This window comes from Nonomuraea antimicrobica (assembly GCF_039536965.1).
GTDB lineage: Bacteria > Actinomycetota > Actinomycetes > Streptosporangiales > Streptosporangiaceae > Nonomuraea > Nonomuraea antimicrobica.
The window spans coordinates 57,672-115,342 of record NZ_BAAAZP010000077.1 but is presented as its reverse complement, the minus strand read 5'-3'; the positions used below and the strand labels follow the sequence as shown (position 1 = coordinate 115,342).

Below are 57,671 nucleotides of genomic sequence, written 5' to 3'. Positions count from 1 at the left end.
TGGCGATCCGGGCGTGTTCGCCATGGCCAGCGCCGTGCTCGAAGCCGCGGCCGACTTCCCCGGGGTGCCGGTCCGGGTCGTCCCCGGGCTGACCGCCGCCCAGGCGGTGGCCGCCAGGGCGGGCGCGCCGCTCGGCCACGACTACTGCGTGCTGTCGCTGTCCGACCTGCTCAAGCCGTGGGACGTGGTGGCCGGCCGGCTCACCGCCGCCGCGCGGGCGGACCTGGTGCTGGCGATCTACAACCCGGCCTCGCGCAGCCGTACGTGGCAGGTCGCCGCGGCCCGGGACCTGCTGCTGGAGCACCGCGCACCGGCCACTCCCGTGGTGATCGGCCGCGACGTCGGCGGCCCGGAGGAGAGCGTCACCGTCACCACGCTCGGCGAGCTGGACCCGGCGCGGGTGGACATGCGCTGCCTGCTGATCGTCGGCTCCTCCACGACCCGCGTCGCGGAGAACGGCGTCGTCTACACCCCTCGCCGCTACCCGTCAACGACTCGGGCCTGAACTGAAGGCCCGAGCTTGCAGCTCCTCGTCCTGACTGGAGGTCAGGTGTCAGGCCGCGTTCGGCTGGTTGACAGCAGCCCAGCCCACCACACCGCGTGAGGCGATGTTGAGGGCTGCGTTGACGTCGGCGTGCTCAGCGAAGCCGCACGACGTACAGGCGAAGGTTTCCTGGTTGGGCCGGTTGCGTCTGTCGATGTGGCCGCAACGGCTGCACCCTTGCGAGGTGTAGGCGGGGTCCACGTAGACCAGAGCGACACCGGCGCGTGCCGCCTTGTAGGCGAGGAACTGGCCAAGCTGGTGGAACGACCACGAGTGCAGGGTGACCCGCTGGGGCTTGCGGAGCCGTACCCGGTCGCGGATGCCCTGGAGGTCCTCCAGGGCGATACCGCGTCCGGTGCGTGCAGCCTCGGTCACGATGGTCTTGGAGATGACGTGGTTGACGTCCCGGGCGAACCGGGACTCGCTACGGCGGCGGCGCTTGAGCAGGCGCTTGGCGGATTTCGTCTGCTTGGCCTGGAGGCGGCGGCGGAGTTCCCGGTTGCGGTGCCGGACCGCGTTGAGGTGCCTGCCCGAGTGGCGCTTGCCGTCGTCGGTGGTGGCGATGTTGGCGATGCCGAGATCCACGCCGAGGAACCCGTCGGGTTCGGTGACGTCGGTGTCCGGGACGTCACAGGTGGCGATCAGCAGCCACATGCCGTCCCGGAGGATCAGGTCGGATTCGCCCTTGCGGTAGGAGGCCAGCGCGGCGGCTTGGTCGTCGGAGCAGCCGAACACGACACCCTTCATCCGGCCGCCGGTCGTCCAGATGCTCACGGTGCGGGCCTCAACCTGCCAGGACAGGCACCGGTCGTCGAACGGCTGCGCCGCGTCCGGGCGGAACCCGATCGGCTTGGTGAGGGGCTTGCGGAGCCTCGCCTTCGCCTGGGCCTTCACCGTTGTGTAGGCGTCGGTGACCTTCTTGATGACGTGCTGGGCGGGCTGGGCCGACAGGCCCATGTTCTTCAGCTCGCCATAGGTGTGCACCCGAAGGTCGTAGTTGCGGAACGTCTTCGTCTCCCACGCGATCCGGGAGACCAGGTTCGCCGCTTCGTTGCACAGGCGCAGCGTGTCCGCCAGCGCCGCTTCCTGGGCGGGCGTGGGGAAAAGCCGCACCTGCACAACGAATTTCACGCTGCGAACTTTACCATTACTCGAACAAACGTACGGCACCGTAAGCGATTCCTCCCGGACCTGAAGGACCGGGGTTCCTCGCCCACTGCCGCTGAACCCAGGACACCGCCGCCGCCACGTCGTCGGCCACTCGAACGCCCGAGTGCGGCGGCGGCCGGTCCACCATGATCACCGGCAGCCCGGCCTCGCGTGCCGCGACGAGCTTGGCCGTGGTCAGGCGGCCGCCGCTGTCCTTGGTCACCAGCACCTCCAGGCGGTGCTCCCGGATGAGGGCGCGCTCGCCCTCGACGGTGTACGGCCCGCGGTCGAGCAGGACCCGCACGTTCGCGGGCACGGGCGGCTCGGGCGGATCCACCGACCTGGCCAGCAGCCACACGCCGGGCAACGAGGTGAAGACCGGCAAACTCCGGCGACCGGTGGTGAGAAAGACCCGCGCCACACCGCCACCCGCCCGATGGGCCCCGCGATCGCCGGACGGTCGCGGCTCGCGGTCGCCTTCCTGGTCGGGGCCGCCGGTCCGATCAGGGGCGCGAGCGCCCGTTCGCCATCCGCCGGTCGCGAGCAGGTCGGCCGCCGCCCGCAGGGAGCCGACGCGCAGCCAGGAGTCGCCCGGCTCCTCCCGCCACCCCGGCCGCCGCAGGACGAGCAGCGGCACCCCGGTCGCCGCCGCGGCCGCGACCGCCGAGGCGGTCATCCGCTCCGCGAACGGATGCGTGGCGTCCACCAGCACGTCGATCCGCTCGCTCACCAGCCAGCCCGCCAGCCCTTCCGGCCCGCCGAACCCGCCCTCGCGCACCTCGCCCACCGGCAGCCGCGGGTTGCTGACCCGTCCCGCCAGCGAGGACACGACGCGCAGCCCCGGGTCGGCGACGAGTTCGGCGGCCAGGGCCCGCGCCTCGGCCGTGCCGCCCAGGATCAGGACCCTCCGCACGCCCGCTCCCTGGCCGCCCGCTCCCTGGCCGCGCTGTAGAGATGGCTGTCGGGGAACTGCGTCGCCGACAGCACCCGCCCGACGACGATCACCGCCGTCCGCCTGATCCCGGCCTCGTGCACGCGCCCGGCGATGTCGGCCAGCGTCCCGCGCAGGATCACCTCGTCGGGCCTGCTCGCCCGCGCCACCACCGCCACCGGGCAGTCCGCTCCGTACGAGGGCAGCAGCTCGGCCACCACCGCGTCGATCCGCTGCACGGCCAGGTGCAGCACCATCGTGGCCCGGCTCGCGCCGAGCGTCGCCAGGTCCTCGCCGTCCGGCATGGGCGTGGCACGGGCGGACGTACGCGTCAGGACGACCGTCTGGCCGACGCCGGGCACCGTCAGCTCCCGGCCGAGCGCGGCCGCCGCCGCCGCGAACGCGGGCACCCCCGGCACCACCTCGTACGGCACGCCGAGCGCGTCCAGCCTGCGCATCTGCTCGGCCACGGCGCTGAAGACGGACGGGTCGCCCGAGTGCAGCCGCGCCACGTCGAGGCCGTCGCGGTGGGCGGCGGCCAGCTCGGCGACGATCTCGTCGAGCGTCAGCTCCGCCGTGTCCACCAGCCTGGCCCCGGGCGGGCACGCGTCGAGCAGTTCGCGCGGCACCAGCGAGCCCGCGTACAGGCACACCGGCGACGCCTCCAGCCGCCGCAGGCCGCGCAGCGTGATCAGGTCGGGGGCGCCTGGCCCCGCGCCGACGAAGTACACGGTCACGGTCGGTCCTTCTGCTCGGTAGTTAGCTCAGCGATCTGCTTGGTGATCGACCACACGGTCACCGGCATGGCCGCCCGCCACCCGGTGAACCCGCCCACGGGCGCGGCCCGCTGGACGGCCAGGCGCACCAGGTCGCCGCCGAGCCTGGCGTACCAGCGCGCGATGAGTGCCTCGGACTCCAGGGTGACCGCGTTCGCGACGAGCCTGCCGCCGGGGCGCAGGGCGGACCAGCAGCGTTCCAGCAGGCCCGGCACGGTCGCGCCGCCGCCGACGAACACCGCGTCCGGCTCGGGCAGCCCCTCCAGCGCGCCAGGGGCCCTGCCCTCCACCACGCGCAGCGCCGGCACGCCGAGCCGCTCGGCGTTGCGCCGGATGGCGGCGGCCCGGTCGGCCCGGTGCTCGATCGCCACGGCCGCGCACGACGGGTGGCCGCGCAGCCATTCGATGGCGACGCTGCCCGCCCCGGCTCCCACGTCCCACAGCAGTTCGCCGGGGATCGGGGCCAGGCGGGACAGGGTCACGGCGCGGACCTCCCGCTTGGTGAGCTGCCCGTCGTGCTCGTACGCGCCGTCCGGCAGCCCCGGCACCCTGGCCAGCGGTTCGGCGTCCAGGGCGAGGACGCACTCGATGGCGATCACGTGCAGCGGGGACACCTCGGGGTCCGTCCAGCCGTCGGCCGTACCCCGCCGCTCCGACTCCGACGGCGCGCCCAGGTCCGACAGCACGGTCATCGGGCTGGGGCCGTACCCGTGCCCGGCGAGCAGTTCGGCGACCACGGACGGGGAGCTGGGGCCCGCGCCGAGCACGATGACCCGGCGGCCGGGCAGGAGGGCGGCGGCCAGGGCCGCGGGCGGGCGGCCGACCAGGCTGACCACGTCGACGTGCTCGACCGGCCAGCCGAGCCGGGCGCAGGCCAGCGACAGGGAGGACACGTGCGGCAGCACCCGGACGCGGTCCGCGCCCAGCAGCCGTACCAGCGTCGAGCCGATGCCGTAGAACATCGGGTCGCCGCTGGCCAGCACGCACACCTCGCGGGCGGCGTAGGAGTCCATGAGCGCGGGCAGCGCGGGCAGCAGCGGGGACGGCCAGGCCACCCGTTCGGCGGCCGGGGCGGGCACGAGGTCGAGCTGCCGTACGCCGCCCATGAGCACCTCGGCGCTCTCCACCGCCTGCCGCGCGGACGGGGTCAGCCCGTCCCAGCCGTCCGCCCCGATCCCGACGACGGTGATCACACGTTGCCCAGCACGCGGGTCACCTGGATCTCCACGACCACTCGGGACGGGTTGACCCGGGGTGGTTTGTAGCGGGCGGCGTAGCGGCGCTCCGCGTCGGCCACCTGCTCCGGCTCGGCGCGCACGACGGCCCGGCCCTCCAGGGTCGACCAGCGGCGGCCGTCCACCTGGCAGAGCGCGACCTGCGCGCCCAAGGCGCCGATGAGCCTGGCCTTGTGCGACGAACCCGAGGTGATCACCCTGGCGATGCCGGTGGCCAGGTCGAGCGTCGCGCCCACGGGCACGACGTGCGGCGGGCCGTCGGAGCGGGCGGTGGCGAGCGTGCACAGGTGCCGCTCCTGCCAGAAGGCGGCGAACGCGTCGCCCTGCGCGGCCAGGTCCACGATCCTCCTCAGGCTTATGGGGTCTCGGCTGGTGGGTCACTAGCGGGGTAAATCGTATATCCGGCGTTCTGGCAGACTTTTCCGGGTGAAGCGGCTCCTCGTCATCGGGATCGGCGCAGGCGATCCCGACCATCTCACCCTGCAGGCGGTCAAGGCCATCGCCGCCACGGACGTGTTCTTCATCGTCGACAAGGGCGAGACCAAGCACGAACTGGTCCAGCTCCGCCTCGACCTGATCGCCGAACACGGCCGCGGGCCGTACCGGATCGCCGAGGCCCGCGATCCGGAGCGCGACCGTGCCTCCCCCGCCTACACCGCCGCCGTCGAGGACTGGCGCTCGCGCCGCGCGCTGGCGTGCGAGGCGCTCATCCGCGACGAGCTGGGCCCGGACGAGACCGGCGCGTTCCTGGTGTGGGGCGACCCGGCCGTGTACGACAGCACGCTCGCCATCCTCGACGAGATCCTCCGGCGCGGGAACGTCGCCTTCGACGTCGAGGCCGTCCCCGGCATCAGCAGCGTGGCCGCGCTCACCGCCCGCCACCGCGTCGGTCTCACCCAGGTCGGGCGGCCCACCCACCTCACCACCGGCCGCCGCCTGGCCGAGCGGGGACCCACTGCCGACGACGTGGTGGTCATGCTCGACGCCCACTGCTCGTTCGCCGGGCTGGACGACTTCCACATCTACTGGGGCGCCTACCTGGGGACGCCGGACGAGATCCTCGTGTCGGGGCCGGTCGCCGAGGTCGGCGACCGGATCCGCGAGCTGCGCGACGAGGCCCGTGCCCGCAAGGGCTGGATCATGGACACGTACCTGCTGCGCCGCATCCCCGCGGCGGACCACTGACCGGAGCCCACCCGGGCGCGGTTGTTTGCAAGTTTGCGCAATTATCTGGCAATGCGGCTGGGTACGTCGTCACCGCAGGTGAAGGGAGGTGGCCGATGAGCCATGAGCCGGACGGTCCCGGCCACCTCATGGGTGCGGTCAGCGGGAGAGGGGCCGCGCGATGGGCCTGCTGCGGTGGCCGACGGGCTCCGACCGGCCGGGAGAGGGCACCGCGCGCCGACGTACGCGCTGGTCGTGGCCCGACCTCGTGGTGGCACTCGGCATGCTGGTGGCCCTGTATGCGGTGATCAGGGTCGGTGAGGGCACCACGACGTCCTTCACCCCGTCCAGGACCCCGGAGATCGACACCGACCCGGCCAACCTGCCCTACTACGCGGCCCGCAGCCTGCTGCGGATGTTCGCCGCACTGGCCCTGTCGCTGGCCTTCACCCTGGTGTACGCGTACGTGGCGGCGCATTCGCGCAGGCTGGAGCGGGTCCTGATCCCGGCGCTGGACATCCTGCAGTCGGTGCCGATCCTCGGCTTCCTGACGGTCGCGGTCTCCGCCCTGCTGGCGTTGTTCCCCGGCTCGATGCTCGCATTGGAATGCGCGGCGGTGTTCGCGATCTTCACCTCGCAGGCGTGGAACATGACGTTCGCCTTCTACCACGCGCTGCTCACGGTGCCCAGGGAGCTGGACGAGCTGTCGCGCGATCTGCGCCTGACCCGGTGGCTGCGGTTCTGGCGGATCGAGCTGCCATCGGGGGCGATCCCCCTGGTGTGGAACGCGATGATGAGCTTCGGCGGCGGCTGGTTCTTCCTCGTCGCCTCCGAGCTGATCACCGTGTCGGGCACCGACTACACGCTGCCCGGAGTCGGCTCGTTCGCCGGTGCGGCCATCGCCGAGGGGAACCTGGCCGGGATGGGCTGGGCGATCGCCGCGATGGCGGTGCTGGTGACCGGGGTGAACGTGGTGTTCTGGCGGCCGTTGGTGGCCTGGGCGGAGCGGTACAAGGTGGAGCAGACCGAGGCGAGCCAGGTCCAGCGTTCGCTGGTGCTGGACTTCCTGCGCCGGGCGTACTGGCCGCGGCTGCTGGCCCGCGCGTGCGCGCCGCTGCGCGAGCTGACGATGCGGGCAGGACGCGTCCTCGGCCGGGACGACGGGCCGCTGCAGGTGGATCTCCGGCGGCGGCGGGCCGGTGACGTGGCGTTCTGGGGCGTGACAGGGGCGCTGCTGGCCTGGGGGCTGGCCGGTCTGGCCGGCTACCTCGACGATCACGGCGGGCTGTCGGTGTTCGTCGAGCCGCTGCTGCTGGGGTCGCTGACGTTGGCGCGGGTCGTGGTGCTGGTGGCGGTGGCGACGCTGGTCTGGGTGCCGATCGGCGTGTGGATCGGCTCGTCGCCGCGGCTGACCCGGATCGCCCAGCCGGTGGTGCAGGTCCTGGCCAGCTTCCCGGCCAACTTCCTGTTCCCCCTGGCCACCTGGGCGTTCGTGCGGACCGGGCTGTCGCTGAACGTGGGCGGCATCGTGCTGATGGCACTCGGCGCGCAGTGGTACATCCTGTTCAACGCGATCGCCGGGGCCATGGCGATCCCCACCGACCTGCGCGAGGCCATGGACGACCTGGGCGTGCGCGGGTGGCAGCGGTGGCGACGGCTGATCATCCCGGGGATCTTCCCCGCGTACGTCACCGGCGCGATCACCGCTTCCGGCGGGGCCTGGAACGCCTCGATCGTGGCCGAGGTGGTCACGTTCGGCTCGGCCACGCTGACCGCGTCCGGGCTCGGCGCCTACATCGCCCACGCCACCCAGTCCGGCGACCATCCCGAGCTGCTCGCCGGGATCGCGGTCATGTCCCTGTACGTCGTGGCACTGAACCGGCTGGTGTGGCGGCGGCTGTACCGGCTGGCCCAGACCCGTTACGCCTGGTGAGAAGGGAGGCCCCGCGGATGCGCACGGAACTGCTGAGCGTACGCGGCCTGACCAAGAGCTACGCGGGCGCGGACGGGGAGCTGCCGGTGCTGGCCGGAATCGACCTGAGCGTCGCCGAGGGGGAGATCGTCGCCCTGCTGGGCAAGAGCGGCTCGGGCAAGTCCACGCTGCTGCGCTGCCTGGCCGGGCTGATCCCGCCCAGCTCCGGCACGGTCTCCTACCGGGGCGAGGTGCTGCGCGGCGCCAACCCCGGCGCGGCCATGGTGTTCCAGACCTTCGCCCTCCTGCCGTGGCTGAGCGTGCTGCAGAACGTCGAGATCGGCCTTGAGGCCCGCGGGGTGCCCGCGGCACGACGCCGCGAGGCCGCGCTGCGGGCCATCGACCTGATCGGCCTGGACGGGTTCGAGTCCGCCTACCCCAAGGAGCTGTCGGGTGGGATGCGGCAGCGGGTGGGGTTCGCCCGGGCGCTGGTGGTGGAGCCGGACGTGCTGCTGATGGACGAGCCGTTCTCCGCGCTGGACGTCCTGACCGCGGAGAACCTGCGGGGCGAGCTGATGGAGCTGTGGGAGTCGGGCCAGTTCCCGACCAAGGCCATCGTGGTGGTCACGCACAACCTCGAGGAGGCCGTGCTGATGGCCGACCGGGTCGTCGTGCTCGGCTCGCGGCCGTACGGCACCATCCGGGCCAGCTACCGGGTCGAGCTGGAGCGGCCCCGCGACCGGGGCGAGCCCGCGTTCGCCGCGCTGATCGACGAGATCTACCGTACGATGACCGGCCGCGGGCCTGCCGAGGCGCCGCTGCCGCCGTTGGGCCGCGATCTGGAACCGGCCCGCCGTACCCCGGCCAACACGCCGCTGCCGCCCGCCGGCGTGGACGCCCTGTCCGGGCTGGCCGAGATCCTGCTCCAGCACGAGGGCAGCCTGGACCTGGCCGCCCTGTCGGAGGAGCTCAGCCTGGAGGTCGACGACCTGCTGCCGCTGGTGGACGCGCTCGACCTGCTCGGCTTCCTGTCCGTGGACGGCACGTTGCTCGCGCTCACCGGCACCGGCCGGGCCTTCTCCACGGCCGACGTGCAGGAGTCGAAGAAGATCTTCGCCGCGGCGGCGCTCACGCTGCCGCTGATCCGGCTCATCACCACCAGCCTGGCCCACAGCGCCGACGGCGGGCTGCGGTACGGCTTCTTCCGGGACATCCTGGCCGGTCACTACACCAGCGAGCAGGTGGCCCAGCAACTGGAGGTGGCGACCGACTGGGGCCGCTACGCCGAGCTGTACTCCTACGACGCCCTCCACGAGGAGTACACCCTCGACCCCGGCCACCGGCCAGAGCCGGAGACCTAGTCAGGCGGCGTCGGGCGTCGGGGCGTCAGGCGCCGGCCGGGCGCGGCGGGGTCAGCTTCAGTTGCCAGGTCGGCCGGGCGGCCTGCGGTGCCGTCGCCACGGCGCCGGTGCCCCTGCCGTCGTCGGGTGGGTCGATCACCCCGGTGACATAGCCGGCGAGCAGCCCGGCCTCCGTCAGCAGGGCCGCGACCTGGGCGTTGGCCGCCCGGTAGAAGATCCGTGTACCGTCGCGTCGCCCGATCACCAGCCCGGCCGCGCGCAGCTTGGCCAGGTGCTGCGACACCGCCGCGATGTGCGCGCCCACCAGCTCGGCCAGCTCCCGCACCCCGCACTCTCGCTGGGAGACCGCCGACAGGAGCTGGAACCGGGTCGGATCGGCGATCGCCTTCAACACCTCCACGATCGCATCGACGGACACGACCGGTGAATCCGAAGGAACTTGCGCAACCATGCAACAATTCTACGCCCACAGCGCGACCCCGGCACCAGGACGGGCCCTCCACGATCTTCTGGGCTGCCCGTTGCCGCCGGGTCTACTCGGCCTCCAGCACGCGGCGCGCGAGCGCGAGGGCGAACTGGAGGCCGAGCTGCGCGAGCAGTCCCGCGCCGCAGGCCCCGGCGATGGCCAGGATGACCGACTCGGTCAACGGGAGCAGCCGACGTACGGCCTCAGCGAGCCCGTCCGGCAGCGACAGGTGGGCGAGAGTGATGGTGATGGTCATGATCGGGACCTCCTCGCAACGCTTCACGCGCACGCGGGCACCCGCCGTGACACGGCCGACAGGCCGAAGGCTCAGAGAAGTCCGCAGGTCACGGGTGGCAGCGTACGTGCGATGAGATGAGTTGAAGCGGATACGGATGGCTGGGACGGCGATATCGGCTCACGTTGCTCACCTCCGCACGTAGACGCTTCGAGAGGCCGGCTGTCGAGGCCGCCCGGGGGCGGCGAGAGGAGACTCCAGCACCTTCAGTGAACCTCCGCCATCAGCCCGTTGTCAAGCGATTGCGCAAATAAGAAAACATGACGGCGGGCCGCCCTCCTCGACGCCATGGCCGAACGGGACGCCGGTCAGCGCAGCCAGCCCTTGCGCCGGATGTACCACAGGGGAATCAGCGCCGCGATCAACGTCAGCAGTGTCGTGACCAGGAAACCGTGCTCCCAGGCCAGTTCCGGCATGACGGTGAAGTTCATGCCGTAGAACGTGGCGATCAGCGTCGGCGGCAGGAACACCGCGGTGATGATGGTGAACACCTTGACGATCTGGTTCTGCTTGACGTCCAGCGAGGTCATGATGGACTGCTGCAGATAGCGCACCTTGTCGTGCTCATAGCTGGCGTGCTCCTTCACCCCGTCGATGTCGGCGATCAGGATGTCCAGCAACCCGGCCAGACGGACCTGTTCGACCTCGAGTTCCGCGCGCAGGTGGCGGGCGGCGCGGGCCAGCAGCAGTTGCGTCTCCTGCGACCGCGACACGATCTCCTCGGCCTCGTTCATCCGGGCGATGGTGTCCTGCATGTCGCTGACGCCGATCTCCCTGCCCCGCCGGTCGTAGCCGTTGGTGGCCATGGCGATCTCCTCGTTCATCGCCTCCAGCGCGTCGCTGGCGTGGTCGATCACCCGCTCCGAGGCTTCGTTGAGCGCGTACAGCAGGGCGTACATCACCCCGTACGGGCTCTCGGCCAGGTACGGCGTGCGCCGCATCCGTGCCAGCGCCTTGTCGAAGACCGGGAACCGCGCGCTCGGCTGCAACGTCACCAGCACCTCGCGCCCGAGCGCGAACACCACGGCCTCGCGCCGGACGGTCTCCCCGTCGCGCAGGTTCACCACGACGGGCAGGTAGACGAACGAGTCCGTCTCCCACACCCGCCCGGCCGCGGCGGCGAAGTCCACGCCGGTGGTCTCGGCGACCCTGGCCAGTTCGGGCTCGTTGTCGGCGGGCGCCCGCACCCACCGGCGGTCCAACTCGGCCGGGTTGTACCCGACCGCGACCACACGATTCCGCATCTACACGTCTCCTTCCGGTTTCACAGGGGGTCGCGGGTCAGGAGCCCGGGTTGTACGGCGAGGTCGACGACGTCCCCGAGTCACCGGGCGGCGTCGCGGGGGCGAAATAGTGCACGGCGAGCAGGGCGGCGCAGATGAACAGGTACAGCCCGATCGTGAACGCGATCGCCTGACGCTCCAGATTGGGCCGCTTGACCTGCGGCTTGCCGGTGCCGTTGGGGACGAGCATGGTCATGACGTACTCCTCACGGGTGAATCACGCGACGGACGGAAGCAGGCAGGCGGCCAGGACAAGGCAGGGGCGCGCGGACGACCGCGCTCACCCCGGGAACGGACCGGCGGGCGCGATCAGGAAGCCACCCGGGACTATACTCGTAATTTGCATACATGCGCAAATAGCTAGCGATGCCGCGCGGCCACCCGCTTCAGGGGGTCCAAGGGCAGGCCCCCGGGACCAGCGCCGTGGCGAGCATCTTCACATGAACCGCCGGATCGAATTGGCGCCCGACGAGGCGAGAATCCCCAGAAAGCAAGGGTGGACCGAGGGCCGCCGGTGTGATACTGAACCACATATGCGCTTCTTCAATGTGCACGCTCAGGGCTTGCTGGCGCGGCTCATCGGACGGACGCAGACCATGACCGGTGAAATTCAGGCAGCACGGCCGGAGGCGACCCCCGACCCCGGCGAAAACACCTCGCCAACGCCACGGGCGAACCAGGACGAGATTCTAAAGGATTTCGCATTAGAGCGGTACAAGTACATTCTTCAGCAGATCCACGCGTCGAACGAGAACGTCTACAAGTTCCTCGCCATCTACCAGGCGATGGCCAGCACGCTGGCGACCGCCGGAATCGCGCTCTTCATCGGATACAAGGGGTGGGGAATCACCCCCGTGGTGACCAGGGCGGGACTCCTCGGCCTGTTGTCACTGATCACCGTCATCGGCGTGTTCACGATGCTCCTCGTTTTCGTCGGGGTCCTCACCTGGCTGGACTACCGGAACGAGGAGTGCGAGCTGACCGACGAGGTCGTCCACCCGGGGTTCAGGAAGAAGCCCAGGGTGCGAAACCTCTTCCGCTGGTACGAAACGTACATCATCGCGTTCATCGCCACCTCCATCGCATTCATGTGGTGGTTCGCGACCACGTTCATCCTGCCGTTCGTCAAATAGAGGGAATGCGTTTCATGGGTCGTCCGGGTTTTGATTACGTCGGCGTGGGGGTCGGGGCCGTCATCTTCGGCCGGGGAAATCGGGTGTTCCTGGCCCGGCGCGGGCCGAGGGCGCGCAATGAGCCGGACACGTGGGAGTTCCCTGGGGGCGAGGTCGAGTTGGGCGAGCCGCTGGAAGACGCGATCAGGCGTGAGTTCCGCGAGGAATATGGCATGGAGATCGAGCTGACCGACGCCCTGGGCGCGTTCGACCATTTCCTTCCAGGAGCCGAGCACTGGGTGTCGATCACCTATTGCGGAAGGCATGTTCGCGGCGAGCCGGTGATTCGTGAGCCGGAGAAGTGCGCGGAGATCGGCTGGTTCGAGCCGCAGGACCTCCCGGAGCGGCTCTCGGAGATCACCAAGAAGAACGTGGCGGAGCTGCGCCGCCAGAAGCGCCTCCCGGAGGAGGCCCCCGCTCCTTGACCTCAACCGCGGTTGAGATTGCACGATGAGTCGCCGGAGCTCGCCCTGTCCGTGGCCCTCGCCACAGTCGGCGGGGCCTTTCCCGAAAGGAACAGCACCGACGATGGACATCGGAATCGGGTTGCCTGGCCATGCTCCATGGAGCGATGGCCGCGCCCTGGTCGAGTGGGCGCGTCGCGCGGAGAAGCGCGGGTTCTCCACCCTCAGCGTCAGTGATCGCCTGGTCTGGTCCACGCCTGAGCCGCTCATCATGCTGGCCGCCGCGGCGGGTGCCACCTCTCGCATCCGGCTGCTCACCAGCGTGCTGTTGGCGCCGTTGCGCACCGACCACGCGTTGTTCGCCAAGGCCGTCTCGACGCTGGACCGGCTCGCCGGGCCCGACCGGCTGCGGCTGGGCCTGGCCCCGGGGGTCAGGGAGGACGACTTCGTCGCGGGCGAGGCCGACTACGGCACCCGGGGCAAGCGGTTCGACCTCCTGCTGGATCGCCTGGCCGCGATCTCGGCGCCCGGCGATCCGGTCGGACCGCGACCGGCCACACCGGGTGGGCCACCGTTGCTGTTCGGGGGCGGCTCGGCGGCGACCTTGCGCCGCATCGCCACCCACGGCACAGGGTGGATCGCCGGAGACGCCACCGTCCAGGACGTGCAGGACTTCGTCCCCCGCCTTCGCCGGGCGTGGGCCGAGGCGGGCAGGGCCGGATCCCCTCGTCTGGTCGCATCGGTGATGTACGCCCTCGGCACTGACGCCGAACAGGCGGTCTCCGACGCCATCGGCCCGTACTACGCCTTCGCCGGCGAGGAGTACGCACAGTACGGCATCTCCCTCGCCCACACCTCCCCGGAGCAGATCACCACCGCGATCACCGATTTCGAACGGATCGGCTGCGACGAGCTGATCTTCATGGGAAACGATCCCGACCCCGGACAGGTGGACCGCCTGGCCGACACGATCGGCCTCTGAGCACCGGCGTTCAACCGGCCCGGGCGGCGATGACCCGCGCGCACTCCAGGGACTCGGTGCGGGTGGTGTCCACCTCCAGGTCATAGCGCACGCCCTGGTGCACCGACTCCGCCTGCGAAGCGGCCATTCCCCGGGCCCGGTCTCCCCGGGCGATCTCGCGACCGGCCGCGACCGCGCTCTCGCACCTGACGCCCACCCACAACACGTCCAAACCGACGAGCGCCTTCTGCCACCGTTCCTGGGAGGCCGCTCCGCCGAGGAAGACGTCGTCGATGATGATGCGCGCGCCCGCGCGCGCCATGGCGGCGATCCCCTCCGCCCACGCCGCGTCCAGGGCCCGGAACTCCGGTCCGACGTTGACCCCGCCGTCCGGAGCGAACTCGATGCCCGTCTCCGACGCCTGCATGGCGGCGGGCAACGCGTCGACCAGGGTGTCGACCCCGAGCGCGAGCCACGGATCGGGCAGGACCGCCTGCAGACACCGGACGATGCCGGATTTGCCCGAGCTGGACCCGCCGTTCAGCAAGATGACCTGCATTGTCACAACGCCACACTAAGGCGTTCCCGCCAAGGCCCGTGCCGGGCCTTGGCGCCCCTCCTCGGAACGGCGTTCAGCACGTCGAGTGGAACAGCCCGCCCACGGCCACCGACGCCGCGACCAGCGCGTTGTAGCGGGTGACGGCGGCCGTGGTCTCCTCGATGTACACGTCGACACCTTCGTCCGCCAACTCGTCGAGCGCCTCGGGGCAGACCTGGAGCACGAGTCGCATGCCACGGGACAGCACGATGGCCCGAGAGCCCCGGTCGAGCAGTTCGCGCACGTCGGCGGGCTGGATGCCGGGCGAGTGCCGGGTGCCGGTCTCGTTCCAGTCCCAGGGACGGCCGCCGCCCGGGTAGAGCTTGAAGTCCTTGCCCTCGCCGAGACCCTCGACCACCATCCGGCCCCAGGAGACGTGTGTGATGAGCGGGCTCCTGTGGTTCATGGACGCGAGACTACGCGGACGCGCGGGCCCTGCGGGGCAGCAGGCGTTCGGGCAGCAGCGGTCCGCCGGTGAGGCCGTCGGCGACGCCGGCCGGCCGTCCACCGGGGCGCTTCAGTCGTCTTCCTCGTCCTCGTCCCAGTCGTCCTCGTCGTCCCACAGGTCGCTCGCCGGCAACGGGTGGTCGACGTCGATGAGGGAGCTGTCGACCGAGCGGCGCCAGGCGCGGCTCTCCTCCGGGTCGGCCCAGTCCTCGTCGCTGATCCGCGGGATGGGGATGGTGGCCTGCCGGTGGTCGACCATCCAGGAGTTGCGGAAGAAGTCGAATTTGAGGTGGTAGCAGTCGGCGGACTCGGTGTAGATGATCGGCGGGACGAGGAACCGCGCCACGCCGACCTTGCCTGCCACGATCACGTAGTCCTCGGCGTTGGATTCGTCGTTCCAGCAGGCGGCGAAGTTCACCGGCTCGAGTGCGCCCTCGCCGAGCACGTGGATCAGACCGTCTCTGATGACGAACCGGTCGGGGTCGAGGGCCACGTCCTGGCCGAGCATGAGGATCGGCGCGGGCAGGACGTGCGCCTGGGCGAACGACCGCGCTTCGGCGTACAGCTCGATGATCTCGTCGTGGCGCGTGGGATCGTAGCGTCCTGGGGCGTGGAACGGGCAGCAGAACTCGCTGTTGGGCCGCTCAGGCTCGGGGAAGAACGCCGACTTGTCCACCCGCGTCATGACCGGCCCGCTCTGCCTGGCCCGCAGAAACTCCGGGATCCAGGCGGCGTCGTCGGCCTCGATCACCTCTGTCCGGCAGAGCGCGCGGAACGCGGTGTCGCCGAGCTTGCAGTTGAAGTAGTCGAGCAGGGTGAGCGCGGCGCACTCCGCCAGCGGCAACGCGCCGGTCTTGGGGAACCAGAAGTCGTAGCCGTTGGCCACGAAGTGCACCCCGCGGAACTCCTTGTGGACGAAGGTCCCGCGGGCGGGCCCCTCCCCCAGACCACCCCAGTGGGCGGCGGCCACCTGGTTGTAGTACGCGTCGGCGTGCCGGGCCAGCTCCGGCGCGAACACGCTCTCACCGGTCAGATAGCACGCCTTGCTGAACAGCTCACCGATCTCCGGCGCCTCGGTGACCTCGTCGGCGGTGAAGATGAGTTCGGTACGCAGGAACACCTTGCGGCCGTCGCGGTAGGGGGCGCCCTCGTGCTCGTACCGCTGATCGAAGATCACGCAGGTGAAGTCGCCGATCTCGCCGAGCGCGGCGCCGCCGACCAGGTCCAGCGCGGGCGACCCGGTGCCGCCGGTCAGGTACAGCAGCACCGTGTACCGGGAGATGTGCTGCCGGGCGGCGTCGTAGTAGGGCGTGTCCCGATGCCGGTGGAAGTTCGCGTCGCCGGGCTCGAACCTGTTGCACCGGAACACCGGGTTCACGTGCGAGAACCCCTTCGCCACCGCCGGCGGCAACGCGTCGGCCACCGCGGCGGTCAACGCCTCGGCCAGCAGCGCCGAGTGGAAGATGAACCGTTGGCCGCCCCGGGTCGCGGCGTTCAGCGGGGGCACGTACAGGTTCAGCTCGTCCAGCCTGGTCAGCCGGGCCCTGGCCTGCGGCGTCAGCCGCAGTGAGAACGAGAGGACCCCCTCCGCGGGCTCCACCGGCTCGGCCAGCTCCGCCTCCAGCGGCACGTCCTCGAACAGGCGGTCCAAGGGGACGATGTTCTCGAAGGTGCGGAACGACAGCTCACGCGGATCGACGAACACCGCCGCCAGGTAGGGCGCGTCCGCGCTGGGCCGGGCGAACAGGCCCCGTACTTGCTCGTCGATGCGCTCGGCGTCGATGAACCGCACCGACTTGAAGCGGGCCGACGGATGCCAGGAGAGGTCCAGCCCGTCCACCGTGGCGGCCGGGTCGGCGTCGGTCGCGTCCACCTCCGCCCGGTAGCGGGCGACCTCCTCGGCGGGCGCGTCCCCGGTCGACACGGCGAAGAACCGGTCACGAAGCTCGATGCTCACACGTACCTCCACATGCTGCGCAACCCCGACGGAAGACTCTCGGCGTGCGCCAGCATCCGCACGCCGCCCTCGCCGACGTCGGAGTCGTAGAGCCACAGCCGCGCGAGGGACCCGGCGAACGGCGCGGCGAGCAGGGCCTCGACACCCGCCGTGCCGATGCCGTTGTAGCGCAGGTCGAGCTCGGTCAGCTCCGGGAAACGGTGCAGGGCCGGCATGCTGTCAGCGCTCAGCCCGTTGTACTGCAGGTGCAGGCGGCGCAGCCCGCTCAGGTACGGGGACGCCGCGAGCGCCGCCAGACCGGTGTCACCGATCCGGCAGTACCGCAGGCCCAACGCCCGCAACCGGTCCGCGCGGAGCGAGGTGGCGAGGAGTCGGGCTCCGTCGTGGCCGAGATCCAGATAGGAGAGGTCGAGCTCGGTGAGTTGCCGGACATCCAGACCTTCGAGGACTTTCACATCCAGACGCCTGAGGCGCGACTCGGCCGCCGGACCGACTTCCCCCTCCTCGTCGTCCTCTTCCTCGTCCTCGTCGTCCCAGTCGTCCCAGTCTTCGTCCCTGCTCACGATGTTGTATCTGTCGGCCTTCGCGTCCGGGGTGATTCTCAGCGTGGTGACGAACCGGCCGCGCAACACCTGCTCCACGACCTCGCGAACGTCATTCGACCACTGGACGGCCACCTCCGTGGCGAAGCCGTACCGGCGTGACAGCACGGTCGCCGACTCCGGCCACCCGTCGTCCCACCCGCCCTCGTGCTCCGCGACGAGGTCGGCGATCTCACGTTCCACGGCCGGGCGATCGGCGGGACGGGTCCGCGCCAGGCGCTGCTCAAGGCGGATCAACGTGCCCCGGACGTCGCCCTGCCCCACCAGCCAGTCGCTGTAGGCGAGCCACGAGGCGAGATCGTCAGGACGAGCGCGTAACGCGTCTTCGACGGCAGTCGCTTGCATTTGTACGAATGTACGGAGATCAGCCGTTCTGTCAAGCCGCTGCGTCAAGACGGCGAACGGGCCAAGAATGTCGGCACCGCCGGGTATCGTGCTGGCCCGAGTGATGATCGCCGACGTGGTGAGACCATGCGGCGCGGCGTACATTACGGCGTCCTCGCGCTGCGTCAGGGGCCGCCTCGACAGGAGGTCTCCACCGTGCATCCACCGGCTCCGGCCCGTTCGACGACCGGCGAACCGGAAGCGGCCCACACGTCCGTGGCCGAGCCCGGCGAGCGGGACCGGGGCGGGAGGCGGGCGTGGGAGTCCGCCGCCCGCGCCTGCTACCGGGAGATCGGCGTCCCGTTCCCCGAACGGGTCCTGTGGGTGTCCTCGCCGCTCGTCGGCGCGTTCGCGGCACCGATCGCCGCCTGCCTGAACACCGGTCACCGCAACACGCATGTCCTTGACTCCGTCTACCGCGCGGTGCACGACACCGCCGGACCGTCCGTCGGCCACGCCGTACGCGCCGCGGTCGAGGCGCTGACCGACGGCACGGTGCGCGATCCCGTGCACGGTGCGGCGGCCACCGCCCTGTTCACCGAGATCGACGCGACGATGAAGGCCGCGAAGGCCGCGGCCGTGCGGGAGAAGGGCCACGTCCCGACCGCCCGCGAGCAGGGCCCGGGTACGGTGCCCGTCGGCGCGTCGGCCACGGTCGCCGAGGCGTCGGACGCGGCCGTGCGGGCGGCGGTGGACGCGGCCGTGGGCGGGCCGCGGCACGACACGATCCGCGGCGGGATCCGCCGGTTGTGGCGGTCCTACCTGGCGGGCCAGCGGTCCGGCACCTGGCTGTCCCTGGTCGACTGCTTTGAGCAGGGCACCGTCCCTCCGGCCGAAGAGAACCCGTCGGGACCTCCCGCCGCAGAGCTGCCCACCACAGCGCAACCCGCCGCCGAGCAGTCCGTCGCGGAGCCGCCCGTGCCTGTTGGCTGGTGCTGGTGGCCCTTCCGGGACTTCGTCATCTTCTGTCCGCGCCCGGCCGAGTCGCACGTCGAGCAGGTCGGCGAGGGCAGGTGGGCGACGCTCCGGCCGCACCGCGCCGACGGTCCCGCGATCGGCTGGGCCGACGGGTTCGGGCTGTACTTCTGGCACGGCACCCACGTCCCCCGGGCCATCATCGACGACACCCTCACCGCCGACGAGATCCTCCGCGAGCCCAACGCCGAGGTCCGCCGCTGCGCCATCGAACGCCGCGGCTGGGACCGCTTCACCACCGAGGCCGACCTGGCCCAGATCGGGCCCGCCATCCCCGACCCGGGCAACCCCGGCCAGACCCTCACCCTGCACGACGTGCCCCACGGGGTCTACACCGCCACCGTACGAGTCCTGTTGTGCACCAACGGCACCGTCGAGCGTGACGGCACCCGCCGCCGCTTCGGCCTCACCGTGCCCGCCGACTGCACCGACCCCCTCCAGGCCGCCGCCTGGACCTATGGCCTCACTCCGGCGGAGTACGCCCAGGCACAACGACGTTCCTGACGTCGCCCGCCCGAAGACGACCCAGCCCCAGCACTCTCCGGCAAAGGAGCCCGATGCCCACCATCGAACAGGCCATCGCCCTCTTCGGCGTCGCCGTCGACGATCACCTCGACCGGCAGGCCGAGATCCCGGTCCTGGCCGGACTGCAGTTCCAGGGCGATGTCGCCGTCGTGCCGACGAACCGGGATCCGGCACGTACCCCTGTCCCCGAGACCGGCGTCCCGATCGTCCGTGGCCAGAACGAGGCCAACACCCACCTCCTGCTCGCCACCGGCAAGGCGTACTTCGCCCCGGAGCGCGCCCCAGGCCGGATGGTGCTCGGGGTGCTGACCGTCCCGGAGGGTGCGACCGCCTACCTCGCGCACCCCGAACACGCCTTCACCGGCATCGCCCCCGGCACCTACGAGCTACGGCGCCAGCGCGAGCAGGGCGACCGGGCCCGGTTCGTCGCCGACTGAGCACGCCCTCACGGCGGCCGTCCCGCGCGTCCCTACGACTGCGCGGGAACGGAGGCGCCCTCGGCGTCCGACGGCGTCCCGTCCTCGGGCCGCCCGGGCGCGGACGGCCTGGGCGACGACAGTACGGTGGCCGCGAGCAGGAACGCCACGACGAGCAGCCCGGCCGCGACGCTGAAGGCCAGACGGTAGCCCTCGGTGAGAGCCACCGCGGTCGCGATGTCGCCGCCGGAGCCCGCGCCCTGCGCGTGCGAACTTGCGACGGTGGCCAGGGCCGCGACGCCGACGGCGCCCCCGATCTGCTGGGTGGTGTTGAGCAGCCCGGAGGCCAGGCCCGAGTCGGCGGGCGTGGCACCCGACATGGCCAGCCCGATGACCGCCGGAAGCGCCAGGCCCCCGCCGACCCCGAGCAGGATCACGGCGGGGAGGACGTCCACCGCGTAGGCGGCGTGCACGGGAAGGCGGGCGAGCAGCAGGAGGGCGACCGCGGTGGACACCAGACCGGCGAGCAGCACCTTACGTCCGCCGAAGCGGGTCATGAGCCGCGCCACCAGGCCCAGCGAGATCACCGCGATCACGATGGGACCGGGCAGGTACGCCAGGCCGGTCTCGATGGCGGTGTACCCGTTGACCGACTGCAGGTACAGGGCCAGCAGGAACTGGAAGCCGAACAGGGCGGCCACGAACAGGATCTGGACGACGTTGGCCCCCCAGAGGGGACGTGACCGGAAGAGGCGCAGCGGCAGCAGCGGGTCGGCCGCCTTCGCCTGCCGCAGCACGAACCCCGCGAGCAGCACGATCGACACGGCGCCGAAGCCCAGCGTGTGGGCCGAGCCCCAGCCGTGCACCTCGGCCTGGTTGATGGTGTAGACCAGCAGCATCAACCCCGACGTGACCAGGAACGCGCCCAGCAGGTCGGCGCCCGCGCCGAAGCCGAGCCCGCGGTCGGCCTGGAACAGCCGGGCGGCCAGGGCCACGATGACGATCCCGATGGGGACGTTGATGTAGAAGATCGAATACCAGCCGACGGCCTGGGTGAGCACTCCTCCGGCGATGACGCCGATCGAGCCCCCCGCCGCGGCCACGAAGCTGAAGACGCCGATGGCCTTGGCCTGTTCGCGCGGCTCGGTGAACATCGTCACGATCATGCCCAAGGTCACGGCGCTGGCCATGGCGCCGCCGACGCCCTGGAGGAACCTCCCGGCGATCAGCACTTCCTGGCTTCCCGACAGACCGCAGAGCAGGGAGGCCGCGGTGAACAGCGTGATGCCGGCCAGGAACATGCGCTTGCGGCCGATGAGGTCGCCGAGCCGTCCTGACAGCAGGAGCAGGCCACCGAACGCGATCATGTACGCGTTGACGAGCCAGGACAGGCTGGTCTGGGAGAAGCTCAGGGCCGAGCCGATCGTGGGCAGCGCCACGGTGACGATGCTCCCGTCGAGCACGATCATCAATGTGCCCGCGCAGAGCACGTACAGTGCCGGCCAGCGCAGGCGCTCGGCCCGGACGGCTGTCTCGCCCATGGGTCACCTTCATTCCTAGGTAGATGACTTGTTACCGAGGCCATCATTTGTGACCATGGAGGTCGAGCGGAAGAAGGCACATTCATGGTTCAGCGGAACACCGATGTATCAGTGCAGGTCAGCGGCTCGCACGACACGGCGGCCTGCACGGTCATCGAGGTGCTCGACCGGGTCAGCGGCAAGTGGGCCATCGGGATCCTGATCGCGACCGCGCACGGCCCGGTGCGGTTCACGGAGCTGGAGCGGAGCATCAAGGGCATCAGCCGGCGCATGCTGACGCTTACCCTGCGCAACCTGGAGCGCGACGGCCTGCTCGTCAGGAAGGTCTATCCGACGGTGCCGCCCAAGGTCGAGTACACCGCCACGGACATCGCCCTCGAACTGTACGAGTCCCTGGCCTCGCTCACCTCGTGGGCGGAGCGGCACCGTACGGCGATCGCCGCCGCCCGCGACGCCTACGACCGCGCCGAGCGGTAGGTGGCGACCCTGTCACTTCAGGCCGTACGCGCGGTGGACGGTCTGGTCGACGCTGTTCCCCTCGCTGTCGGTGGCCTGGACCCTGATGCCCACGGCGCCCGTCGTCCGGCTCAGTGCGGGCGGGGTGATGGTGGCCTGCCCGGAGCCCGAGGTGCGGACCGGCGTCCAGTGGGCGCCGTCGTCGAAGGTGACCGCGAGCTTGAGGTCGGTGACCTTCGCGTCCGCCACGCCCAGCGAGCCGTGGTAGCCGGTGACGGTGATCCGGTGCGGCGTGCCGGCCTTGACCCGGTTGTCCAGGTCGAGGGGCACGTCGTAGCGGAGGTTGAGCCGCCTGGCCGGCTCGCACGGCGCGGCCTTGCCGGTGACGAACCACGCCAGGCAGAGCCCCTCGTCCGGCGTCGTGATGCCGCCGGTCGGCCGCTTCGAGCGGAACGTCCACGTGCTCTCGACGTCCCTGGCGTACAACTGCGACGGGTTCGGGGTGCGGAAGCGGTCGGTGAGCCGGTACTCCGCGTCCTGCTCCGGCAGGACGAAGGTCGGCACGGTGACCGCGAAGATGCCGAGCACCGCCTGGGCCTCGGTGAGCGGGACCTCCTGGCCGTCGCGGTAGAGGCGCAACTCGTCCCTGCCACCGTGCACGTCGCTCTGGAAGTTCGCGTTGTACGCGAACGCCTCCTGATGGGCGGGGACCGGCCCCATGATCGGGAGGGCGGCCACGAAGAGGTCGTCGGTCCGGCACGGGAAGCACTGCGCGGTGCCGGCGTCGAGCACCGCCCCGGAGACGACGAGGTTGCCCGGCACGCGGGGCTGGCTCCCCCACGCCTCGGTACGCGAGCCGGCGGAGGCGAAGACGTCCATGGCGGTCGCGGCCAGCGCGCGCCGGCTGTAGTAGTCGGCGCCCTCGTCGTAGGTCATCGTGGTCGCGCGGGTCCACACGACGTCCGGGGAGACCGGGCCGACGTACTCGGTCATGGCCGTCTGCGCGCGCCGGGCGTGGTCGAGCGACCAGGGCCCGGCGTACTTGCCCGGGTGGGTCAGCAGGGTGACCGACGTGCTCAGCCCCACCTGGCCGGGTCGGTCGGAGTGGAACCGGTCCTCGATCCGCTGCAGGTCCCGCGTGCCGACCGCGTATCCGAGGTCGGCGGGGACCCGGCCGCGCTCGGGGAACGCCAGCGAGTACAGGTACGGCGTGGTCGGCGTGCCCTCCGCCCTGACCGTCACCGGGCGACGCCCGGCGAGCGCGGCCAGCGCCCGGCCCTGCTTCGCGGTCAGGCTCATGGTCGGGACGGGGTACGTGGGCCAGCTCGCCCCCGGGTCGAGGAAGGCCCGGTTGACGGCCCCGTACCCGAGCACTCCCACGGCGCCGGCCTGCTGGGCGGCCTTGACCCGGTCGAGGGCGTTGCCGGAGCAGGTCATCGTGGGGCAGAGGTCCGACAGGTCGAGCAGGACGAGCCTGCCGCGCGCGTCCAGGCCGGTGAGGTCGGCGCCCGTGCCCGCGTTGACCACCTGGAGCGTGCTGCGGCCGTCGAGTTTGGGGGTCTGCGGGTCCACGTTCTGGTAGCGCGGCATCAGCTCGGGCCCGCCGGGCACCTCCATGGTGATGGCGGGGGCGCCGAGCTGGAAGCGTCCGGCGAGGGTGAACGTCCCCTGGGTGACCTCGCGGGTGGGCAGCAGCACGTAGTTGTGCAGCCCGTACTGCGGGTAGAGCGCGTTCACGTCCACGGAGGCGACGCCGTTGGCGGCGGTGCGCCGGTAGGCGTAGTGCGAGGCGTACGTCTCGGAGTCGCGCGGCGTGCGTACGGACACCTTGCGCGCCTTGCGCAGGTCGAACGTGACCGTGGTGTCCTCGGTGACGTCGAGCTGCGGCTCGGCGGGCAGCGACTGGACCCACTCGCCGTCCGCGCCGCGCCAGGCCAGCGCGGTGGCCACGTGGTAGGTGCCGGGGTAGACCTCGGTCTCGGTCTCGGCGCCGGAGGCGGGGTAGTAGGCGTACTGGAGGTCGTCCCGGTCGTCGGTGCGCATCAGCATCCACGGGATCTCCGTCGGGGCGCTCGCGCCGTCGGGCAGCACCAGCCGGGTCCGCACGGTGACCTTCCTGGGCTCGACGAACGCCCCGACCGCCGTGCTCACCTGGATCTCGCCGGCGGCGTCCGTGGCGCGGACGAAGCCCTCGTACCAGGTGTCGGGGCTCGCGGGCGTGAACGTGACGGCGACCGGGGCGGTGCCGTGCGCGGGGACGGTGACCGTGTCGCGGTCGAGGGAGAGCGTACGCTCCGGCAGCGGGCCGCCCCGGTGCGCCGAGACGCCGGTGCGCAGGGTGAGGGTCACCGGCTGGTCGCCGTCGTTGGCGTAGGTGAGGGTCTTGGTGACCGGGCCGTTCTGCGGCGAGGCCAGGAAGCCGAAGTCGATGTTGCCCGACGCACGTACCTGTTGCGTGACGGCGCGTGCCACGTCGACCCGGCCCGCGCCCTGTTCGTAGGCGCCCTGGCCGTCGCCGTGGACGCTGCTGGTGAGCGCGGCCTTGAGCTGGGTGTTCGTCCAGTCGGGGTGCTGCTGGGCGAGCAGCGCGGCGGCGCCGGCGACGTGGGGGGTGGCCATCGACGTGCCGGAGGCGGTGGTGTAGCCGTCCTCGGCCGGGGTGCCCATGGACGTGCCGTCCGCGCGGGCGGCGACGATGTCCACGCCAGGGGCGCTGAGGTCGGGCTTGAGCCCGTAGTCGATCGCGGTGGGACCTCTGCTGGAGAACGACGCGAGCGCGTCCGAGCGGTCCACCGCGGCGACCGTCAGCGCCGACGCGGCCGTGCCCGGCGAGCCGATCATGCGGTTCTCGCCGTCGTTGCCCGCGGCGACCACGAACAGCGCGCCCGACTCCGCCGAGAGCTTGTCGACCGCCTGGTCGATCGGGTTGCCGGGGCCGGGGCAGCAGGCGCCCAGGCTCAGGTTGATCACGCGGGCCCGCTGGGAGACCGCCCACTGCATGCCGGCGATGATGTCGGACTCCAGGCCGCTGCCGCGGTTGTTGAGCACCTTGCCCACCAGCAGCGAGGACTCGGGCGCGACCCCCGTGTACCTGTCACCGCCGCCCGCGATGATGGAGGCGACGTGCGTGCCGTGGCCGTGGCCGTCGCGCGCGCTCGACTCCGAGCTGAAGTTCTCCGCCGCCGCGATCCGGCCGGCCAGGTCGGGGTGCGTGCTGTCGACGCCGGTGTCGAGCACGGCCACCTTGACGCCCGCACCCTTCAGCCCGGCCGCCCACGCGCGCGGCGCGCCGATCTGCTCGACGCTGCGGTCGAGCGAGACCTGGACCTTGCGGTCGAGCCAGATCTTGGTCGGCCCGGCCTTGGCCGCCGTGCCGATCCCGGACCAGAACCGGGTGGCGGTCCTCTTGTCCACCTTCACGGCCGCGCCGTCGATGCTGGCCAGGGTGCGCGCCCCCGCGACCTGCCCGTGCTGGACGATCAGCGGCAGGGTGGCGCTCTCCGCGTCGGCGTACCCGTTGCCCGCCAGGTAGGCCACGTCGAACAGGCCGCGGTCCAGGCGTCCGGACGAGACGAGGTCCATGGCGTCGGCTGGGTACACGTAGTAGGAGTCGCGCTCGCGTACGGACAGGAAGAAGACCGGCGCCCCGCCCGGCCGCTCGGCCGGGTCGACGGTCGCCTGCGGGCTCCCGTCAGTGCCGGTGCCGTAGGTCACGACGTCGCCGGTGATCAGAGTGATCTTCTTCGACTGCTCGCCCTCGACGCCGGCCACCGGGGGCGGCGCCGCGGGAGGGACGGCAGGAGTGGCCATTCCGGTGGAGAACAGCAGGCCAAAGGCGACGAGCGACCGGCGGATCATGGGTCTCCTCAGAGATCATCGTGTCCCTGACGAACCATGACAGATCACCGTAAATCCGCGAAAGATCGGACTGCGTCCTCTTTCCGCCACCTACGGAAATAGGACATGCTGGGATCGTGCTGGAGATCATCGGGCTCTCGCACGCCGAACAGGCTCTGTACGAGGCGCTGGTCGAGCGCTCCCCCGCCACGCTCGGCGAGCTGGGCCACGCCGCGCCCACGGCCGCCAGGCTGGAGCAGCTCGGGCTGATCACCCGCCTGCCGGACGACCCGCCGCGCTACGTGGCCGTCTCCCCGGAGACGGGGCTCGACGCGCTGATCCGGGCCCGCACCAGAGAGCTGGCCGCGGCCCGCCACCGCGCCGCCCAGCTCGGGGCCCGCTTCCACGGCGCCGCGCCCGGCCAGGACTCCACCGACCTGGTGGAGGTGGTGGTGGGCAAGGACGCGGTCAGCCGCGCCTTCCAACGGCTCCAGGAGAGCGCCCGGCGGCTGATCCGCGTCCTGGACGCGCCGCCGTACGCGACGCCGGTGGGCGGGAACGCGGTGGAGTTCGAGCTGCTGGAGCGGGGCGTCGAGTATCGGGCGCTGTACGACAGGCGGGCCATGGAGGTGCCGGGCACCCAGTCGCTCATCACCCGCTACGTGGCGGCCGGCGAGCAGGCCCGCGTCGGCGACGTACCGGTCAAGCTGGCGCTCAACGACCACCCGATGGCGATCATGCCGTTGCGGCACGACGGGCACGACGTGGAGTCCGCGCTGGTGGTGCACGACTCGACGCTGCTCGACGCGCTGGCCGCGCTGTTCGAGATGTGCTGGGAGCGGGCCGTGCCGCTGCAGGTCAGACACGGACGCCTGGCCGAGGCGACCGGCCCGGCCGACGCGCGGCGCGACCTGCTGCCGTTGCTCGCCGCCGGGCTGACCGACCCGGCGATCGCCGCGCACCTCGGCTGGAGCGACCGTACGGTACGCCGCCACGTCCGCGCGATGATGCTCCGGCTGGACGCGCAGACCCGCTTCCAAGCCGGTTACCAGGCGGTCCTCCGCGGCTGGCTGGACGAGCCATGACACCCTGCCCGCCGCCCACCGCTCGTGGTGCGCAGTCGTGACCTCCCTCTCGGCGCTCGGGTTCGGCCCGGACGAGGAGGCGCTGTACGAGCTGCTGGTCGACCACTCCCCCGCCACCCTGGACCAGCTCTTCGCGGCCTGGCCGCGCGCCGACCTCGTGCCCCTGCTGGCCGCGCTGGAGGCCAGAGGGCTGCTCAGCAGCTCTCCCGGCCCACCGGCCCGCTACGCCGCGGTCGCCCCGGAGGTCGCGCTCGACGTCCTCCTGCTCGCCGCCGAACGCGATCTGCTGCTGGTCCGCGAACGGGCCCGCGAGCTGGAGGAGGTGTTCCAGGAACGCGCCAGGAAGCGAACTCCCCCGGTCGTCGTCGAGGTCGTCACCGGGCGGCGGGCGGTCGAGCAGCGGCACGCCCAGATCCAGCGGGCGGCCAGGCAACAGCTCCGCTGCCTGTCCAAGCCGCCCTATTTCGACCCGCTCGGCAGCGTGACCGCCCAGCGGGAGCTGCTCGAACGCGGCGTCACCAGCCGCATGATCTACGAACGGGACTTCGTGGCCCGCGCGGGCGCGCTGTGGCGGATCGAGGCGATGGTCGAGGCCGGCCAGCAGGCCCGGGTGCTGCCCGCCCTGCCGATGAAGTCGTACGTCGTGGACGACCGGCTGGCGCTGCTCCTGCTCAGGCACGAGCCACCGGACGCGCCCGCGGCGCTGGTCATCCACCCCTCGGGGCTGCTGGAGGCGTTGATCCGGCTGTTCGAGGGGCTGTGGCAGCGGGCGCTGCCGCTGGGCGGCCTGGCCCCGTCGGACCACGATCCGCCCAGGGACGACGCCCGGCTGGTCGCGCTGCTGCTGTCCGGCCTCACCGACGAGGCCATCGCCCGCCAGCTCGGCGTCAGCTCCCGAACGGCCGAGCGGCGGATCGCCGGACTGATGGCCCGGCTCGGCGCGCGTACCCGCTTCCAGGCAGGCGTCCAGGCGGCCAGGTCAAAGGAGCGGGGCGGCGCCTCCTAGCGTGTGGAAACTGCGGCGGGCGGCTTCGATGTGGCCGAAGTACTGGTGGGTCCAGCCGCAGATCAGATCGACCGTTGCGCGCAGGGCCTGGCCCGGCTCGGTGAGGGTGTACTCGACCCGTGGCGGCACGGTCGGGTGCACCTTTCGCTCAGCCAGGCCGTTGCGCTCCAGCATGCGCAGATTCTGAGTGAGCATCTTGTGGCTTATGCCCTCGACCTCGTCCCGCAGCTCGCTGAAGCGCAGGGTGCGCTCACCGAGCGCCTCGATGATCAGCAACGCCCACTTGTTGGCGACATCCGAGAAGATCTCCCGTGCCAGGGAGTCCGCGCGCCTCAGATCCGCTTCGTCGGCCGAGCCGTTGAACTGCTTGGTCACCATCTGGTTCCCCAGTCACTGAAAAGTGCGTTCTTCCACGTCAGTCCACACTCTCCTATGGTTTCTGAGTAACCACAAGAGAGCACATACGTCGTATTCGGCGGACTTGGGCTCACGGGCGTCGCCTGTGTGCTCACCCGACCGGAAGAAAGGCCGATGGGAGACCTCATGGCTGTTTCACTCATCAACCCTGACGGGCATGTCCGAGTCCCGATCTACCACCACGTCGCGGTGGCGACGGGTAGCAGGCAGGTCCACATCGCGGGACAGGTCGCCTGGGACGAGAACGGCGAGCTTGTGGCACCCGGCGACCTCGCCGGACAGGTCGCCCAGGTCTACCGCAACGTCTCCAAGGCGCTCAATGCGGCAGGAGCGACGTTCCACGACGTCGTCCGCTTCACGTGGTACGCCGCAGGCTGGAAGAGAGAAATGTACGACGCCTTCAACGCGGGCATCGAACAGGCGGCCCGCGAGTTCGACATCGCCACGCCGCCGGCCGCGCTGATCGGGGTCGACATCCTCTTCGAGCCTGGCATCCTCGTTGAGGCCGAGGTTACCGCGATCATCGATTGAGGACGGTCGAGGGCGAAGTCTCCTCGGCGGCCTCGATGACCGGCCGGCTGATGACGTCCTTGCCGACGTTGGCGTCCACGATGCCCCGCGACGGCGAGAATGACCGGGTCGCGTCAGGTGCTCTCGCTCGGATTGGAGACCTGCCTGCCGTTCTCCTCGCGCGGGGCCTTGTGTGGTGAGGGCGGCACCACGATCTGTTCGGTGTTCTTGTTACGCGTCACCCAGAGGTAGACCAGCGCGCCGACGAACAGCACGATCGAGGTCCACTGGTTGATCCGCAGCCCCAGGAGCGTCACCGCGTGGTCCACCCCGCCGACCGGGTCGATCCGCAGCCCTTCGATCCAGAATCGGCCGAACGTGTAGCCGGCGACGTAGAGGGCGAACAGGCGGCCGTGGCGCAGCGTGGTGAACCGCCTGCCGGCCAGGATCAGTCCGAAACCGAGCGCCGCGTTCCATAGCGACTCGTACAGGAACGTCGGGTGGTAGAGCACGCCCGGCTCGCCGCCGTGCGCCTGGTCGATCCCCAGGCCCCACGGCAACGTGGTCGGGCTGCCGTACAGCTCCTGGTTGAACCAGTTGCCCCAGCGGGCGATCGCCTGCCCGAACGCGATGCCGGGCGCGACCGTGTCGGCCACGGCGCCCAGGGGCAGCCCTCGGCGGCGGCAGGCCAGCCACACGCCCACGCCTCCCAGGGCGACCGCGCCCCAGATGCTGAGCCCGCCTTCCCAAATGAACAGCGCCCGGTAGGGCTCCTTGATCGCGCGCGGGCCGAAGTAGGTCTGCCAGTCGGTGATGACGTGGTAGAGGCGCGCCCCGATCAGGCCGAAGATCACGGCGGGAACCGCGATGTCGCCGATCGCGCCCTTCTCGCCGCCGCGGGCGCGCCAGCGGCGCTCGCTCAGCCAGATGCCGAAGCCGATCGCGATGATGAAGCACAATGCGTAGGCGCGGATCGGGATGAATCCGAGATGCCAGACCCCTTCGGGAGGGCTGGGAATCGAGGCGAGAGCCATGCCGGTGAGGCTAGCCAACGCGAGGCCACTTGGCCGCCTTCGTGACCTGATCGCGAACCTTCTGCGACATGACGCGGCACAGCCGAACCGGTGTGGTCACACCACCGACGCGCCCACACGGCATCGACCAGAGATCAAAGGCCCGCGCCCGCAGCAGCCACTACTGGAAACGGTTTCTGCGCCCTCTGCAGGTATATGGGCGATTTGCCGGAAATTCATGAAGAACCGCAAAGTTCCTTAACCTGAATGATCACTGGAGTGGCCAGGCTCTCCTGGCAGATCGACGTCACACCCCTGGAGTCACCTCGTGCCATCCCGTTCGTTCCGGATCGCCTTCGGCGCCGCCGCGCTGCTCACGGCGAGCGCCTTCCTCACCCTTCCGTCCTCCGGCGCGAGCGCGGCGGACAAGTCCGCGCGCAACGACGTGCGGATGAACCAGATCCAGGTGATCGCCACGCACAACAGCTACCACCGCGAGCTCACCGACGCCGAGAAGGACGTCCAGCGCAAGACGGACGCGAACTGGTGGAACCTCGCCTACTCCCACGCCTCCCTGCCCCTGCAGTTCTCCCGCCAGCAGGTACGCGGCATCGAGCTGGACGTCTTCCCCGACCCCCAGGGCGGCCTGTACTCCGCCCCCCTGGTACGCCGCGACGCGGGCCTCGGCCCCATCACCGACCCCGCCATGGCCACGCCGGGCATGAAGGTGCTGCACTGGGCCGACCACGACTACGGCACCTCCTGCGCGACGCTGGTCACCTGCCTGCGACAGGTACGTGACTGGTCCACCGCCAACGCCGGCCACGTGCCGATCCCGATCCTGCTGGAGCTGAAGACGACCGACCCGAAGAAGGAGGCGGCGGGCGGGGCCAAGAGCCCCAAGTGGGACACCACCCTGCTGGACCAGCTCGACGCCGAGATCCGGTCGGTGTTCTCCGACAACGACCTGATCACCCCCGACGACGTCCGCAAGAACGGCCTGACGCTCGAACAGTCCGTGCTCAAGCACGGCTGGCCCACCCTCGACTCCGCCCGCGGCAAGGTGCTGTTCCTGATGGACAACCAGGACCCCGCCGTGCAGGGGCCCTACCTCCAGGACCGGCCGAACCTCGAGGGCCGCGTCCTGTTCGTCAACTCGCGGCCAGGCAGGCAGGACGCCGCCTTCGTCGGCTGGAACGAGCCCGCCGGGACCAACACCGCGGTCATCCAGGACATGGTGCGCAAGGGCTACTTCGTCCGGACCCGCTCCGACGTGCCGTTCACCGAGGCCCGCTCAGGGGACACCTCCCGGCTGACCGCCTCCCTGACCAGCGGCGCCCAGGTGATCAGCACCGACTTCCCCGTGGTCGGGCTGGCCGCCCGCAACGGCAGTGACTACGTCGCCGAGCTGCCCGACGGCGGCACCGCGCGCTGCAACCCGGTGAACGCGCCCCGCAAGTGCGACTCCGACCGCCTCGAATCGCTGCGCACCCGTTGATCACGACCCCGTGACCAGGGCGGAGGTGGCCGTGCCGTCGTCCGGCCGCCTCCGCCGTCCCGTCATCTCCCCGAGGTGATCGCCGGCTCCCTGTGCTCCTGCGGTGCGGGCGCCAGCCGTTCGTGGAATCCGCCGTCCGGGGAGCGCGTGATGATTCCCGTCTCCACTCCGTGCTCGGCCACGTGGCGGTCCGAGTGCTGGAGTGCGAGGCAGATCCACCGGGCGACGACGAAGGCGATGACGGGGCCGATGACCACGGCGAACCTGAAGAAGATCGTCACGGCCTCGACGGTGAGGTGGAACTGGTGGGCGATGTGGTCGTTGGCCGCGGCCGCCCACATCAGGCCGTAGAACGTGACGCCGGCGACCGCGAGAGCCGTCTTCACCGGCGTGTCCCGTGGCCGGTCGAGCAGGTCGTGCGCGCGCCTCTCCCTGGCCACGCGGCTCGTGGCCTTGGGACGGCCGAGCGCGTCGCGGCGACCGCGGCGCGCGAGGACGAGACGCTCGGCCATCGGGTACGCGGCCAGGGCCGTGAAGAACACCCCGGGGACCACCAGCGTGGGGACGAGGACCGCGAGGCTGAGCGTGTAGTCACCGAGGGACAGCTCCCACCCGGGCATGATCCGCAGGGCCCCGTCGAGGAACCCCATGTACCAGTCGGGCACCGAGCCGGCCGAGATCTGCGACGGCCTGGCGGGGCCGTACAGCCAGATGGGGGCGATCTGGAACCCGAACCCGAGGATGATCAGCAGGCCGACCGTCGTGGCCGCCATCAGCGGGCGCGCGCCGCGCCGCGCCGGCAGCGAGGCGACGAACCGGGAGTGGCCGTGCCGTCGCACCAGCAGCTCGCGGGTGATCAGCAGCGCGGCCAGGACGGCCGAGACCAGCAGGTGCCCGCCGTACATGACCGGGACGACCCTGTCGCCGGGGAACTCCGGGCCGAACAGCAGCGACACCGCCCAGCCGCCTACCACGGGGACGGACTGCGCGACCGACATGATCAGCCACATGCTCCCGCCCGACAGCAGGTCGTCGGGCAGGACGTTGCCGGTCTCGCCCGCCACCATGCCCAGCGCGAGCAGCGTCACCCAGATCAGCCACTGCCCGGTACGCGGGCGGCGGAACGCCCCGGTGAGGAACATGCGCAGCAACTGCAGCACGACGGCCGCCACGAAGACGAGCGCCGCCCAGTGGTGGACCTGGCGGACGAGCAGCCCGCCGCGCACCTCCAGGCTCAGGTGCATGGTCGAGTCGAAGGCCGCGCTGACGAAGAGCCCGCGCAGCGGACCGTACGAGCCGTCATACGTCACCTGGGACATGCCGGGGTCGTAGAACACCATCAGCACCGCCCCGGTCACCGCCAGCACGACGAACGACCAGACGGCGATCTCCGCGAACATGAACGACCAATGGGAGAACTGGAACGAGCGGCGCTTGGCCGGCGACGAACGCATTTGAGCCCCCTAACCTTCCCTCACCCACGAAGACGGGATCGGGCCGGGGCTTGTGACAGCGTTGGGGCGCCGGCGACGGTGATTCCCGTCACTGTCGCCGGCCCCCGGTCAGCCGGTCAGGGTCATGGGCCGGTCGCGGCACCGGGCGTGATGAGCCCCGTCTCGTACGCGGCGATCACCGCCTGCACCCGGTCGCGCAGCCCCAGTTTGGTGAGCACGTTGCTGACGTGGGTCTTCACGGTGTGCTCGCTGACCACCATCTCCCGCGCGATCTCGGCGTTGGACAGCCCTCGGGCGATCATCCACAGCGTCTCCCGCTCGCGTCCGGTCAGCACCGACAGCCGCCCGGAGGACGGCCCAGAGGACGGCACTGCGGGCGGGGGCGCGGCCCTGGAGGTGAAGTCGGCGATCAGTTTCGTGGTGATGGACGGGGCCAGCAGCGACTCGCCGGCCGCGACGACGCGTACGGCGTGGACGAGGTCGTCACGGCGGACGTCCTTGAGCAGGAAGCCGCTCGCGCCCGCGCGCAGCGCGTCGTAGACGTAGTCGTCCAGGTCGAACGTGGTCAGCATGAGGACGCGGCAGTCGCCGTCGGCGCAGATGACGCGGGCGGCCTCGATGCCGTCCATGATGGGCATGCGGATGTCGAGCAGGAGCAGGTCGGGCCGGTGCGCGCGGACGGCGGCGATCGCCTGTGCCCCGTCGCCCGCCTCGGCGACGACCTCGATGTCCGGCTGGGCGTCGAGGATCATGCCGAACCCGGCGCGTACCAGCTCCTGGTCGTCGGCCACCACGACGCGGATGCTCATGAGGCGGCCCGCGGGAGCCGGACCCGCACCAGGAAGCCGGGCGCGCCCTCGCGCGGGCCCGCGACCGCGCTGCCGCCGCACGCGGCGGCGCGTTCGCGGATGCCGATCAGGCCGTGGCCGCCCGAGGGGAGCGCCGGGTCGCGTCCGTGGCCGTCGTCGGTGATGTCGATCATGAGTGCGTGGTCCTGCCAGGTGAGGGCGACGTCGGCGCGGGTGGCGTCCGCGTGCTTGACGATGTTGGTGAGGGCTTCCTGAACGATCCGGTACGCGGCCACCTCGGTGTCGGGCGACAGCGGCCGGGGCTCGCCCGTGGTGGAGTATGTCACGTGGAGTCCGGTGGTCCCGACCTGCTCGGCCAGGGAGGGCAGCGCGCCGATGGTGGGCTGGGGGCCGCGGGGGCCTTCTTCCTCCTTGAGGACGTTCAGCAGGCGGCGGAGCTGGTCCATGGCGTCGCGGCCGGCGGTGGCGATGGCGTCGAAGGCGGCGACCGCGCGGGCCGGGTTCGCGGTGACGGCCACGGGGCCGGCCTCGGCCTGCACGACCATGACGCTGACCGCGTGGGCCAGGATGTCGTGCATGTCGCGGGCGATCCTGGCCCGCTCGCGCTCGGCGGCGCGTTCGGCCTCGATCTCGCGCTCGCGGGTGAGCCGGGCGGCGCGCTCCTCCAGTGCCGCGGCCTGGGCGCGGGAGGAGGCGGCGGCGCGGCCGATGGCGTAGGCGGCGACGAACAGCACGATGCCGCGCAGCGCGGTCTCGGACGAGCCGACGACGATCAGGCCGCCGGCGATCGTGACGGCGAACATCGACCAGCGGACCCACCGGGTGCGGGTGGCGGCCACGGTGTAGAAGGCCGCCAGGCTGCCGTACCAGATGGGCTGGCGGGCCACGTCGTCCACGACGTCGTACGAGGCGGTGGCGAGCAGCGTACAGACCAGGACGGTCACGGGTGCGCGGCGCCGCCAGACCAACGGCACCGAGGCGGCGATCACGGCGACGTATCCCCACCAGTGCCACGGCCGCCCCGACAGGCTGTGGGTGGCGAGCAACGGCCACAGTTGCACGCCCAGCACCAGCGCCGCGAGGGCGGCGTCCACCAGCATCGGCGGCAACGTGGCCGACCAGCGGCGGAAGCGCATGACATACCTGGACTCGGACATAAAGCCCATTTTTCCCCGTGGTGTCACGAGACGGCGACGGCGTGGCGTCCGACGGGAGCCTGACGGGCGAGCGAGACGAACGAGATCAGCAGGAAGAGCGCGCCGAGCGGGATGAGGTCCTTGTCGACGAACGGCAGGGTCACGTCGAGCAGCACCAGCACGGGCATCCACGCCTTGACCCGGCGCCGCACGGCGAGCTGCACCATCAGAGCGGGCAGCCCCAGGGAGAACAGGACCGGCCCGCCGCTGTAGACGACGATCGAGACGCCGGGCACGCTCTGGACGCTGTCGAACAGCACGCCCATGCCCTCGTGGTCGGCGGCCAGGAACCCGACCACGACGTCGATCCCGAACTGCGCGAGCAGCGTCGCGACGCCGACGGTGCCGGCCACGGCGCTCACGGTGGACAGCGCGTCCCGCCCGGCCATGGCGCGCAGCCGCCAGAAGATCTGGGCGAACAGGACGAGTGCCGCCATGAAGGCGAGGTGACCCGCGGTCCAGGCGAAGCCGGGGCCGCGACTGCCGTCGAGCCCGTCGATGATGCGCAGGACGCCGTAGGCGAACACGAGCAGGGGTGCGGCGATGTAGGCGAAGCGGGAGTTCATGGAGGGAGATCCTGCTCCTGGGAACGGGTGGCGGACATCGCCGGTGAGAGGGATCCGCGAACTCCCCCGCGGGAGCGAGCCGCTGTTTTGACATCCACCACAGCTAACCGCTAACTATTAGCTAGCCGTTAGGGGGGATGGAAGTGCAGGACGCAGTACTGGCGATGCTCGCCAAAGAGCCGTCACACGGGTACCACCTACGCGCCCGGCTGCGCCAGAGCCTTGGCCCGCTGGGCGAGTCGATGAACCCCGGTCAGATCTACGTGACCCTGGCCCGGCTGGAGAAGGCCGGGCTCGTCGTCTGCGAGCGGGCCGACGGCCTGCCCGAACGGCCCGAGCGCAAGGTCTACGCGCTGACGCCGGCCGGGCAGCAGCGGGTGGCCGCCTGGCTGGCCGAGGTGGGCTGGCCGAAACCGGACCTGGCGGAGTTCCATCTCAAGCTCGTCGCCGCCGCCGCGGCCCGGCTCGCCGACCCGGTCGAGCTGGTGGCGGCCCAGCGCCGTGAGCTGCTGCGCCGCCTGCGTGAGGCGCAGCGCGCGGTGCTGGCCGAACCGGCGCGGTCGGCCGCCGGCCTGCTGCTGGAAGGGGTCGTGCTGCGCCTGCAGGCGGACCTGCGCTGGCTGGCGGCCTGCGAACGGGCCTGGTCCGACGCCGCAGAGAGAGCTGATGACGAGTGAACGTGGTACGTGACGTGGTCCGGGTCCGCGGCCTGGTGAAGCACCACGGTCAGGGGCAGAGCCGGGTCCGCGCGGTCGACGACGTCGACCTGGAGGTGCCCGAGGGGCAGACGCTGGCGGTCACGGGGCCCAGCGGCTGCGGGAAGTCAACCCTGCTCCACCTGCTGGGCGGCCTGGAGCGGCCGACCGACGGGGAGATCTGGCTGGCCGGGCGGCGCGTCGACACCCTGAGCGAGCGGGCTCTGGCACGCCTGCGGCGCCGGTCGGTGGGGTTCGTCTTCCAGGCGTTCCACCTCATGGACGAGCTGTCGGCGGCCGAGAACGTGGAGCTGCCCGCGCTGCTGGCCGGACGCTCGCGGCGCGAGGCCAGGCGGCGCGCGAGCCTGCTGCTGGACCGGGTCGGGCTCGCCGGCCGCGCCCGGCACCTGCCCTCGCAACTGTCCGGCGGGCAGCGCCAGCGGATCGCCATCGCCCGCGCCCTGGCCAACGACCCGCTGGTCGTCCTGGCCGACGAGCCGACCGGCAACCTCGACACCGCGGCGACCCGCGAGGTGCTGAGGATCTTCGAGGACCTGCGCGGCGCGGGGCACACCCTCGTGATCGTCACGCACGACGAGCGGGTCGCGGCCACCGCGGACCGGCTGATCTCGATGCGTGACGGGATGTTCGTCGACGACACCCGGCTGGCCGGCTCCCACCCGCGCGGGCTCGGCGGGCTGATCGGGCTGGAGGGCTGAACGTCATGGGCTCCATCGTGCTCGTCGTGCGCCTGGTGCTGGCCGACGTGCGCCGGCACCGCGCCCAGGCCGCGATGCTGCTGCTCGCGGTCACCGTGGCCACCGCCACGATGGCCCTGGGCCTGTCCCTGAGCGGCGCGAGCGACGCGCTGTACGAGCAGACCCGCGCGGCCACCGCCGGGCCGGACCTGGTGGCGCTTTCCGGCGACACGGGCCCCGCCGTGACCTCGGCCCTGGCCTCGCTGGCGGACGACCCCGAGGTGGTCGCCCACCATGGCCCCTATCGCATCGTCTACGCCGGCCTCACCACGCGCGAGTCCACCGCGTCGCCCGTGGTGGTGCACGGCTTCGCCGAGAAGCCCGGCGCGGTCAACCGCCCGCTGGTGACCTCGGGTCAGTGGGTACGCTCCGGCGGCACGGTCCTCGAACGCGGCTTCGCCACCGCGCTGGGCGTCGGCGTCGGCGACCGCGTCACCATCGCCGGCCGCGCGTACCCCGTCGTCGGGATCGCCGTCACCGCGGCCACCTCCATCTACCCCTGGGCATCGCAGATCGGCCCGGGCGGTGGCCCCAGCGACTACACCGGCCTGGCCTGGATGACCCGATCGGATGCCAGGAGACTGGCGTCGTCCCAAGACCTCCCGGTGACCCTGGCCATGGACCTCAGGCTGCGCGACCCCGCCGCGACCGAGGCGTTCATCGACGCCCACCACCTCTCGGCCGCCAGGGCGAACTTCCACTCCTGGCAGTTCAGAGCACAGCAGGACCTGGTCATCCTCAGGAACAGCCAGCCGATCCTGGTCGTCGGAAGCTGGCTGCTCAGCTTCCTGGCCATCACCGGGGTGGCGGCGCTGGCCGCGGGACGGGCCGTCGAACAGACGCGCCGGGCGGGGCTGCTCAAGGCCGTCGGTGCCGCCCCGGGGCTGATCGCCGCCGTCCTGCTCACCGAGTATCTGGCGCTGGCGCTGGCCGGCGACGCGCTGGGGCTGGTGATCGCCCGCCTGACCGTGCCCGTTATCGCCAGCCCCACCGCCAGCCGGATCGGCGACGTGGCCGGGCCCGGCGGCGCCACCGTCATCACGACGACCGTACTCGCGGTGGCGGTGGCGGTGCTGTCGACGCTGCGTCCCACGCTGCGGGCCATGCGTACGGCGACCGTCACGGCGCTGTCCGCCACCGCGCACCAGCCCCGTCACCGCCCCTGGCTCACCGCGCTGTCCGCGCTGCTGCCCACCCCGCTGCTGCTCGGGCTGCGGCTGACCGCCCGCCGTCCGGGCCGCGCCGTGCTGCAGGCGTGCTCCACCGCCACCACAGTGATCGCGATCGTCGCCCTGCTGACCCTCCACGCCCAGCCGGTCAGGGGCTACGGCCTGAACGGCTCCTCCGTTCTGCCCAACCTGATGGTCGAGCACGGCCGCCAGGTGATGCTCGCCGTCACCATCCTGCTGATCGCCCTCGCCGTCGTGAACACCCTCACGTTCACCTGGACCACCGCCATCGAGGCCAGGGCGAACATGGCCATCGCGCGCACGCTCGGCGCCACCCCCGGGCAGATCGCCGCAGGGCTGTCCACCGCCCAGCTCCTGCCCAGTCTGCCCGGTGCCGTGCTCGGCATCCCTCTCGGCGTCGGCCTGCTCTCGCTCTTCGCCGCCAGGAACGCGGTGGAGGCCCCCTTCCCCTGGCTGCTCGGGGCCGCCCTCGCGACTCTCCTGGCGACGATGGCACTCACCGCCCTGCCCGCACGCCTGGCGGCCCGGCGGCCCGTGGCCCAGACCCTCAGCGCCGAAGCGGCCTGACCGCCCCTCGTGTGGCGCCACGTCAGGCGTCAAGCCGCCGGGAAGGAAGAGGGGGAGGCCGCGGGCGGTGTCCGTACCGGGTCGCCCATCAGGATGACGTGCCGGACGTGCCGCCAGATGGGGTCTCTGCCGTACTCCTTGGTGCCGCGCAGCAAGCCTCCGCCGGCGGCCGCGATGGTCTCGACCTCGTGCCGCGGAATCGGGTGCATCCGCATGGGAGCGGGATAGCGGAGCACCATTCGCTGAATGAGGCGCAGAAGTGATTGGGGAATCACCCGCGCGGCCAGCCCCACCAGCGGATTTTTCGCCCGGTCGGGAATGCCCACGACCACCGCTCCGCCGGGCCTGGCGACCCGGAGAAGTTCGCGAAGATAGTCACGGGCCAGCTCGGGTGGAAGATGTTGCAGGACCCGGTCCGTGTAAACCAGGTCGAAACTCTCGTCGTCGAAGCAGGCGAGGTCGGGCGCCGTTCTGTGCACGAAGCGCACCCGGCCGCCGCTGCGGTCGAGTCGGCGTGCCTGCTGGAGCATGGGCTCGGAGATGTCCACGCCGACCACCTCCGAGAAATGCCTGGCCAGCGCACTCGTCAGCCGCCCGGCGCCGCAGCCGAAGTCCAGCGCCCGGCCCCCGGGGACAGAGATTCCGTGTCGTCCCAGCCAGGCCAGGTCACCGTCAACCTGGCTGATCCCGGTGGCCATGAATTCGTCGTCCGACCATTTACCGTGGCGTTTTCCCGGTTCGGTGAGAACCGCCCACAGCGGGTCGCTCCTGCCTAGCTCGGTCCAGTCTTTCCCGATCTCGTTCAGGCTCACGGTCAGCACCATAGTCAGCCCTTTACCCCGTTCTCTTCGACAGGGAGAAGGAATTGTCAGGCAACGGGTGTTGCGTCGCGCGTCATTCTCGCGGAGGAGCGCCCGGTCGTGAGCGGGGGGTTATCCTCGACGTACGCCATCCATGGGACCTTCGCAAAGGACGCTATGCGATACCCCCGCCGGGCCAACGACGTCCTCCTCACGGTCGGCGCGACCGCGTGCCATCTGCTCGTCTGGATGGCGAACCACGAGCCGCGGCTCTCCGCGACGCCGTTGACGGTCCTGGTCCTGGTCGCCCCGACCGTCCCGCTGCTCTGGCGCCGGACCCACCCCCAGCTCGTGTTCGTCGCGGTGTTCGTCGCGTGCGTGGCCTGGTCGGTGCTGGTCCGCCCGTACACGGACGTGCAGATCGCCCCGCTGTTCCTGGCCGTGGCGCTGTACTCGCTCGCCCGCCACGCCCCGACGGCGCGTGCGGTGGCCGGGCTGATCGGAGTGTGCGCCCTGATCGTCGTCGACGTCGTCGCCTCGTCGTGGCCGGGCGGGCTGTCGGCCGCCGTGGGCACGCTGGTGGTCCTGCTCACCTTCCCCATCTGCATCTGGCTGCTCGGGCACGGCCGGCGCCGGATCGGCATCGACGTCCAGCGGCTGCGCGAGCTGACCGGCCAGCTCCGCGCCGAGCGGGAGCTGAGCGCCCGCAGGGCGGTCGTCGCCGAGCGCGCCCACATCGCCCGCGACCTGCACGACGTGGTCGCCCATCACCTCAGCGCCATCGCCGTGGTGGCGCACGCCAACGCCGAGGTGGCGGCGGACGACAATCCGGTGCGGAAGGGGCTGACCACGATCGCCGCCACGGCCGACACCGCGTTGGCCGACATGCGGCGCCTGCTCGGCCTGCTCGCCGCCAGCGACGAGCCCGGGGAGCCGTCGCCTGAGGCGTCCCTCGGTGACCTGCGACAGCTCACGGAGGCCGCGCGGGGCGCCGGATGCACGCTCGACGTGAGCATGGACGACGACCTCGACCTGCTGTCGCGCTCCCTCCACCTCACCGCCTACCGCATCGTGCAGGAAGGTCTGACGAACGTCATCAAGCACGCGGCCCCGACCGACGTCACTCTCCGCGTTCGGCGCCAGGGCCCCGAGCTGCGCATCAGCCTCACCAACGGCCCGTCCCGCGCCGTCCGGCACCGCATCGGCGGCGCGGGAATGGGCCTGACCGGGTTACGCGAACGCGTCAAACTGCTCGACGGCACCCTGCGGGCCGGCCCTGCCGACGACGGCGGCTGGCGGTTGCTCGCCACGCTCCCGCTCGGTCTGGAGGCCGGGTGACGAGGCCGCCGCTGCGCATCGTCCTCGCCGACGACCAGTCGGTCGTCCGCGCGGCGCTGCGGATGGTGATCGAACGCCGCGCGGACCTCCAGGTGGTGTCCGAGGCCGCCGACGGCGCCCAGGCGGTGGCCGCCGCCTTCGAGTTCAGGCCGGACGTCGTGGTCATGGACGTGCGCATGCCCGGGATGACGGGGGTCGACGCCACCAGGGCCATCGTCAGAGACTGGCCCCACGCGGACCCCCACCCGAAGATCCTCATGCTCACCACGTTCGACCTCGACGAGTACGTCCACGCCGCCCTGCACGCCGGCGCCGCCGGTTTCCTGCTCAAGAACAGCCAGCCCGACCAACTGGCGGATGCGATCAGGATCGTCGCCGAGGGCGAGTCCGTCCTGTCGCCGTCCACGACCCGCCGCCTCATCAACGTCTTCACCCGCCTGCCGACCGCCCACCACTCGGCGGCGGGGCGGGACGACCTGGTCGGCCGGCTCACAGAACGAGAGCTGGACGTCCTGGTCCTGCTGGCCAAGGGCCACACCAACACGGAGATCGCCGACAGCCTCGGGCTGACGGAGTCGAGCGTCCGCAGCCGCGTCAACCGCATCCTGACGCGGCTGCGGCTCGACAACCGGGTCCAGGCCGCGCTGGCCGCCTACCGCGCCGGGCTGATCCCGGACGAGGAGCCATGACGCGCGGCCCCTCGGTCACGTCGCGCCCGGCGTGCCTGCCTCGATCACCATGGCTCCGCTGCTCAGCCGATGGCGGGCGCGCACCTCGAAACCGGCATCGGAGAGCAGCCGGCCGAACTCCCCTGCCGTTCGCTCGCGACCGTCCACGACGGACATCATGTACAGGTCCATCAAGCTCACCATCCGTGCGTGCGGGCCGCGCGGCGCCCGTTCGTCGGCCGTCCGCTCGATGATCGCGAGCGTGGCGTGCGCCGGCATCGCCCGGCGGCAGACGGCGAGCAGATCGAGGCACAGCTTGTCGGTCCAGTCATGGAGGATGTCGCGCAGCACGTACAGGTCGCCGCCCTCGGGCACCTCCGAGAAGAAGTCGCCCGCCACGACCGCGCACCTGTCGCCGACCCCCGCCGCCTTGACACGCACCCGCGCCTTCTCCACGACGGCCGGCCGGTCGAACAGCACGCCTCGCGAGGCCGGCGCCGCGATCAGGAGATGGGCCAGCAGGGCGCCGTCGCCGCCGCCCACGTCCACGATCGTGGGATGGTCGGCGAAACCGAGGGATTTGAGCTGCTCCAGCGTGACCTCGATGTCGGACGCCTGCGAGGCGTAGAAGACCGATCGCAGCTCGGGATCCCGGCCCAGGTAGGTGAAGAAGTCCAGGCCGAAGATCTCGTCGAAGGCGGGCCGGCCCGTGTGGAGGGTCTCCAGCAGCCCGTCCCACGACCGGCCGACCTCGCCGCCGGCGAGCCTCGCCGACGCCCACGCCGATCCCGGCACATCGCTGCGCAGGGTCGTACCGAAGGGCGTGAGCGCGAAGGCCCCGTCCGGCTGCTCGTCGAGCACCTCGAACGCGACCAGCGCGGTCAGCAGCCTGCGGAGCGGGTGCGGCGGTGTGCCGGTCCGCAGCGACAGCTCCGCCGCGGTCAGCGACCGCTCGGCCAGCAGATCCGGGATGCGCAACGCCGCCGCGGCGGACACCGCCGAGGACGCGAGGCGCCCGAGGATCAGCATGCGCATCTTGACGGCGTGGTCGTAATGCCCGGAGTCCAATTCCACCTTCTCCTTCACGCGTTCGCCAGCGACTGCCTGGCCGCCGCTTCCGCCCGCTCCAACTGTGCCGTCCAGTGCTCGTTGAGCCGCCCGTCGAATAGTCCCCGGTAATAGCCGAGATAGGTGAGCAGCCGCTGCGGGGTCGGTTCGTGTTTGGCGAAGAACAGGACGTCGGCCGGGACGATCGGGCGCATCCCGAGGAGCGGGACGGGGCTGGCGAACGGCCGGAAGTCGTCGTTGTGCAGCCCGGGCAGCTCGTGATCGGGCCAGAAGTCGCCGGCCATGAAACCGGCCTGGACGAACTCGGGCCGCAGCGTGGCGTGGACCCGGTCTACCATCGCCTTCAGCTCCGGTTCCGGCAGCCCGTACGGCACGACCATCGACACCAGGTACGTCCGGTTCGGCCCGAGTGCCGCGCCGCGCCGTACCATGTCCGCGCGCAGGGTCCTGGCCAGGTCCACGAGGGCGTCGTCGCCCCGGGTGGCGTCGTACGACCGCAGGGTCACGTAGTCGTGACGCAGTGCCCGCACCATGAAGGGGCACACCACGCCGTCCCGCCCGAGGTCCGGATGGGGGTTGGGGGTGTACTCGCTGATCCATCGGCGGGCCAGCTCCATCCGCTCGTCGGACACGGGGAGTGACGCGGGGAGTGACACGGGGAGTCTCCTTTCGTCATGCGCTGATATGCCGGAGCTGTGGCCACAGGCGGCTCCACCGCTCCTTGGGGTCGTGGCAGACGAGCACGGGCTCGTTCTGGAGACCGAATCGGCCACGTTCCTCACATCTGTCGAACAACTCCGTGAAGCCGGGCTGGACGTTGACGGCGATGACCACCGTCTTGTCGTCGGCGGGCCGCGCGAAGGCGTGCAGGGAGTTGTGCCCGCTGTAGACCGGCGGCAGGGCGTTCTCCGGCCCGTACCTGGCGAGGGCGCCGGCCTCGGCGTACGTGCCGCCGAACAGCACCGCGCGTTCCCGCTCGCCGGGAGGGAGCGAGCGGTACACGGCGCCGACCTGACCGGCCAGTTCTGGCCAGCCGATCTGTTTCGTGGTGATCTGGGCGATGCCGAGTACCGGATACCGCGCCAGCCAGGACTCCGGGATGATCGGCAGGCCTGCCACCGCCGTGTAGACGCCGTTGCCGGCCAGCGCGGCCACCAGCGCCACGCGACGCAGGACTCCCGACGTCCACCGCGCCGCCGGCACGCATCCGGCGGCGACCAGCGTGACCAGGCAGCCCATCGCGTAGTGCACCTTGCCCGCGCTGAGCACCACGAGCGCGGCCACGATCAGGAAGCCGACGCCGAGCGCGCGATAGCGCCGCCACCGCGGCCACCGGAACAGCGCGAGCAGCCCCGCGACCCACAGCGGAGTGACCAACGGCCCGATCAGAATGACCTGGAACGGCAGGAACATCACCCGGGTGGCGGTGCTCCCGATCGCCCCGATCTGCTGGGCCATCTCCAGTTGCGGCCACCCATGGGCCGCCTGCCAGACCAGGGCCGGCGAGGCCACCAGGGCGGCGCACCCGATCCCGGCCCACAGGTGCGGGCCGCGCAGCACCCGCCGCGGCCCGGCCAGCAGTATCCCGCCCACCAGGCCGATCGCGAGCAGCACGACCAGGTTCTTGGCGAGCAGGCCGACGCCGCCGACCAGGCCGGCGACCAGCCACAGGCGCGGCTCCCCGGTACGCAGGATCCGGATCACCAGCCAGCTCATCGCCACCCACACGGGGATGTCGACGGTCGCGGTGTGCAACATGTGGCCCACCGCCGTGGGGAACATCGAGACCGCGGTGGCGACGGCGGCGAGCACCTGGGCCCGGCGGGCGCCACCGAGCTCCCTGGCGACCAGCGCGGCCAGCAGCACGGTGAGCCCGGCCAGCAACGCCGGTATCACCCTGATGGCGATCACGGTGTCGCCGAACAACGCGATCTGCAACCGCGCGAGCAGCGGCACGAGCGGCGGCTGGTCGACGTATCCCCAGTCCAGGTGCTGCCCGGCGACGCGGAAGTACAGCTCGTCGGCGTCGTAGCCGTACCGGCCGCTGAGCGCGAGCAGCAGCGCGGTCAACGAGCCGCCCACCGCCGCCACCGGCCGCCACGCCACGGAAACGAGACCAGGACCTGTCGCCGTGTTTGCCTCTGTGCTTGCCTCTGTGCCTGTCTCTGTGCCTGTCTCTGTGCCTGTCTCTGTGCTCGCCCCCGTGCGTGTCCGCGCCACCGGTCAGCTCCTTCCCGCGCAGTGCTCGGCGATCCGCTCGAGCGCCAGGAGGAAGTCCGCGGCGACGGCCCGGACGGCGGCCTCGTCGTAACGGTCCTTCGCGTAGCGCCAGGTGAACCGCAGCCGCCCGCCCTCGGCCGCCCCGACGATCTCCACCGGATGGACGGCCCGGTCGGCCGGGCTCTGGTCCTGCCCGAGAGACGGATGGAAGGCGTGGTACAGCCCGTCGCCCGCGCCGCCCTCGGGGAGCTTCCACTGCCCCAGATAGTTGAACGCGACCTCGGGTTCGGCCGCCCCCGGCCCCGCCAGTTCGGGCCGACGGCCGAGATACCGCAGGAGGCCGAAGCCCAGCCCGTTGCCGGGGACGGCGCGAAGCTGCCCGCGAACGGATCGGACCAGTGCGGGCCAGTCCGTCTCCTGGACGGTCAGGGCGACCGGATAGGCGCTGGTGAACCAGCCGACCGTACGGGTGAGGTCGACACCGTCGAAGATGTCCTCCCTGCCGTGGCCTTCGAGGTTCACCAGCACCCGGTCTCGCCCGGTCCAGCGCGACAACGCCCAGGCCAGGGCCGCGAGCAGGACGTCGTTGATCCGGCTGCGGAAGACTGCGGGCGCCTGCCGCAGCAGCGCGTCCGTGTGGTGCTCACCTGCCTCGACGGAGAGCGAGCCCGTCGAAGGGCCGGCCTCCGAGGAGGGGACGAGGCTGGAGACGACATCGCTCCAGTGGCCGAGTTCGTGATCCAGCTCCCCCTTCTCCACGTGCCGCGTGAGCCGCTCGGCCCAGTGCTGGAAGGAGGTGGTCTTCTCGCCGAGGTCGACCGGCTCGCCGGAGCGCGCCTGCCGGTAGCCCGTCTCCAGGTCCTCGGTGAGGATCCGCCAGGACACGGAGTCGACGACGAGGTGGTGGATCGTGAGGAACAACCACAGCCGCCCGCTCTCCCGCTGCTCGAACACGATCGCCTTGGCCAGCGGTCCCGCCGCCAGGTCCAGGGACGACTGCGCGGCCACCGCGGCCCGCTCCATCTCCGGCCACCCGGTCACCACCCGGCGGTCGAGGTCGATCGACCGGTCCTGGTCGCCGTGATACTGCCGCCAGCTCCCGTCCCGGCGCTCGAACCGCATCCGCAACGCGTCATGGTGGGCGACGATCCCGTGCAGCGCCGTACGCAGTGCCGCTTCGTCGGCGCCTTCGGCCAGCTCGACCAGCATCGACTGGTTGAAGTGCCACGGGCGGGCCCTATATGTCCCGAAGAACCAGTGCTGCACCGGAGTCAGCGGCACCTCGCCGGTCACCAGGACCTGCTCCCCGACCGGCGACCCGGTCACCTCGCCCGCGGCGGCGGCCAGCTCCGCGACCGTCTGGTGAGCGAACAAGGCCTTCGGGGTCACCTGGACACCGGCCCGCCTGGCGCGGGCGACCATCTGGATGCCCAGGATGGAGTCGCCCCCGAGGTCGAAGAAATTGTCCAGGACGCCCACCTCGGCCACGCCGAGCACCGCGGCCCAGATCTCGGCGAGGACGCGTTCGGCCTCGGTGCGCGGCGGCACGTGGTCGGCCGTCCGTCTCACTCCCGCGGGCTCGGGAAGGGCGCGGCGGTCCACCTTCCCGTTGGCGGACAGCGGCAGCCGGTCGAGCAGCACGACGGTGGACGGCACCAGGTAGTCGGGCAACGACTCGCGGGCGTACTCCCGCAGGCCGTCCGCCTCGGTGTCCTGCGCGGCCACGGCGTAGGCGACCAGATGGGCGTGCCCGGCCTCGTTCCGCCAGGCCACGACGGCCGCGTCCGACACCTCGGGATGCGTACGCAGCACCGCCTCGACCTCGCCCGGCTCCACCCGGAAGCCGCGGATCTTGACCTGGTTGTCGGCCCGGCCGACGAACTCCAGTTGTCCGTCGGCCCGCCACCGGACCACGTCACCGGTCCGGTAGATCCGGCTGCCCGGCGGGCCGAAGGGATCGGCCACGAACCGCTCGGCCGTGAGCCCCGTCCGCCCCGCGTAGCCACGGCCCACGCCGGCGCCGCCGACGAACAGCTCCCCGTCGGTCCCCGGCGCCACCGGGCGGAGGTCCGGGCCGAGGACGTACACGCGCACGTTCGCCAGCGGTGCGCCGATCGGGACGCGGGTCAGGCCCGCCGTCGCCTCCGGCCCTCGTTCGACCAGCCACATGGCGGTGACCAGGGTGCACTCGCTGGGACCGTAGAAGTTCGCGAACCGCGTACGGCGCGACCACTCCTCGGCCAGCTCGACCGGGCAGACGTCGCCCGCCGACGCCACCGTCTCCAGGCTGGGCAGCGTCTTCGCGTCCAGGGTGGCCAGGAGCGCCGGTGGCAGCACCACGACCGTGACGCGCTCCTGCCGGATCTGCTCGCCGAGGTCCTCGTCCCGGCTCAGGCACAGGGTGCCGCCCGCGACGAGGGTGGTGAAGATGTCCCAGATCCCGCCGTCGAAGCTGATCGGCAGGTGCTGGAGCACCCGGCTGCCCGGGCCGAGTGCGAACCGGGTCGCGTACTCGGTGGTGATGTTGACCAACGACCGGTGGCTGATCATGCCGCCCTTGGGGCGTCCGGTCGAGCCCGAGCTGAACACGACGTATGCGAGGTTCTCCGGGCTCACCACGACGTCCGGCGCCGTGTCCTGCGCTTCCGGAGGGGCCACGTCCAGTGGGATGATCTCCACGTCGGCCGGCAGGAGCTGTTCGTGCAGCGACCCTTGGGCCAGCACCGTGGTGACGCCGGTGTCCGCGACCATGCCCGCCAGCCGCTCCACCGGATAGCCCGGGTCCAGCGGAACGTACACGCCACCGGCCTTCAGCACGGCCAGTGCCGCGACGACCAGCTCCGGCTCCCGCCCGGCGCAGACGCCGACCGGCGTCTCCGGACCGACGCCGTGCGCGACGAGACCGTGGGCCAGCCGGTTGGCCCGCCGGTCCAGCTCCGCGTAGGTCAGTTCCCGCGCGCCGTGCAGGACCGCGACGGCGTCCGGATGGGTCCGCGCCCGCGCCGCGATCAGCTCGTGCACGCCCTGCCGCACGGGGTACGGCGCGGCCGTGTCGTTCCACTCCACCAGCAGGCGGTGCTCGTCCGCCCCGGACAGCCAGGGCAACCGCGACAGGGACCGCTCAGGATCCGCCGCGATGCCGGACAGCAGCACGCGCAGGCGCTCCGCCACCCGTTCGATCGTCGCGGGGTCGAACAGGTCGGTGTTGTACTGCAGGGCCGCGTGCAACCTGCCGTCCATCCGGCCGAACTGCACCACCAGGTCGAGGGTGGAGCTCCTGACCGGCAGCGGGAACTCCTCGATCCGCAGATCAGGCAGGCTGGGCAGCGCCCCTGGGGTGTTGTGCAACAGCACCATCGCCTGCACCAGCGGCGGCCGGGAGGGGTCCCGGTCCGGCTGCAGGGCGTCGACCACCACCTCGAACGGGGTCTCCTGGTGGTCGAAGGCGTCCAGGACGGTGCCCCGCACCTGCTCCAGGAACTCGCCGAACGCCTGGTGGGGCCGCACGGAGGAACGCAGCACGACGACGTTGACGAACAGCCCGACCAGGTTCTCCAGCTCGGCCCGGTCGCGGCCGGACACCGCCGTGCCGACCGACACGTCGTCCTGCCCTGACCAGCGCCAGAACAGCACCTGGCAGGCGGCGACCAGGGTCATGAACAGGGTCGCGCCGCGCTCGCGCCCGATCTCCTCCAGCCGGTCGGCCACGTCGGCGGGCAGCTCGAACCGAAGGGTCGCACCGTTCCCGGTCTGTACGGCAGGCCGCGGCCGGTCGGTCGGCAGCTCCAGCGGCGTCAGTCCGGTGAGCGCGGCCCACCAGTGGGCCAACTGGCGCTCCAGCTCGGGGCCGGTGAGCCGGTCCCGTTGCCACGCGGCGAAATCGGCGTATCGGACCGGGAGTTCGGGCAGCCGGGCGTCGCGGTGCTCCAGCGCGGCGGCGTAGAGGTCCTGCAGCTCCGCACTGATCACGCCCATCGACCATCCGTCGGTCACGATGTGGTGCAGGCACAGGACCAGGACGTGTTCGTCGGCGGCCGACCGCACCAGCAGGACGCGTACGAGGGGTCCACGCCGCAGCTCGAACGGCCGGGTCAGCTCCGACTCCACCAGCCGGTCCAGCTCGGCCGTCCGCGCCTGCTCCGTCAGCTCCGACAGGTCGGTGACCGCCAGCGGCAGCTCCGCCGGCGGGTGCACGACCTGCACGCCTCGGCCGTCGGCCGAGTCGACCGTGGTCCGCAGTGACTCGTGCCGGGCGACCAGCGCGTTCAGCGCCCGGTGCAACGCGGCCGGATCCAGCGTGCCCCGCAGCCTCAGCCCGAGCGGCGTGACGTAGTCGGCGCGGCCCGGCTCCAGCTCGTCCAGGAACCAGAGCCGCTGCTGGGCGAAGGACAGCGGCAGGGGGCCGGCAGGATCCACCGCCGGGATGGGGTCCTGGGCGGCCTGCCCGGCGGGCAGCTTCGCGGCCAGCGCGGACACCGTGGGATTCGTGAACAGCTCGCGGGGCGAGAGATCCACGCCGAAGGCGGTCCTGATCCGGGAGATCACCTGGATGCTGAGGATGGAGTCGCCGCCCAGCGCGAAGAAGTCGTCGTGGACCCCGACCCGGTCCACGCCGAGCACCCCGGCCCAGATGGTCGCGAGCGTGCGCTCGACGCCGGTCCTCGGTGCGGTGTAGCCGGTCTCGATCTCCGGACGGCTCCCCGGCGCGGGCAGGGCCGACCGGTCGATCTTCCCGTTCCGCGTCAGCGGCAACGCGTCGAGGCTCACGAACGCGGCCGGCACCATGTGGTCCGGCAGCGCGGCCCCGGCGTGCTCGCGGAGGTCCGCGACGCCCAGCTTCGTGCCGCTCCGGGGCACCAGGTAGGCCACCAGGCGCGACAGGTCACCGTCCGACCGGGCGACGACCGTCACGTCGGCCACGTCGGGGTGCGTGGCCAGCACCGCCTCGATCTCGGCGGGCTCGATCCGGAAGCCGCGGACCTTCACCTGGTCGTCGGCCCTGCGCAGGTAGTCGAGGCCGCCGTCGGCCCGTCTGCGGGCCAGGTCCCCGGTCCGGTACATCCGCGTCCCGGGAGCGCCGAACGGATCTGCCACGAACCGTTCCGCGCTCAGCGGGGCGCGGCCCAGGTAGCCCCGTGCCAGCCCGGCTCCGGCGACGTACAGCTCACCGGCGACGCCGACCGGGACCGGGTTCAGGCCGGGGTCGAGCACGTAGACCCGCAGGTCGGGGATCGCGCTCCCGATGGGGCTGCCGGCCGTTCGCAGGCTCGTCCCGTCCAGGGGCGCGTACGTGACGTGCACCGTGGTCTCGGTGATGCCGTACATGTTCACCACCTGGGGCACGCCGTCCGGGTGGCGTTCGTACCACGGGGCCAGCCGGCTGACCTGCAGCGCCTCGCCCCCCAAGATCACCGAGCGGAGGGCGAGCGCGGAGTCGTCCTCCCTGCGCGCCTCGGTCAGTTGGGAGAACGCGGTCGGTGTCTGGTTGAGCACGGTCACCCGCTCGCGCGCCAGCAGCCGCAGCAGCCCGCGCGGGGAGCGGGAGACGTCTCGCGGCACGATCACCAGACGGCCGCCGTGGAGCAGTGCCCCCCACATCTCCCACACGGAGAAGTCGAAGGCGCTGGAGTGGAACAGCGTCCAGACGTCGTCCGGGCCGAACCCGAACCACTGTTCGGTGGCGGAGAAGAGCCGGACCACGTTCCCGTGCGGGATCAGTACGCCCTTTGGCCGTCCGCTCGACCCCGACGTGTAGATGACGTACGCGGCGTTGTCCGGCAGCACGGCGACGTCCGGATTCGTCGCGGGACGCTCCTCCAGCGGGCCGTCCACCACGAGCACACCGATGCCCGGCTCCAGCCGTCCCGCCTGACGGGAGTCGGTGACCAGCAGGACGGGCGCGGCGTCGGCCAGCATCGACCTGAGCCGCTCGGCCGGGTACTCCGGATCCAGCGGCAGGTAGGCGGCGCCGGCCTTCAGCACCGCCAGCAGGGCCACGATGAGGTCTGCCGACGGCGGCAGCGCCACCGCGACCAGCCGTTCCGGTCCGGCGCCCCGTTCGATCAGGTGGTGGGCCAGCCGGTTCGCCCTGTTGTTCAGGTCCCGGTAGGACACCTCGACCTCGCCGCAGGAGACGGCGACCGCCTCGGCCCTGTCCGGCACCTGGCCTTCGAACAGCGCGTGGATCGTGGCCTGCGCCGCCTCGGCGGGCTCCCGGCCGGCGCCGAGGAGGTGCCGTCGCTCGGCCTCGGTGAGCCAGCGCAGCCGGTGCAGCGGGCGGGACGGATCCGCGGCCAGCTCGCCGACCAGGAGGCGGAGGCGTTCGCCCAGCGTCTCGACGGTCGCCCGGTCGAACAGCCTCGGGTCGTAGCCGAGGCGGAGCACGAGACGGCCGTCCACGTGCGCGTTCACCGTGAGCGGGAAGGTCGTGGTGTCGGTGCCGCCCAGGTTGCGGGCCCGGAGACCGCGCGCGCGGACCTCGTTCTCGTCGAACGGATAGTTCTCGAACGCGACGATGCTCTCGAACAGCGGGACGTCGGCGGGCAGGTCGCTCCATGCGCGCATCTGCGCCACCCCGACGTGGTCGTGGTCGCGCGCCTCGACCTGACCGGCCTGCAGTTCCCTGAGCCAGGAGAGCGCATCCCGGCGCGGGTCCACCCTGACCCTGACAGGAAGCGTGTTGATGAACAACCCGATCATCGAGTCGACGCCGGGCAGGTCGGCGGGCCGTCCGGCGACCGTGACCCCGAACGTGACGTCCTCTTCCCGGCTGTAGCGCGACAGCGCCAGGGCCCAGGTCCCCTGCACGACGGTGTTCAGCGTCAGCCGGTGCGCCCTGGCCATCTCCTGGAGCCGGTCGAACTCCGGGCCCTCCACGGCCAGGGTGACGGCGGCCGTGGACTCGGCGCGATGCGTCTGCGTCGGTGGCCGGTCGTACGGCAGCGGCGTCGGCGTGTCCAGGCCGGACAGCACGTTCCGCCAGTGACGTTCGGCGTCGGTGGGGTCCTGTTCGGCGAGCCAGCGCACGTAGTCGCGGAACGGCGCCCGGACCGGGCGGTCCCGCGCTCCCACGTATTCGTCGAAGACGTCGGTGACCAGTTGCACCGTGCTCCAGCCGTCCACCAGGAGGTGGGGCGAGGACCAGACCATGTCCACGGTGTCCGCGTCGATCCGGGCGATGGCCACCCGTACGAGCGGCGGCTCGGTCAGGCTCATGCCCCGCGCGCGGTCCTCGCGCAACAGGGCGTTCCTGCGGCTGTCCCGCTCGGCCTCGGACAGGTGCCGCCAGTCGTGGTACGTCACCGGCACCGTCACCCCCCGGTGCACGACCTGCACCGGCTCGCTCACCTGCTGCCATGCCACGCTGCTGCGCAACACCGGAGTACGGTCCACCGCGCGCTGCCAGGCCGCGCCCAGGTCCTCCGGCCTGCGCACGCCGCCCACCCGCAGGACCAACTGGTTGTGGTAGGCCCCGGAGCCGGGCGTGACCAGGCTGTGGAACAGCATCCCGACCTGCATCGGCGTCAGCGGATAGACGTCCTCCACGGCCCGCCCGTCACCGACGAGCCGATCCACCTCCGGCTGGCTGAGCCCGGCGAGCGGGAAGTCCGACGGGGTACGCCCGCCCGCCTCCGGCCGGTCGCAGTGCGCCACGATCTCGTCGAGGGCGCTCACCACCTCAGCCGCGATCCGCCGGGCGGTCCCCTCCTCGTGCACGTTGGCCGAGTAGGCGAGGTCGAGCCGCAGCCGGCCGTCCTCTACCACGCAGATCAGGTCCAGCAGGCCGGCTCGAATCGCGTCGGGGTCCTGGTCGCTGCCGAGCGGCCGGGCCAGGCTCAGGCCGAGCGCGCCTCCTGCCGCGGCGTCGAACTGCCCGTGGTAGTTGACGGTGACGGGCGGCTGCGGACGATCCCGCAGCGCCGCACCGGCCTCGGTGAGGTGGCGCAGGGCTTCGTAGCCGAGTCCGCGGCCGGGGACGGCGCGCAGTTGCTCCTTCACCGACTTGATCGTCTCGCCCCAGCCGCCGGTGGCGGGCATACGCAGCACCACCGGGTACTGCGCGGTGAACCAGCCGACCGTCCTGGTCAGATCGACGCCGTCGAACAGCTCCTCCCTGCCGTGCCCCTCCATGCCCAGCAGGACCCGGTCGTCCGCGGTCCAGCGGGAGAGCACCCGGCCGACGGCGCTGAGGAGGAGGTCGTTGATCTGCGTCCGGTACACCCCAGGCGCCCTGCGCAGCAAGGCGTCCGTCCGCTCGGCCGGCAGCTCCGCCGAGACCGTCCGCACGGAGCCGACCGTGTTCGGCCCGTCCAGGTCCACCGGCAGGTCGGCCGCCGGGGCGGCCCGCCACACCCCGCTCCAGTAGGACAGCTCGGCGTCCAGCCGTCCCTGCCGGGCGTGCCGGGCCAGCCGCCGCGCCCACTGCGCGGGGGTCGTGGTCTTCGGCCCCAGGTCGATCGGCGCTCCCGTGGTCGCCTGCCGGTAGGCGGTCTCCAGGTCCTCCAGGAGGATCCGCCAGGACACGCCGTCGCAGACCAGGTGGTGCACGGTCATCAACAGCACCGGACGCGCCCCGGCACCGGCGTCGAACAGCGCCGCCCTGATCACCGGGCCGTGCCACGGGTCCAGGCCGGACTGCGCGGCCGACGCCAGCTCCTCCATGGCGGCCCGCCGCGACTCCTCGTCCAGAGCGGACAGGTCGTGCAACGCGCACACCGCCGCCGTCTCGACCGGGACGACGACCTGCCGCAGGTCGCCGTCCACCGCCTCGAATCGGGTCCGCAGGGCGTCGTGCCGGGCGACCAGCGCGTCGACCGCGCTCAGCACCGCCGTACGGTCCACGTCGTGTGCGAGTTCGACGGTGGTGGTCATGCTGAACCGGTGGGAGCCGGCCGCGTGCGTGTCGAAGAACCAGTGCTGGATGGGGCTCAGCGGAGCGGGACCGACCGGTTCTTCCTCCTGAGTCACGGCGCCCGCCCGGGTGGCGGCCACGGCGAGCCGGGCGATGGTCTGGTGCGTGAACACGTCCTTCGAGGTCAGTGCGAAGCCCGCCTGCCGGGCCCGCGCGACCAGCCGCATGCTGAGGATGGAGTCGCCGCCGACCTCGAAGAAGTTGTCCTCCACACCGACCTGGTCGAGGCCGAGCACGTCGGCCCAGATCCCGGCGAGCGTTCGCTCGGTCGGCGTGCGGGGTGCGACCCGGTCGCTCCTGGCCTGATCGCCGGGCGCGGGCAGGGCCCGGCGATCCAGCTTGCCGTGGCTGGTGAGCGGCAGGGTCTCCAGGGGGACGAAGCTCGTCGGGATCATGTAGTCCGGCAGGCTCCGGCCGAGGAAGCCGCGCAGCTCCGCGGCCGTGGGCGGCTCGGCGTCCGGGCTCGGCACCACGTACGCGACCAGCCGCTCGTGCGTCGCGCCGTCCTTGCGGGCGACCACCGCCACGTCGGCGAGGCCGCGATGCGCTCCGAGGGCCGTCTCGATCTCGCCCGGCTCGATCCGGAATCCGCGGATCTTGACCTGGTCGTCCGTCCGGCCCAGGTACTCCAGCAGCCCTTCCGCGTTCCAGCGCACCACGTCTCCCGTGCGGTACATGCGCTGTGACGTGCCGAACGGACTGGCCACGAACCGCTCGGCGGTCAGGCCGGGCCGGTTCACGTATCCCCTGGCCAGTTGCACGCCCGTGAGGTAAAGCTCACCGGCCACGCCCACAGGCACCGGCCGCAGCGCCGCGTCCAGCACGTACGCGCCGACCCCTGGCATCGGCCGGCCGATCACCGGAGCCCGGTCGTCCAACCGGTGGATCACGGCGTCCACCGTGCACTCGGTGGGGCCGTAGTAGTTGTAGCCCGTCGTCCCCGAGGTCGCGCAGATCTCCTTCCACAGCGTCTCCCCCAGCGCCTCGCCGCCGACGGAGAGCACGGCGACGCGATGGCGGCCAGGATCGAACAGCCCGGCGGCGATCAACTGCTGGGTGTAGGTGGGGGTGAGGACGACGTAGTCGATGCGGGCGCGGTCGAGGTAGTCCACCAGCAGTTCGGGAGAACGCCGTACGTCGTCGCCCACCAGGTGCAGCTCGTGACCGGCGAACAGCCACAGCAACGAGTCCCACGAGGCGTCGAACGAGAACGCGGTCGCCTGGGCCACCCGGAAGCGGCCTTCTGCGTGCGCGAACACCTCGTCCCGGTGGCTGCGGAAGAGGTTCGCGATCGACCGGTGCTCGATCAGCACGCCCTTCGGCCTGCCGGTGGAGCCCGAGGTGTAGATGACGTAGGCAGGGGACTCCCGCCGCAGGGGTGTGATCCGGTGGGCGTCGGTGGGGCAGGCGCCGGGATGGGCCCTGATGGCCTCCCGGACCCCGGGTTCGTCGAGCACGCGGACCGGCGACACGTCAGGGACGCGGGCGGCCGTCTCCGTGGTGGCCAGGACCAGCGCGGGGGCCGCGTCACCCAGCACGTACGCGATCCTGTCGCGGGGCTGGGCCAGGTCCACCGGCAGGAACGCGGCCCCCGCCTCCAGCACGCCCAGGATCCCCACGATCATGTCCACCCCGTGGGGCAACGCGAGCGCCACGACTCGTTCCGGGCCCACGCCCTGCCCGATCAGCCAGTGCGCGAGGCGTCCGGCACGGGCGGCCAGCTCGCCGAAGGTCAGCGTGCCGTCCTTCGACACGAGCGCCGTCGCGTCGGGGGTACGGCGAGCCTGCTCGGCGAAGAGCGCGGGCAGCGTCGGCGTGGGCGGCTCGTGGTCGTGGCTCTGCCACTCCGCGAGCAGCCTGCGACGCTCCTCCTCGGAGAGGAACTCGAGGTCCAGCAGCCGGCTCTCAGGGCGCTCGCCGACGAGGTGCAGCAGCCGCACCAGATGGGTGATCATCTGCTCGATCGTCGGCTCGTCGAACAGGTCGGTGTTGTAGTTCACGACACCGGCCAGCTCGCCGTCCCGCTCCCGGAAGTCGACGGTCAGCTCGAAGCTCGCGACGGACGCCGGCAGCGCGTACTCCGACACCCGCAGACCGGGCAACGCCGGCGGCTCGCGGTGGGCGTTCTGCAGCGACACCATGGCCTGGATCAACGGGGTGCGGCCGGGGTCGCGTTCGGGCGCGAGCAGGTCCACGAGCCGGTCGAACGGCACCTCGTCGTTGGCGAAGACGTCGAGCATGCCGGTCTTGACCTCGTCGAGGAACTCGGCGAAGGTCAGGCTGCCGAGCACCTGCGACCGCACCACGACCGTGTTGACGAAGAAGCCGACGAGCGGCCGCAGCTCAGGACGGTTGCGGCCGGACGTCACGGTGCCGACCGCCACGTCCTCCTGGCCGGAATACCGGGCCAGCCACACCTGGCACGCGGCGAGCAGCGTGGTGAACAGCGTGGTGCCGTGCGCGCGGCCGAGCTTCTCGACGGCCGCCGCCGTCTCCGCGGGCACGGTGAACTCGTGGAGCGCGCCGGCCGTGGTCCGCACCTTGGGCCGTGGCCGGTCCGTCGGCAGCTCCAGCGGCACCACGCCGTCGAGCCGGCGCCGCCAGTACTCGAACTGCCCGTCCAGCGCCGAGCCGGCCAGCCGGTCGCGCTGCCAGGCGGCGAAGTCCGCGTACTGGAGCGGCAGGTCCGGCAACGACGGCGGCTCGCCCAGGAGCGCCGCGCCGTACAGTGCGGCCAGGTCGCCCAGCACCACTCCCATCGACCATCCGTCGATGACGATGTGGTGCGCGCTGAGGACGAGGAGGTGCTCCTCGGCTCCGGTACGCACGAGCAGGGCGCGGAACAGCGGTCCCGCCTTCAGGTCGAACGGCCGCTCGATCTCCGTCCGCACCAGGTGGTCCAGGTCCTGCGAGCTCCCCTCGACCACCGGCAGCGCGAGGCGCAGCTCATTGTGCACGATCTGCACGCCGGAGCCGTCGGCCGAGTCGAAGGTGGTGCGCAGCGACTCGTGCCGGGCCACGACGCCGTTGACGGCGGCGGCGAGAGCGGGGACGTCCAGCGGTCCCGACAGTCGCAGCGCGATCGAGGTGTTGTAGTCGATGCCGCCCGGCTCGTAGTCGTCCAGGAACCACAGCCGTTGCTGGGCCGGTGACAGCGGCAGGACACCGTCCCGTGGCGCGGGCCGGATCTCGTCGGCCGCCTCGGCGGCGCCCGCCAGCCTGCGGCGCAACTGGTCCCGCAGGGAAGCGGGCAGGGCCGCGATGCGGTCCTCGCGTGACGAAGGCGTGCCCATCTACTCTCCTCCAGTCCTGGCGGCGTTTTCGAGGTCGAGGAGCACCTTCTCCTCCACAAGGTCGGCCAGGGCCGCGACGGTTCTCGCCGACAGCACGTCACCGGGCGACACCGTCACGTCGAAGGCCGTCCTCATGCGGAAGGCGACGTTGAGGCTGAGAATGGAGTCGCCGCCCAGCTCGACGAAGCTGTCGGTCACGCCGACGCGGTCCTCCGGCAGGCCGAGGACGCCCGACCAGATGGTCACCAGCGCCCGTTCTGTTGCATTCCGTGGCGCGACATGGCCCTCCTGCGGTTCGGGCGCGGCCGGCGCGGGCAACGCGCGCCGGTCCACCTTGCCGTTGGGGCTGAGCGGAAGACGGTCGAGCGGCACGAACAGCGACGGCACCAGGTGGTCCGGCAGCGTACGGCCGAGGAACTCGCGCAGTTCCGCCCCGCTCGGCGCGGCCCGCCCCGGCACGACGTAGGCGACCAGCCGCGCGTACCCGCCCGTACCGGTCCAGGCGGTCACCGCGGCCGCCGTGAGATCCGGATGTTCGCGCAGGGCGGCCTCGACCTCGCCGGGCTCCACGCGGAAACCGCGGATCTTGACCTGGTCGTCCACCCGCCCGGCGAACTCCAACCGGCCGTCCTGGCGCCACCGCGCCCGGTCGCCGGTCCGGTACATCCGGCGCCCCGGCGCGCCGAACGGATCGGCCACGAACCGTTCGGACGTCAGCGCCGCCCGGCCCGCGTATCCCCGGCCCACACCGAGGCCGCCGACGTACAGCTCGCCTGGCACGCCCGGCGGGACCGGCCGCAGATCGGGCCCCAGCACGTAGGTCCGCACGTTCGGCATCGGCGACCCGATCGGCAGCGAGCGGGTGCCCTCGACCGGCGAGGAAACCCGGAACATGGTCGTGACCAGCGTGCACTCACATGGTCCGTAGACGTTGACGAAGTCGGTGCGGCGGGCCCACTCCGCGGCCAGAGGCACCGGGCAGACGTCGCCGCCGGACGCCACCGTCGTCAGGCTCGGCAGCCCTCCTGGGTCCAGGGTGGACAACAGGGCCGGTGGCAGCACCAGCACGGTGATCTCCTCCTGGCGGATCTGCTCGGCCAGATCCACCGGCGCCACCCGGTCGTACGCCCGGCTGAGGCACAGCGTGCCCCCCGACACGAGTGTGGTGAACAGGTCCCAGATGCCACCGTCGAAGCTGATCGACCGATGCTGCAGCAC

46 protein-coding genes (2 of these 46 cut by a window edge) are annotated in these 57,671 nt (G+C 71.7%); 19 read left to right on the top strand and 27 right to left on the bottom strand.

All coding sequences use genetic code 11. The features are described 5' to 3' along the window. Positions 1-505: the end of a precorrin-2 C(20)-methyltransferase gene (locus ABD844_RS20490; protein ID WP_344879935.1), read on the top strand. 989 nt of this gene lie to the left of the window's left edge; the window shows 505 of its 1,494 coding nt (coding positions 990-1,494); its start codon lies beyond the left edge, outside the window; its stop codon occupies positions 503-505. Positions 506-553: 48 nt separating this feature from the next. Here the strand turns inward: ABD844_RS20490 and ABD844_RS20485 are convergent, their stop codons facing one another. Genes ABD844_RS20485 through ABD844_RS20465 form a run of 5 tightly spaced genes read right to left on the bottom strand, consistent with a single transcriptional unit; the run spans position 554 to position 4,976 of the window. Continuing rightward, positions 554-1,675: an RNA-guided endonuclease InsQ/TnpB family protein gene (locus tag ABD844_RS20485; protein ID WP_344879932.1), complete on the bottom strand. Its 1,122-nt coding sequence runs from the start codon at positions 1,673-1,675 to the stop codon at positions 554-556. Between the two features lie 16 nt (positions 1,676-1,691). Further along, the gene (locus ABD844_RS20480; RefSeq protein WP_344879930.1) at positions 1,692-2,606 is read right to left on the bottom strand and encodes a cobalt-precorrin-6A reductase; all 915 of its coding nucleotides are present in this window, start codon (positions 2,604-2,606) and stop codon (positions 1,692-1,694) included. Beyond that, entirely contained in the window at positions 2,591-3,361 is a 771-nt protein-coding gene (cobM, locus tag ABD844_RS20475; RefSeq protein WP_344879927.1) for a precorrin-4 C(11)-methyltransferase, read from the bottom strand. The genes ABD844_RS20480 and cobM overlap by 16 nt, the downstream gene beginning before the upstream one ends. Further along, a complete protein-coding gene (gene cbiE, locus ABD844_RS20470) occupies positions 3,358-4,593 on the bottom strand; it encodes a precorrin-6y C5,15-methyltransferase (decarboxylating) subunit CbiE (protein ID WP_344879925.1) in 1,236 nt (411 codons plus the stop codon). The genes cobM and cbiE overlap by 4 nt, the downstream gene beginning before the upstream one ends. Next, a complete protein-coding gene (locus ABD844_RS20465) occupies positions 4,590-4,976 on the bottom strand; it encodes a pyridoxamine 5'-phosphate oxidase family protein (RefSeq protein WP_344879922.1) in 387 nt (128 codons plus the stop codon). Before ABD844_RS20465 ends, cbiE begins: the two co-directional genes overlap by 4 nt. A gap of 85 nt (positions 4,977-5,061) precedes the next feature. Here ABD844_RS20465 and cobF point away from each other — a divergent pair, with 85 nt between their 5' ends. The 3 genes from cobF to ABD844_RS20450 all read left to right on the top strand — a co-directional run bounded on the left by cobF (position 5,062) and on the right by ABD844_RS20450 (position 9,072). Beyond that, complete coding sequence (cobF, locus tag ABD844_RS20460; RefSeq protein ID WP_344879919.1) at positions 5,062-5,820, top strand: precorrin-6A synthase (deacetylating); 759 nt, start codon at positions 5,062-5,064, stop codon at positions 5,818-5,820. Positions 5,821-5,980: 160 nt separating this feature from the next. After that, complete coding sequence (locus ABD844_RS20455; protein WP_344879916.1) at positions 5,981-7,732, top strand: ABC transporter permease; 1,752 nt, start codon at positions 5,981-5,983, stop codon at positions 7,730-7,732. A gap of 17 nt (positions 7,733-7,749) precedes the next feature. Beyond that, positions 7,750-9,072 (top strand): ABC transporter ATP-binding protein, encoded by a 1,323-nt coding sequence (locus tag ABD844_RS20450; protein WP_344879913.1) that lies wholly within the window; start codon positions 7,750-7,752, stop codon positions 9,070-9,072. 25 nt (positions 9,073-9,097) lie between these two features. On the opposite strand, the gene ABD844_RS20445 is transcribed toward ABD844_RS20450, so the two are convergent. From ABD844_RS20445 to ABD844_RS20430, 4 genes are all read right to left on the bottom strand, one after another. Next, positions 9,098-9,523 carry an ArsR/SmtB family transcription factor gene (locus ABD844_RS20445; RefSeq protein WP_344879910.1) on the bottom strand — a complete coding sequence of 142 codons (426 nt, stop codon included), beginning with the start codon at positions 9,521-9,523 and terminating at the stop codon, positions 9,098-9,100. A gap of 82 nt (positions 9,524-9,605) precedes the next feature. After that, positions 9,606-9,794, bottom strand: a complete 189-nt coding sequence (locus tag ABD844_RS20440) for a hypothetical protein (protein ID WP_344879907.1) — start codon at positions 9,792-9,794, stop codon at positions 9,606-9,608. Between the two features lie 347 nt (positions 9,795-10,141). Next, positions 10,142-11,077, bottom strand: a complete 936-nt coding sequence (locus tag ABD844_RS20435) for a magnesium transporter CorA family protein (RefSeq protein ID WP_344879904.1) — start codon at positions 11,075-11,077, stop codon at positions 10,142-10,144. A 37-nt stretch (positions 11,078-11,114) separates the two neighbouring features. Beyond that, on the bottom strand, positions 11,115-11,312 hold the full coding sequence (locus ABD844_RS20430; protein WP_344879901.1) for a hypothetical protein: 198 nt from the start codon (positions 11,310-11,312) through the stop codon (positions 11,115-11,117). A 244-nt stretch (positions 11,313-11,556) separates the two neighbouring features. Between ABD844_RS20430 and ABD844_RS20425 the strand changes: the two genes are divergently transcribed. The 3 genes from ABD844_RS20425 to ABD844_RS20415 all read left to right on the top strand — a co-directional run bounded on the left by ABD844_RS20425 (position 11,557) and on the right by ABD844_RS20415 (position 13,674). Then, positions 11,557-12,249 carry a hypothetical protein gene (locus ABD844_RS20425; RefSeq protein WP_344879898.1) on the top strand — a complete coding sequence of 231 codons (693 nt, stop codon included), beginning with the start codon at positions 11,557-11,559 and terminating at the stop codon, positions 12,247-12,249. Positions 12,250-12,263: 14 nt separating this feature from the next. Beyond that, positions 12,264-12,713 (top strand): NUDIX domain-containing protein, encoded by a 450-nt coding sequence (locus ABD844_RS20420; protein ID WP_344879895.1) that lies wholly within the window; start codon positions 12,264-12,266, stop codon positions 12,711-12,713. Between the two features lie 103 nt (positions 12,714-12,816). Further along, a complete protein-coding gene (locus ABD844_RS20415) occupies positions 12,817-13,674 on the top strand; it encodes an LLM class flavin-dependent oxidoreductase (protein ID WP_344879892.1) in 858 nt (285 codons plus the stop codon). A gap of 10 nt (positions 13,675-13,684) precedes the next feature. On the opposite strand, the gene cpt is transcribed toward ABD844_RS20415, so the two are convergent. From cpt to ABD844_RS20395, 4 genes are all read right to left on the bottom strand, one after another. Further along, a complete protein-coding gene (gene cpt / locus ABD844_RS20410; protein WP_344879958.1) occupies positions 13,685-14,212 on the bottom strand; it encodes a chloramphenicol phosphotransferase CPT in 528 nt (175 codons plus the stop codon). A gap of 73 nt (positions 14,213-14,285) precedes the next feature. Then, positions 14,286-14,657: an Mth938-like domain-containing protein gene (locus tag ABD844_RS20405; RefSeq protein WP_344879888.1), complete on the bottom strand. Its 372-nt coding sequence runs from the start codon at positions 14,655-14,657 to the stop codon at positions 14,286-14,288. A gap of 111 nt (positions 14,658-14,768) precedes the next feature. Next, positions 14,769-16,655 (bottom strand): hypothetical protein, encoded by a 1,887-nt coding sequence (locus tag ABD844_RS20400; RefSeq protein WP_344879885.1) that lies wholly within the window; start codon positions 16,653-16,655, stop codon positions 14,769-14,771. Continuing rightward, on the bottom strand, positions 16,652-17,602 hold the full coding sequence (locus ABD844_RS20395) for a TIGR02996 domain-containing protein (RefSeq protein WP_344879882.1): 951 nt from the start codon (positions 17,600-17,602) through the stop codon (positions 16,652-16,654). Before ABD844_RS20395 ends, ABD844_RS20400 begins: the two co-directional genes overlap by 4 nt. Positions 17,603-17,728: 126 nt before the next feature. Between ABD844_RS20395 and ABD844_RS20390 the strand changes: the two genes are divergently transcribed. Both ABD844_RS20390 and ABD844_RS20385 read left to right on the top strand, forming a co-directional pair. Further along, a complete protein-coding gene (locus tag ABD844_RS20390) occupies positions 17,729-19,120 on the top strand; it encodes a DUF6745 domain-containing protein (protein WP_344879879.1) in 1,392 nt (463 codons plus the stop codon). 53 nt (positions 19,121-19,173) lie between these two features. After that, the gene (locus ABD844_RS20385; protein WP_344879876.1) at positions 19,174-19,578 is read left to right on the top strand and encodes a hypothetical protein; all 405 of its coding nucleotides are present in this window, start codon (positions 19,174-19,176) and stop codon (positions 19,576-19,578) included. Between the two features lie 32 nt (positions 19,579-19,610). On the opposite strand, the gene ABD844_RS20380 is transcribed toward ABD844_RS20385, so the two are convergent. Then, on the bottom strand, positions 19,611-21,098 hold the full coding sequence (locus ABD844_RS20380) for an MFS transporter (RefSeq protein ID WP_344879873.1): 1,488 nt from the start codon (positions 21,096-21,098) through the stop codon (positions 19,611-19,613). Between the two features lie 84 nt (positions 21,099-21,182). On the opposite strand from ABD844_RS20380, the gene ABD844_RS20375 reads away from it, so the two are divergent. Next, on the top strand, positions 21,183-21,575 hold the full coding sequence (locus ABD844_RS20375; RefSeq protein ID WP_344879870.1) for a winged helix-turn-helix transcriptional regulator: 393 nt from the start codon (positions 21,183-21,185) through the stop codon (positions 21,573-21,575). Between the two features lie 12 nt (positions 21,576-21,587). On the opposite strand, the gene ABD844_RS20370 is transcribed toward ABD844_RS20375, so the two are convergent. Further along, a complete protein-coding gene (locus ABD844_RS20370) occupies positions 21,588-25,412 on the bottom strand; it encodes a S8 family serine peptidase (protein ID WP_344879867.1) in 3,825 nt (1,274 codons plus the stop codon). 116 nt (positions 25,413-25,528) lie between these two features. On the opposite strand from ABD844_RS20370, the gene ABD844_RS20365 reads away from it, so the two are divergent. Together ABD844_RS20365 and ABD844_RS20360 are read left to right on the top strand one after the other, a co-directional pair. Continuing rightward, positions 25,529-26,476 carry a helix-turn-helix domain-containing protein gene (locus tag ABD844_RS20365; RefSeq protein WP_344879864.1) on the top strand — a complete coding sequence of 316 codons (948 nt, stop codon included), beginning with the start codon at positions 25,529-25,531 and terminating at the stop codon, positions 26,474-26,476. Positions 26,477-26,513: 37 nt separating this feature from the next. Continuing rightward, positions 26,514-27,482, top strand: coding sequence for a transcriptional regulator (locus ABD844_RS20360; protein ID WP_344879861.1), 969 nt, complete (start codon positions 26,514-26,516; stop codon positions 27,480-27,482). On the opposite strand, the gene ABD844_RS20355 is transcribed toward ABD844_RS20360, so the two are convergent. Beyond that, on the bottom strand, positions 27,456-27,860 hold the full coding sequence (locus tag ABD844_RS20355; RefSeq protein ID WP_344879858.1) for a winged helix-turn-helix transcriptional regulator: 405 nt from the start codon (positions 27,858-27,860) through the stop codon (positions 27,456-27,458). The genes ABD844_RS20360 and ABD844_RS20355 overlap by 27 nt on opposite strands. A 165-nt stretch (positions 27,861-28,025) precedes the next feature. Between ABD844_RS20355 and ABD844_RS20350 the strand changes: the two genes are divergently transcribed. Then, positions 28,026-28,430: a RidA family protein gene (locus ABD844_RS20350; RefSeq protein ID WP_344879855.1), complete on the top strand. Its 405-nt coding sequence runs from the start codon at positions 28,026-28,028 to the stop codon at positions 28,428-28,430. 113 nt (positions 28,431-28,543) lie between these two features. Here the strand turns inward: ABD844_RS20350 and lgt are convergent, their stop codons facing one another. After that, positions 28,544-29,443, bottom strand: coding sequence for a prolipoprotein diacylglyceryl transferase (gene lgt / locus ABD844_RS20345; RefSeq protein WP_344879852.1), 900 nt, complete (start codon positions 29,441-29,443; stop codon positions 28,544-28,546). Between the two features lie 307 nt (positions 29,444-29,750). Between lgt and ABD844_RS20340 the strand changes: the two genes are divergently transcribed. Continuing rightward, a complete protein-coding gene (locus tag ABD844_RS20340; protein ID WP_344879849.1) occupies positions 29,751-30,920 on the top strand; it encodes a phosphatidylinositol-specific phospholipase C1-like protein in 1,170 nt (389 codons plus the stop codon). Positions 30,921-30,982: 62 nt separating this feature from the next. On the opposite strand, the gene ABD844_RS20335 is transcribed toward ABD844_RS20340, so the two are convergent. The 4 genes from ABD844_RS20335 to ABD844_RS20320 all read right to left on the bottom strand — a co-directional run bounded on the left by ABD844_RS20335 (position 30,983) and on the right by ABD844_RS20320 (position 34,945). Next, positions 30,983-32,374, bottom strand: a complete 1,392-nt coding sequence (locus ABD844_RS20335; protein WP_344879846.1) for a cytochrome b — start codon at positions 32,372-32,374, stop codon at positions 30,983-30,985. 122 nt (positions 32,375-32,496) lie between these two features. Next, a complete protein-coding gene (locus tag ABD844_RS20330) occupies positions 32,497-33,183 on the bottom strand; it encodes a response regulator (RefSeq protein ID WP_344879843.1) in 687 nt (228 codons plus the stop codon). After that, a complete protein-coding gene (locus tag ABD844_RS20325; protein ID WP_344879840.1) occupies positions 33,180-34,340 on the bottom strand; it encodes a sensor histidine kinase in 1,161 nt (386 codons plus the stop codon). Before ABD844_RS20325 ends, ABD844_RS20330 begins: the two co-directional genes overlap by 4 nt. A 23-nt stretch (positions 34,341-34,363) precedes the next feature. Then, on the bottom strand, positions 34,364-34,945 hold the full coding sequence (locus ABD844_RS20320; protein WP_344879837.1) for a hypothetical protein: 582 nt from the start codon (positions 34,943-34,945) through the stop codon (positions 34,364-34,366). A 137-nt stretch (positions 34,946-35,082) separates the two neighbouring features. On the opposite strand from ABD844_RS20320, the gene ABD844_RS20315 reads away from it, so the two are divergent. From ABD844_RS20315 to ABD844_RS20305, 3 genes are read left to right on the top strand one after another with little or no spacing between them, the layout of a single operon-like run. Continuing rightward, complete coding sequence (locus tag ABD844_RS20315; protein ID WP_425568617.1) at positions 35,083-35,622, top strand: PadR family transcriptional regulator; 540 nt, start codon at positions 35,083-35,085, stop codon at positions 35,620-35,622. Beyond that, complete coding sequence (locus ABD844_RS20310) at positions 35,619-36,359, top strand: ABC transporter ATP-binding protein (protein ID WP_344879831.1); 741 nt, start codon at positions 35,619-35,621, stop codon at positions 36,357-36,359. The genes ABD844_RS20315 and ABD844_RS20310 overlap by 4 nt, the downstream gene beginning before the upstream one ends. Positions 36,360-36,364: 5 nt before the next feature. Further along, entirely contained in the window at positions 36,365-38,155 is a 1,791-nt protein-coding gene (locus tag ABD844_RS20305) for an ABC transporter permease (RefSeq protein ID WP_344879827.1), read from the top strand. A 29-nt stretch (positions 38,156-38,184) separates the two neighbouring features. Here the strand turns inward: ABD844_RS20305 and ABD844_RS20300 are convergent, their stop codons facing one another. Beyond that, the gene (locus ABD844_RS20300; protein WP_344879824.1) at positions 38,185-38,967 is read right to left on the bottom strand and encodes a methyltransferase domain-containing protein; all 783 of its coding nucleotides are present in this window, start codon (positions 38,965-38,967) and stop codon (positions 38,185-38,187) included. 165 nt (positions 38,968-39,132) lie between these two features. Between ABD844_RS20300 and ABD844_RS20295 the strand changes: the two genes are divergently transcribed. Together ABD844_RS20295 and ABD844_RS20290 are read left to right on the top strand one after the other, a co-directional pair. Further along, a complete protein-coding gene (locus ABD844_RS20295) occupies positions 39,133-40,293 on the top strand; it encodes a sensor histidine kinase (RefSeq protein ID WP_344879821.1) in 1,161 nt (386 codons plus the stop codon). After that, a complete protein-coding gene (locus ABD844_RS20290) occupies positions 40,290-40,982 on the top strand; it encodes a response regulator (protein WP_344879818.1) in 693 nt (230 codons plus the stop codon). The genes ABD844_RS20295 and ABD844_RS20290 overlap by 4 nt, the downstream gene beginning before the upstream one ends. A gap of 15 nt (positions 40,983-40,997) precedes the next feature. On the opposite strand, the gene ABD844_RS20285 is transcribed toward ABD844_RS20290, so the two are convergent. The 5 genes from ABD844_RS20285 to ABD844_RS20265 form a co-directional block, all read right to left on the bottom strand. Continuing rightward, positions 40,998-42,035 carry a methyltransferase gene (locus ABD844_RS20285; RefSeq protein ID WP_344879814.1) on the bottom strand — a complete coding sequence of 346 codons (1,038 nt, stop codon included), beginning with the start codon at positions 42,033-42,035 and terminating at the stop codon, positions 40,998-41,000. An 8-nt stretch (positions 42,036-42,043) separates the two neighbouring features. After that, positions 42,044-42,685, bottom strand: coding sequence for a DUF6875 domain-containing protein (locus ABD844_RS20280; protein WP_344879811.1), 642 nt, complete (start codon positions 42,683-42,685; stop codon positions 42,044-42,046). Positions 42,686-42,701: 16 nt separating this feature from the next. After that, positions 42,702-44,135, bottom strand: coding sequence for a glycosyltransferase family 39 protein (locus tag ABD844_RS20275; protein WP_344879808.1), 1,434 nt, complete (start codon positions 44,133-44,135; stop codon positions 42,702-42,704). 117 nt (positions 44,136-44,252) lie between these two features. Beyond that, a complete protein-coding gene (locus ABD844_RS20270; RefSeq protein ID WP_344879805.1) occupies positions 44,253-56,453 on the bottom strand; it encodes an amino acid adenylation domain-containing protein in 12,201 nt (4,066 codons plus the stop codon). Then, positions 56,454-57,671 carry the 3' end of an amino acid adenylation domain-containing protein gene (locus tag ABD844_RS20265; protein ID WP_344879802.1) on the bottom strand. Its footprint extends 8,793 nt past the window's final position, so the window shows 1,218 of its 10,011 coding nt (coding positions 8,794-10,011); its start codon lies beyond the right edge, outside the window — the gene reads right to left on this strand; its stop codon occupies positions 56,454-56,456.

What these genes read in the sequence shown, in the direction of transcription:
- ABD844_RS20425 (WP_344879898.1), top strand. Translation starts at nt 11,557, where the DNA reads ATGAACCGCCGGATCGAATTGGCGCCCGACGAGGCGAGAATCCCCAGA.
- ABD844_RS20335 (WP_344879846.1), bottom strand. Translation starts at nt 32,374, where the DNA reads ATGCGTTCGTCGCCGGCCAAGCGCCGCTCGTTCCAGTTCTCCCATTGG.
- ABD844_RS20405 (WP_344879888.1), bottom strand. Translation starts at nt 14,657, where the DNA reads ATGAACCACAGGAGCCCGCTCATCACACACGTCTCCTGGGGCCGGATG.
- cpt (WP_344879958.1), bottom strand. Translation starts at nt 14,212, where the DNA reads ATGCAGGTCATCTTGCTGAACGGCGGGTCCAGCTCGGGCAAATCCGGC.
- ABD844_RS20440 (WP_344879907.1), bottom strand. Translation starts at nt 9,794, where the DNA reads ATGACCATCACCATCACTCTCGCCCACCTGTCGCTGCCGGACGGGCTC.
- ABD844_RS20330 (WP_344879843.1), bottom strand. Translation starts at nt 33,183, where the DNA reads ATGAGCATCCGCGTCGTGGTGGCCGACGACCAGGAGCTGGTACGCGCC.
- ABD844_RS20320 (WP_344879837.1), bottom strand. Translation starts at nt 34,945, where the DNA reads ATGAACTCCCGCTTCGCCTACATCGCCGCACCCCTGCTCGTGTTCGCC.
- ABD844_RS20315 (WP_425568617.1), top strand. Translation starts at nt 35,083, where the DNA reads ATGGAAGTGCAGGACGCAGTACTGGCGATGCTCGCCAAAGAGCCGTCA.
- ABD844_RS20445 (WP_344879910.1), bottom strand. Translation starts at nt 9,523, where the DNA reads ATGGTTGCGCAAGTTCCTTCGGATTCACCGGTCGTGTCCGTCGATGCG.
- ABD844_RS20455 (WP_344879916.1), top strand. Translation starts at nt 5,981, where the DNA reads ATGGGCCTGCTGCGGTGGCCGACGGGCTCCGACCGGCCGGGAGAGGGC.
- ABD844_RS20295 (WP_344879821.1), top strand. Translation starts at nt 39,133, where the DNA reads ATGCGATACCCCCGCCGGGCCAACGACGTCCTCCTCACGGTCGGCGCG.
- ABD844_RS20305 (WP_344879827.1), top strand. Translation starts at nt 36,365, where the DNA reads ATGGGCTCCATCGTGCTCGTCGTGCGCCTGGTGCTGGCCGACGTGCGC.
- ABD844_RS20395 (WP_344879882.1), bottom strand. Translation starts at nt 17,602, where the DNA reads ATGCAAGCGACTGCCGTCGAAGACGCGTTACGCGCTCGTCCTGACGAT.
- ABD844_RS20355 (WP_344879858.1), bottom strand. Translation starts at nt 27,860, where the DNA reads ATGGTGACCAAGCAGTTCAACGGCTCGGCCGACGAAGCGGATCTGAGG.
- ABD844_RS20430 (WP_344879901.1), bottom strand. Translation starts at nt 11,312, where the DNA reads ATGACCATGCTCGTCCCCAACGGCACCGGCAAGCCGCAGGTCAAGCGG.
- ABD844_RS20380 (WP_344879873.1), bottom strand. Translation starts at nt 21,098, where the DNA reads ATGGGCGAGACAGCCGTCCGGGCCGAGCGCCTGCGCTGGCCGGCACTG.
- ABD844_RS20385 (WP_344879876.1), top strand. Translation starts at nt 19,174, where the DNA reads ATGCCCACCATCGAACAGGCCATCGCCCTCTTCGGCGTCGCCGTCGAC.
- ABD844_RS20415 (WP_344879892.1), top strand. Translation starts at nt 12,817, where the DNA reads ATGGACATCGGAATCGGGTTGCCTGGCCATGCTCCATGGAGCGATGGC.
- ABD844_RS20435 (WP_344879904.1), bottom strand. Translation starts at nt 11,077, where the DNA reads ATGCGGAATCGTGTGGTCGCGGTCGGGTACAACCCGGCCGAGTTGGAC.
- ABD844_RS20350 (WP_344879855.1), top strand. Translation starts at nt 28,026, where the DNA reads ATGGCTGTTTCACTCATCAACCCTGACGGGCATGTCCGAGTCCCGATC.
- lgt (WP_344879852.1), bottom strand. Translation starts at nt 29,443, where the DNA reads ATGGCTCTCGCCTCGATTCCCAGCCCTCCCGAAGGGGTCTGGCATCTC.
- ABD844_RS20375 (WP_344879870.1), top strand. Translation starts at nt 21,183, where the DNA reads ATGGTTCAGCGGAACACCGATGTATCAGTGCAGGTCAGCGGCTCGCAC.
- ABD844_RS20390 (WP_344879879.1), top strand. Translation starts at nt 17,729, where the DNA reads ATGCGGCGCGGCGTACATTACGGCGTCCTCGCGCTGCGTCAGGGGCCG.
- ABD844_RS20370 (WP_344879867.1), bottom strand. Translation starts at nt 25,412, where the DNA reads ATGATCCGCCGGTCGCTCGTCGCCTTTGGCCTGCTGTTCTCCACCGGA.
- ABD844_RS20450 (WP_344879913.1), top strand. Translation starts at nt 7,750, where the DNA reads ATGCGCACGGAACTGCTGAGCGTACGCGGCCTGACCAAGAGCTACGCG.
- ABD844_RS20420 (WP_344879895.1), top strand. Translation starts at nt 12,264, where the DNA reads ATGGGTCGTCCGGGTTTTGATTACGTCGGCGTGGGGGTCGGGGCCGTC.
- ABD844_RS20270 (WP_344879805.1), bottom strand. Translation starts at nt 56,453, where the DNA reads ATGGGCACGCCTTCGTCACGCGAGGACCGCATCGCGGCCCTGCCCGCT.
- ABD844_RS20325 (WP_344879840.1), bottom strand. Translation starts at nt 34,340, where the DNA reads ATGTCCGAGTCCAGGTATGTCATGCGCTTCCGCCGCTGGTCGGCCACG.